The 56,386-nt window shown below is 61.5% G+C and carries 51 protein-coding genes; 26 read left to right on the forward strand and 25 right to left on the reverse strand.

The genetic code is table 11. From position 1 onward, the window contains the following. Positions 1–237 precede the first annotated feature (237 nt). Positions 238–3,084, reverse strand: coding sequence for an RNA polymerase-associated protein RapA (rapA, locus tag PspCFBP13528_RS22650; RefSeq protein WP_137201563.1), 2,847 nt, complete (start codon positions 3,082–3,084; stop codon positions 238–240). 219 nt (positions 3,085–3,303) lie between these two features. On the opposite strand from rapA, the gene PspCFBP13528_RS22655 reads away from it, so the two are divergent. Beyond that, positions 3,304–3,645, forward strand: coding sequence for an aspartate-semialdehyde dehydrogenase (locus PspCFBP13528_RS22655; RefSeq protein WP_065893415.1), 342 nt, complete (start codon positions 3,304–3,306; stop codon positions 3,643–3,645). Here the strand turns inward: PspCFBP13528_RS22655 and PspCFBP13528_RS22660 are convergent. The 3 genes from PspCFBP13528_RS22660 to PspCFBP13528_RS22670 form a co-directional block, all read right to left on the reverse strand. Further along, the gene (locus tag PspCFBP13528_RS22660; RefSeq protein ID WP_137201564.1) at positions 3,642–4,823 is read right to left on the reverse strand and encodes an aminotransferase class V-fold PLP-dependent enzyme; all 1,182 of its coding nucleotides are present in this window, start codon (positions 4,821–4,823) and stop codon (positions 3,642–3,644) included. The genes PspCFBP13528_RS22655 and PspCFBP13528_RS22660 overlap by 4 nt on opposite strands. After that, positions 4,820–5,290: a RidA family protein gene (locus PspCFBP13528_RS22665; protein WP_065952022.1), complete on the reverse strand. Its 471-nt coding sequence runs from the start codon at positions 5,288–5,290 to the stop codon at positions 4,820–4,822. Before PspCFBP13528_RS22665 ends, PspCFBP13528_RS22660 begins: the two co-directional genes overlap by 4 nt. A 90-nt stretch (positions 5,291–5,380) precedes the next feature. Beyond that, the gene (locus PspCFBP13528_RS22670) at positions 5,381–6,253 is read right to left on the reverse strand and encodes a LysR substrate-binding domain-containing protein (RefSeq protein ID WP_137201565.1); all 873 of its coding nucleotides are present in this window, start codon (positions 6,251–6,253) and stop codon (positions 5,381–5,383) included. Between the two features lie 132 nt (positions 6,254–6,385). Here PspCFBP13528_RS22670 and PspCFBP13528_RS27675 point away from each other — a divergent pair, with 132 nt between their 5' ends. After that, positions 6,386–6,547, forward strand: coding sequence for a hypothetical protein (locus PspCFBP13528_RS27675; RefSeq protein WP_090408332.1), 162 nt, complete (start codon positions 6,386–6,388; stop codon positions 6,545–6,547). A gap of 143 nt (positions 6,548–6,690) precedes the next feature. Beyond that, entirely contained in the window at positions 6,691–6,807 is a 117-nt protein-coding gene (gene ccoM, locus PspCFBP13528_RS28100; RefSeq protein WP_017530457.1) for a cytochrome c oxidase subunit CcoM, read from the forward strand. Between the two features lie 168 nt (positions 6,808–6,975). Here ccoM and PspCFBP13528_RS22675 read toward each other — a convergent pair whose 3' ends face one another. The 3 genes from PspCFBP13528_RS22675 to PspCFBP13528_RS22685 form a co-directional block, all read right to left on the reverse strand. Beyond that, entirely contained in the window at positions 6,976–8,451 is a 1,476-nt protein-coding gene (locus tag PspCFBP13528_RS22675) for an inorganic phosphate transporter (RefSeq protein WP_101219296.1), read from the reverse strand. A 329-nt stretch (positions 8,452–8,780) separates the two neighbouring features. Further along, complete coding sequence (locus PspCFBP13528_RS22680) at positions 8,781–8,981, reverse strand: hypothetical protein (RefSeq protein ID WP_003172389.1); 201 nt, start codon at positions 8,979–8,981, stop codon at positions 8,781–8,783. Positions 8,982–9,273: 292 nt separating this feature from the next. Then, positions 9,274–9,501 (reverse strand): hypothetical protein, encoded by a 228-nt coding sequence (locus PspCFBP13528_RS22685; protein ID WP_137201566.1) that lies wholly within the window; start codon positions 9,499–9,501, stop codon positions 9,274–9,276. Between PspCFBP13528_RS22685 and pcaR the strand changes: the two genes are divergently transcribed. The 11 genes from pcaR (at position 9,490) to pcaC (ending at position 20,277) form a co-directional block, all read left to right on the forward strand. Next, the gene (pcaR, locus tag PspCFBP13528_RS22690; RefSeq protein WP_065886157.1) at positions 9,490–10,332 is read left to right on the forward strand and encodes a pca regulon transcriptional regulator PcaR; all 843 of its coding nucleotides are present in this window, start codon (positions 9,490–9,492) and stop codon (positions 10,330–10,332) included. The genes PspCFBP13528_RS22685 and pcaR overlap by 12 nt on opposite strands. A gap of 144 nt (positions 10,333–10,476) precedes the next feature. Next, the gene (locus PspCFBP13528_RS22695; protein WP_101219294.1) at positions 10,477–11,817 is read left to right on the forward strand and encodes an MFS transporter; all 1,341 of its coding nucleotides are present in this window, start codon (positions 10,477–10,479) and stop codon (positions 11,815–11,817) included. 263 nt (positions 11,818–12,080) lie between these two features. Further along, positions 12,081–12,938 carry a CoA transferase subunit A gene (locus PspCFBP13528_RS22700; RefSeq protein WP_137201567.1) on the forward strand — a complete coding sequence of 286 codons (858 nt, stop codon included), beginning with the start codon at positions 12,081–12,083 and terminating at the stop codon, positions 12,936–12,938. Then, a complete protein-coding gene (locus tag PspCFBP13528_RS22705) occupies positions 12,938–13,717 on the forward strand; it encodes a CoA-transferase subunit beta (protein WP_137201568.1) in 780 nt (259 codons plus the stop codon). The genes PspCFBP13528_RS22700 and PspCFBP13528_RS22705 overlap by 1 nt, the downstream gene beginning before the upstream one ends. After that, the gene (gene pcaF / locus PspCFBP13528_RS22710; protein ID WP_175413296.1) at positions 13,714–14,916 is read left to right on the forward strand and encodes a 3-oxoadipyl-CoA thiolase; all 1,203 of its coding nucleotides are present in this window, start codon (positions 13,714–13,716) and stop codon (positions 14,914–14,916) included. The genes PspCFBP13528_RS22705 and pcaF overlap by 4 nt, the downstream gene beginning before the upstream one ends. A gap of 18 nt (positions 14,917–14,934) precedes the next feature. Next, positions 14,935–15,639, forward strand: a complete 705-nt coding sequence (pcaH, locus tag PspCFBP13528_RS22715) for a protocatechuate 3,4-dioxygenase subunit beta (protein WP_065952016.1) — start codon at positions 14,935–14,937, stop codon at positions 15,637–15,639. 1 nt (position 15,640) lies between these two features. Then, on the forward strand, positions 15,641–16,207 hold the full coding sequence (pcaG, locus tag PspCFBP13528_RS22720) for a protocatechuate 3,4-dioxygenase subunit alpha (protein ID WP_137201569.1): 567 nt from the start codon (positions 15,641–15,643) through the stop codon (positions 16,205–16,207). 188 nt (positions 16,208–16,395) lie between these two features. Further along, a complete protein-coding gene (locus PspCFBP13528_RS22725) occupies positions 16,396–17,691 on the forward strand; it encodes an MFS family transporter (protein ID WP_065932817.1) in 1,296 nt (431 codons plus the stop codon). A gap of 10 nt (positions 17,692–17,701) precedes the next feature. Continuing rightward, entirely contained in the window at positions 17,702–19,066 is a 1,365-nt protein-coding gene (locus PspCFBP13528_RS22730; RefSeq protein WP_137201570.1) for a 3-carboxy-cis,cis-muconate cycloisomerase, read from the forward strand. A 10-nt stretch (positions 19,067–19,076) separates the two neighbouring features. Beyond that, positions 19,077–19,868: a 3-oxoadipate enol-lactonase gene (gene pcaD, locus PspCFBP13528_RS22735; protein ID WP_101219280.1), complete on the forward strand. Its 792-nt coding sequence runs from the start codon at positions 19,077–19,079 to the stop codon at positions 19,866–19,868. Positions 19,869–19,878: 10 nt separating this feature from the next. Then, positions 19,879–20,277, forward strand: coding sequence for a 4-carboxymuconolactone decarboxylase (pcaC, locus tag PspCFBP13528_RS22740; RefSeq protein ID WP_065952012.1), 399 nt, complete (start codon positions 19,879–19,881; stop codon positions 20,275–20,277). Between the two features lie 18 nt (positions 20,278–20,295). Here the strand turns inward: pcaC and PspCFBP13528_RS22745 are convergent, their stop codons facing one another. From PspCFBP13528_RS22745 to PspCFBP13528_RS22780, 8 genes are all read right to left on the reverse strand, one after another. Continuing rightward, complete coding sequence (locus tag PspCFBP13528_RS22745; RefSeq protein WP_241669135.1) at positions 20,296–21,957, reverse strand: M91 family zinc metallopeptidase; 1,662 nt, start codon at positions 21,955–21,957, stop codon at positions 20,296–20,298. A 103-nt stretch (positions 21,958–22,060) separates the two neighbouring features. Further along, complete coding sequence (locus PspCFBP13528_RS22750; RefSeq protein WP_065952011.1) at positions 22,061–22,960, reverse strand: polysaccharide deacetylase family protein; 900 nt, start codon at positions 22,958–22,960, stop codon at positions 22,061–22,063. An 84-nt stretch (positions 22,961–23,044) separates the two neighbouring features. After that, entirely contained in the window at positions 23,045–24,295 is a 1,251-nt protein-coding gene (locus tag PspCFBP13528_RS22755; RefSeq protein WP_137201571.1) for an OprD family porin, read from the reverse strand. A 150-nt stretch (positions 24,296–24,445) separates the two neighbouring features. After that, positions 24,446–26,128: a J domain-containing protein gene (locus PspCFBP13528_RS22760; protein ID WP_137201572.1), complete on the reverse strand. Its 1,683-nt coding sequence runs from the start codon at positions 26,126–26,128 to the stop codon at positions 24,446–24,448. A gap of 11 nt (positions 26,129–26,139) precedes the next feature. Beyond that, a complete protein-coding gene (locus PspCFBP13528_RS22765; RefSeq protein ID WP_137201573.1) occupies positions 26,140–27,837 on the reverse strand; it encodes a molecular chaperone HscC in 1,698 nt (565 codons plus the stop codon). Positions 27,838–28,000: 163 nt separating this feature from the next. Continuing rightward, positions 28,001–29,458: an AdeC/AdeK/OprM family multidrug efflux complex outer membrane factor gene (adeC, locus tag PspCFBP13528_RS22770; RefSeq protein ID WP_065952007.1), complete on the reverse strand. Its 1,458-nt coding sequence runs from the start codon at positions 29,456–29,458 to the stop codon at positions 28,001–28,003. Next, positions 29,455–32,616 carry an efflux RND transporter permease subunit gene (locus PspCFBP13528_RS22775; protein WP_065952006.1) on the reverse strand — a complete coding sequence of 1,054 codons (3,162 nt, stop codon included), beginning with the start codon at positions 32,614–32,616 and terminating at the stop codon, positions 29,455–29,457. Before PspCFBP13528_RS22775 ends, adeC begins: the two co-directional genes overlap by 4 nt. 3 nt (positions 32,617–32,619) lie before the next feature. Continuing rightward, complete coding sequence (locus tag PspCFBP13528_RS22780) at positions 32,620–33,765, reverse strand: efflux RND transporter periplasmic adaptor subunit (RefSeq protein ID WP_065952005.1); 1,146 nt, start codon at positions 33,763–33,765, stop codon at positions 32,620–32,622. A gap of 286 nt (positions 33,766–34,051) precedes the next feature. On the opposite strand from PspCFBP13528_RS22780, the gene PspCFBP13528_RS22785 reads away from it, so the two are divergent. Next, a complete protein-coding gene (locus PspCFBP13528_RS22785; protein ID WP_065952004.1) occupies positions 34,052–34,684 on the forward strand; it encodes a TetR family transcriptional regulator in 633 nt (210 codons plus the stop codon). Positions 34,685–34,988: 304 nt separating this feature from the next. On the opposite strand, the gene PspCFBP13528_RS22790 is transcribed toward PspCFBP13528_RS22785, so the two are convergent. Next, on the reverse strand, positions 34,989–36,044 hold the full coding sequence (locus PspCFBP13528_RS22790) for an alkene reductase (RefSeq protein WP_137201574.1): 1,056 nt from the start codon (positions 36,042–36,044) through the stop codon (positions 34,989–34,991). A gap of 133 nt (positions 36,045–36,177) precedes the next feature. After that, positions 36,178–36,498 carry a helix-turn-helix transcriptional regulator gene (locus tag PspCFBP13528_RS22795; protein ID WP_101219268.1) on the reverse strand — a complete coding sequence of 107 codons (321 nt, stop codon included), beginning with the start codon at positions 36,496–36,498 and terminating at the stop codon, positions 36,178–36,180. Between the two features lie 155 nt (positions 36,499–36,653). Here PspCFBP13528_RS22795 and PspCFBP13528_RS22800 point away from each other — a divergent pair, with 155 nt between their 5' ends. Then, entirely contained in the window at positions 36,654–37,238 is a 585-nt protein-coding gene (locus PspCFBP13528_RS22800; RefSeq protein WP_137201575.1) for an ACP phosphodiesterase, read from the forward strand. Positions 37,239–37,288: 50 nt separating this feature from the next. Here the strand turns inward: PspCFBP13528_RS22800 and PspCFBP13528_RS22805 are convergent, their stop codons facing one another. Together PspCFBP13528_RS22805 and olsB are read right to left on the reverse strand one after the other, a co-directional pair. Further along, a complete protein-coding gene (locus PspCFBP13528_RS22805) occupies positions 37,289–38,080 on the reverse strand; it encodes a lysophospholipid acyltransferase family protein (RefSeq protein WP_137201576.1) in 792 nt (263 codons plus the stop codon). Next, positions 38,080–38,835 (reverse strand): L-ornithine N(alpha)-acyltransferase, encoded by a 756-nt coding sequence (olsB, locus tag PspCFBP13528_RS22810; RefSeq protein ID WP_065886188.1) that lies wholly within the window; start codon positions 38,833–38,835, stop codon positions 38,080–38,082. The genes PspCFBP13528_RS22805 and olsB overlap by 1 nt, the downstream gene beginning before the upstream one ends. 185 nt (positions 38,836–39,020) lie before the next feature. On the opposite strand from olsB, the gene PspCFBP13528_RS22815 reads away from it, so the two are divergent. The 4 genes from PspCFBP13528_RS22815 to PspCFBP13528_RS22830 all read left to right on the forward strand — a co-directional run bounded on the left by PspCFBP13528_RS22815 (position 39,021) and on the right by PspCFBP13528_RS22830 (position 42,317). Next, a complete protein-coding gene (locus PspCFBP13528_RS22815; RefSeq protein WP_065951999.1) occupies positions 39,021–40,094 on the forward strand; it encodes a serine hydrolase in 1,074 nt (357 codons plus the stop codon). Continuing rightward, entirely contained in the window at positions 40,091–40,405 is a 315-nt protein-coding gene (locus PspCFBP13528_RS22820; RefSeq protein WP_137201577.1) for an amidase, read from the forward strand. The genes PspCFBP13528_RS22815 and PspCFBP13528_RS22820 overlap by 4 nt, the downstream gene beginning before the upstream one ends. Positions 40,406–40,576: 171 nt before the next feature. Continuing rightward, positions 40,577–41,158 carry a YceI family protein gene (locus PspCFBP13528_RS22825; RefSeq protein WP_065951997.1) on the forward strand — a complete coding sequence of 194 codons (582 nt, stop codon included), beginning with the start codon at positions 40,577–40,579 and terminating at the stop codon, positions 41,156–41,158. A 1-nt stretch (position 41,159) separates the two neighbouring features. Continuing rightward, a complete protein-coding gene (locus PspCFBP13528_RS22830; RefSeq protein ID WP_137201578.1) occupies positions 41,160–42,317 on the forward strand; it encodes a phosphatidylserine/phosphatidylglycerophosphate/cardiolipin synthase family protein in 1,158 nt (385 codons plus the stop codon). An 82-nt stretch (positions 42,318–42,399) separates the two neighbouring features. Here the strand turns inward: PspCFBP13528_RS22830 and bglX are convergent, their stop codons facing one another. Then, on the reverse strand, positions 42,400–44,691 hold the full coding sequence (gene bglX, locus PspCFBP13528_RS22835; protein ID WP_137201579.1) for a beta-glucosidase BglX: 2,292 nt from the start codon (positions 44,689–44,691) through the stop codon (positions 42,400–42,402). A 238-nt stretch (positions 44,692–44,929) separates the two neighbouring features. On the opposite strand from bglX, the gene PspCFBP13528_RS22840 reads away from it, so the two are divergent. The 4 genes from PspCFBP13528_RS22840 (at position 44,930) to PspCFBP13528_RS22855 (ending at position 48,363) form a co-directional block, all read left to right on the forward strand. After that, positions 44,930–45,541, forward strand: coding sequence for a LemA family protein (locus PspCFBP13528_RS22840; protein WP_065886194.1), 612 nt, complete (start codon positions 44,930–44,932; stop codon positions 45,539–45,541). An 18-nt stretch (positions 45,542–45,559) separates the two neighbouring features. Continuing rightward, entirely contained in the window at positions 45,560–46,276 is a 717-nt protein-coding gene (locus PspCFBP13528_RS22845) for a TPM domain-containing protein (protein ID WP_137201580.1), read from the forward strand. A 31-nt stretch (positions 46,277–46,307) separates the two neighbouring features. Continuing rightward, positions 46,308–46,925 (forward strand): TPM domain-containing protein, encoded by a 618-nt coding sequence (locus PspCFBP13528_RS22850; RefSeq protein WP_065949301.1) that lies wholly within the window; start codon positions 46,308–46,310, stop codon positions 46,923–46,925. Positions 46,926–47,145: 220 nt separating this feature from the next. Further along, positions 47,146–48,363, forward strand: coding sequence for an SAM-dependent methyltransferase (locus PspCFBP13528_RS22855; RefSeq protein WP_101219250.1), 1,218 nt, complete (start codon positions 47,146–47,148; stop codon positions 48,361–48,363). Between the two features lie 59 nt (positions 48,364–48,422). Here the strand turns inward: PspCFBP13528_RS22855 and PspCFBP13528_RS22860 are convergent, their stop codons facing one another. The 4 genes from PspCFBP13528_RS22860 to PspCFBP13528_RS22875 form a co-directional block, all read right to left on the reverse strand. After that, the gene (locus PspCFBP13528_RS22860; protein WP_137201581.1) at positions 48,423–50,981 is read right to left on the reverse strand and encodes a TonB-dependent receptor; all 2,559 of its coding nucleotides are present in this window, start codon (positions 50,979–50,981) and stop codon (positions 48,423–48,425) included. 118 nt (positions 50,982–51,099) lie between these two features. After that, entirely contained in the window at positions 51,100–52,065 is a 966-nt protein-coding gene (locus tag PspCFBP13528_RS22865) for a FecR domain-containing protein (protein WP_137201582.1), read from the reverse strand. Next, a complete protein-coding gene (locus tag PspCFBP13528_RS22870) occupies positions 52,062–52,601 on the reverse strand; it encodes an RNA polymerase sigma factor (RefSeq protein ID WP_065949297.1) in 540 nt (179 codons plus the stop codon). Before PspCFBP13528_RS22870 ends, PspCFBP13528_RS22865 begins: the two co-directional genes overlap by 4 nt. Positions 52,602–52,812: 211 nt before the next feature. After that, a complete protein-coding gene (locus PspCFBP13528_RS22875) occupies positions 52,813–53,829 on the reverse strand; it encodes a DUF4917 family protein (RefSeq protein ID WP_137201609.1) in 1,017 nt (338 codons plus the stop codon). Between the two features lie 123 nt (positions 53,830–53,952). On the opposite strand from PspCFBP13528_RS22875, the gene yiaY reads away from it, so the two are divergent. Further along, positions 53,953–55,101 carry an L-threonine dehydrogenase gene (yiaY, locus tag PspCFBP13528_RS22880; protein WP_137201583.1) on the forward strand — a complete coding sequence of 383 codons (1,149 nt, stop codon included), beginning with the start codon at positions 53,953–53,955 and terminating at the stop codon, positions 55,099–55,101. A gap of 90 nt (positions 55,102–55,191) precedes the next feature. Continuing rightward, positions 55,192–55,866 (forward strand): NAD(P)H-binding protein, encoded by a 675-nt coding sequence (locus tag PspCFBP13528_RS22885; RefSeq protein WP_137201584.1) that lies wholly within the window; start codon positions 55,192–55,194, stop codon positions 55,864–55,866. On the opposite strand, the gene PspCFBP13528_RS22890 is transcribed toward PspCFBP13528_RS22885, so the two are convergent. Next, complete coding sequence (locus PspCFBP13528_RS22890; RefSeq protein WP_065949293.1) at positions 55,867–56,355, reverse strand: DMT family transporter; 489 nt, start codon at positions 56,353–56,355, stop codon at positions 55,867–55,869. Positions 56,356–56,386 lie beyond the last annotated feature (31 nt).

A 56,386-nucleotide genomic window follows, 5' to 3' on the forward strand; every position in this document is an offset into this window, starting at 1 on the left:
CGGCGTCCTGCCGGGTTACCCACGGATTCAAGCCTGCGTTCGGCCAGCGTGGTTTAACGGGGCGCCTGAGATCAAGATCAAAAGCAGATCAAGAGCAAGAGCGGCTCGCTTCGCATCGTGGTTAGCGTTGGCGGCTGTAGGCTGCGAAGTTGTGTAGATACCTATGCGCCGATGAGCCCCTTAAGACATAAAAAGGCCCGCAGTGTGTGCGGGCCTTTCTTTTTCAGCAGGCAGTGATCAACCCGCCACCAGCACTCGAATCGCTTCCAGTCGCAACGCCGCCTTGTCGAGCATGGCCAGGCCTTGCTCGCGCTGGTTGCGCAGGGCCACCAACTCGCTGTCGCGTACGGTCGGGTTGACCGCCTGCAGCGCGGTCAAACGCGCCAGCTCTTCGTCGGTGTCGGCCGCCAGGCGACGCTTGGCCTCGGCCACGCGCTCGGCGTGACGCGGGGCGATCTTCTCTTCGCCGGCGTTGATGCGCGGCGTCAACTGGTCGCGCTGGGCCTGCACGAATTTGTTGGCGCTGGCCCGCGGCACGCTTTCCAACTGGTCGTTCAAGGTCACGAACGACACGCGGCCGGACAGGTCATTGCCGTTGGCATCCAGCAGGCAGCGCAGGGCCGCCGGTGGCAGGTAGCGGCCCAGTTGCAGCGAGCGCGGGGCAACCACTTCGCTGACATACAGCAGTTCCAGCAAGACGGTTCCCGGCTTGAGCGCCTTGTTCTTGATCAGCGCCACGGCGGTATTGCCCATGGAGCCGGACAGCACCAGGTCCATGCCGCCTTGCACCATCGGGTGTTCCCAGGTGATGAACTGCATGTCTTCACGCGACAGCGCCTGGTTGCGGTCGTAGGTGATGGTTACACCTTCGTCGTCGCCCAGGGGGAAGCTGGCGTCGAGCATCTTTTCGCTGGGCTTGAGGACCAGTGCGTTTTCCGAATGGTCTTCGCTGTCGATGCCGAAGGCGTCGAACAGGGTTTCCATGTAGATCGGCAGGGCGAACTGGTCGTCCTGCTCGAGGATGTCCTCGACCAGCGCATCACCTTCACCGGCACCGCCGGAGTTGAGTTCCAGCAAACGGTCGCGGCCGGTGTGCAGCTCCTGTTCCAGGCGCTCGCGCTCGGCGCGGGCTTCGTCGATCAGGGCCTGCCATTGCCCGTCGTCGGCGTTTTCCAGCAGCGGCAGCAGGCGTGGGCCGAACTGATGCTGCAAGGCGTTGCCGGTCGGGCAGGTATTGAGGAACGCGTTCAGGGCTTCGTGGTACCACTGGAACAGACGCTCTTGCGGGCTGGTTTCCAGGTACGGCACGTGCAGTTCGATCACGTGTTTCTGGCCGATCCGGTCCAGACGGCCGATGCGCTGTTCCAGCAGGTCGGGGTGGGACGGCAGGTCGAACAGCACCAGGTGGTGGGAGAACTGGAAGTTGCGGCCTTCACTGCCGATTTCCGAACAGATCAGTACCTGGGCGCCAAATTCTTCATCGGCGAAGTACGCTGCGGCGCGGTCGCGTTCGAGGATGTTCATGCCTTCGTGGAACACCGTGGCCGGAATGCCGGAGCGTACGCGCAGTGCGTCTTCCAGGTCCATGGCGGTTTCGGCGTGAGCGCAGATCACCAGGACCTTGGTGCGCTTGAGCATTTTCAGCTGATCGATCAGCCACTCGACACGCGGGTCGAAGCGCCACCAGCGGTGCTCTTCCTCGATGTCCGGTTGCGCCTGGAAGCTGACTTCCGGGTACAGCTCGGCGTGTTCGCCCAGCGGCAACTCCATGTATTCGTCCGGGTTCGGCAGGGGGTAGGCGTGCAGCTTGCGCTCCGGGAAGCCTTGCACGGCGGCGCGGGTGTTGCGAAACAGCACGCGGCCGGTGCCGTGGCGGTCGAGCAGCTCACGCACCAGGCGCGCGCTGGCTTCGGTGTCGCCATCGTTGACGGCGGTCAGCAAGGCTTCGCCTTCGTTACCAAGGAAACCCTGGATGGTCTTGTGCGCGGCAGGCGACAAACGGCCCTTGTCCAGCAGCTCCTGCACGGCTTCGGCCACCGGGCGGTAGTTCTCGCTCTCGGCGCGGAAGGCGCGCAGGTCGTGGAAGCGGTTCGGGTCGAGCAGGCGCAGGCGCGCGAAGTGGCTGTCCTGGCCCAGTTGTTCCGGGGTGGCGGTGAGCAGCAGCACGCCGGGAATCACTTCGGCCAGTTGCTCGACCAGCGAGTACTCGGCGCTGGCCTTGTCTTCGTGCCACACCAGATGGTGGGCTTCGTCGACCACCAGCAGGTCCCAACCGGCAGCGAACAGCGCGTCCTGGGCCTTCTCGTCGTCCACCAGCCATTCCAGGGCGACCAGCGCCAGCTGAGTATCTTCGAACGGGTTGGTGGCATCGCTTTCGATAAAGCGTTCTTCGTCAAACAGTGCAACCTGCAGGTTGAAGCGGCGGCGCATTTCCACCAGCCACTGGTGCTGCAGGTTTTCCGGGACCAGGATCAGCACGCGGCTGGCACGGCCCGAGAGCAACTGGCGATGGATCACCAGGCCCGCTTCGATGGTCTTGCCCAGGCCCACTTCGTCGGCCAGCAATACCCGTGGTGCGATACGGTCGGCGACTTCGCGGGCGATGTGCAGTTGGTGCGCGATGGGTTGCGCACGCACGCCGCCCAGGCCCCACAGCGAAGACTGCAGCTGGCGGCTGGTGTGTTCCAGGGTGTGGTAGCGCAGCGAGAACCAGGCCAGCGGGTCGATCTGCCCGGCGAACAGGCGGTCGCTGGCGAGGCGGAACTGGATGAAGTTGGACAGCTGGGTTTCCGGCAGGGTGACCTGCTCGTTCTGCCCGTTGAGGCCGTGGTAGACCAGCAGGCCGTCGACGTCATCGACTTCCTGTACGGTCATTTTCCAGCCTTCGAAATGGGTGATGCTGTCACCCGGCGAAAACCTCACGCGGGTGAGGGGCGCATTCCGTAGCGCATACTGGCGAGTGTCGCCAGTGGCCGGATAGAGCACGGTCAACAAGCGGCCGTCCTGTGCCAGAACGGTGCCTAACCCCAGCTCTGCTTCGCTGTCACTAATCCAGCGTTGCCCCGGTTGATACTGCTGCGCCATGCTGCCTGACTCCCGCCGTGAAAAAGCCGACTATCTTAACGGAACAAGGCCCCACGCCCAAGGACTCTGACGAAAACTACTGGGTTGGTGTGCACGCCCGCCGGCTAAATCGACGGGTGGCGGGCACTCACAACTGTCGACTGGGTCACAGCTTGGCGAGCGAACGCTCAAGTCGCCCTGAGGCGCGCCGACAGCCTGTTGATCAGGAGAATCAAGATTATGTTGCCACCCATGCTGCCCGTCAGTGTCGTGCCGGTCACGTCGCAACTCGATCCGGTGCGCCAGAAGCCGGATATCCCGCCCGTTGTGCCGGTTCAACCGGGCTCCAACGAGAGCACCATCGACCTGAAAAAGGGCGATGCGGAGCAATCGACCTTTCTGCTGCGCGAAGAACAACGCCGCCAGCAAGAGCAGCAAAAACGTCAGCGTGAAGCCGGCGACGACCCTGAGCAGCACCTGCCGATTCCCGGCGATCTGCTCAACGCCGACAACACCGTTCCCGTGGCGCCGCTGATTGAAGACGCACCGCGCCAGGGCTTGTGGGTAGACATCGAGGTTTAGTCGCGCAGTGCTCGCAAGGCCCCCAGCAGTAACTCGCAGTCCCGGTCGTCGTTGAATGGGCTGACGGAGATTCGCGCAATGCTGTTCAACCCGCGCGCCTGCATGTCCAGTGGTGTGTAGGCCACACCGTTGGCGCCGATGTTGATGCGCTGCAAGCCCAGGCGCTGCTTGAGTTCGAAGGCGTCCCAACCGCTCAGGTTGAAGGCGATCAGTCCGGACTGCAGCGTGCCCACGTCATGCAAGGAAATCCCCGGGATCTGGCGCAGCCCTTCGCGGATTCGCGCGCTGGTGCGCGAGACGCTTTCCCATACCGCTTCTATCCCCAGTTGGTTGATCTCCTGCAAGGCATTGCCGAGTCCGGCCAGCAAGGCAAAGGACGCTTCGCTGGTCTCGAAGCGCCGCGCGTCGTTGCGCAAATCGAAACCGGCGGCGGTCCAGGGGGCTGAAAACACATCGCGCTGGGCAGGATTCAGGCGCTGCAAAAACGCCGGCCTTACATACAACAGTGCTGTGCCCCGTGGCCCGCGCAGGTGCTTGCGGCCGGCGCACTTGAGCACATCGCAGTGCAGCGCCTGCACATCCACAGGCACCTGGCCGAGCGCCTGTCCAGCGTCGATAAAGTAGGGGATGGCGTGACGCCGCGCCACTTCGCCGATGGCCTGGGCAGGGTTGATCAGCCCACCGTTGGCCGGTAGCCAGGTGAGGTTGATCAACTTCACGTCGGCGTCAATCATCGCCTCCAGTGCCGCCGGGCACACTGCGCCGGCCGCATCGCAGGGGATGACGTCGATTCGAGCACCTGCTTGCACGGCCATGGCCATGCTCGCCAGGTTACCGCCCCATTCATGCCGGCCCACCAGGATGCGGTCACCCGGCTGCCACGGTCCCAGGGCCTGGAACGCCAGGTTCCACGCCGTCGAGCCACTGCTGGCGAAGGCAATCGAGGACGCAGGCGCATTGAGCAATTGCCCGGCGGCGCGACGGGCCTGCTCCACCAGCAGAGCGCCATGCTCGCCAGCTTCCATCGGACCGTCCTGGGCTTCGCGTTGCAGTTGCGCGACGATGGCGTCGAGGGTGGCCTGGCTGGGCAGAGACGCGCCGGCATGATTGAAGTGCACGATGCCGGCCCGGCAGCCGGGCGTGGCCGCTCGCAGCTGTCGGATGTCCAGCGGGGTCACGGTTGCAACTCGAAAATGGCGTCAACCTCCACGGCCACCCCAGCTGGCAAACTGCTCACGCCGACAGCAGTGCGCACATGCTGGCCTTTGTCACCGAGGGCGTTGACCAGCAGGTTCGACGCGCCATTGGCGATCACGCTGTGGCGCTGGAAATCGGCGTTGCAGGCGATGAATACCCCCAGCCTCACGATGCGCACCACGCGCGACAGGTCATCGCCCAGGGCATCGCTCAGTTGCCCGAGCAGGCCCAGCGCCGCGAGTTCTGCCGCCTGCGCGCCTTGTTGATCATCCAGCGTGTCGCCCACGCGACCGACGTAGGCGGGCGTGCCATCGAGCAGGGGAATCTGCCCGGAAATGAAGAGTTGGTTCCCGCTGACGACATGGTTGATGTAGTTGGCCGCCGGTTGGCTGGCAGTCGGCAGTGTCAGGCCAAGGGCGTGAACGCGTTGACGGATGGAGTCGCTCATCATGCAACCTCTTGAGGGGTGAGGTTCCAGCATGTTGGCTGCACCGGTGGCCGACAAACGGATAGATCTCAACCGACGCATCGAAAAAAATCATGCGTCGGCGCAGGTTGCCTGCAGCCACTGACTGAAACATGTCGCCGCTTCGCTCAGCGGACTGTGGGGCGTGATCAGCCAATAGCCGATCTCACTGTGGTACGGCGGCCAGTCGAACGCCTCCACCAGGCTGCCGTCGCAAAGCTTGCGCTGGATCAGGCGATGGCGGCCCATGGCGATTCCCTGGCCGGCCACGGTGGCTTCGACCACGATGTTGTAGTCATGCAGCATCACGCGAGGGTGGCGCTCGAGATCGACCTGATAATGCTGCGACCAATCCGTCCACTCGAACGGGCGGTGTGAGGTGGCCATCAACAGCGGGCTATCCTGCGATTGGCCGGCCTTGAAGGCCGGGCTGCATACCGGTGACAGGGTTTCGGTCATCAGTCGCGTGGCGTGCACGTCGGGCCAGTCGCCCTTGCCGTAACGGATGGCCAGGTCAACCTCGGCACCGGCGACGTTGGCCAATTGAATGGCGGGCAGCAATTCAACCTGGATATGCGGGTAGCGATCGAGAAACCCGGCCAGACGCGGCGCCAGCCACAGCGTGGCAAAGGACGCCAGCAAGCCGACGCGCAACAGGCTCGGGCCGGGAACTTCTTTTTGGTGGCGGGTGGCGGTTGCAATGGCATCAAGGGCCGGGCGGATTTCGTTGTAGTAATGCTGGCCGTCCACCGTTAGATCTATCGCACGTGTGCGCCGGATAAACAGCGGTTTGCCCAAGTGTTGCTCAAGTTTCTGCACCTGGTGGCTCAGGGCGCTCTGGGTCACCGACAACTCATTTGCCGCCTTGATAAAGCTCAAGTGCCGCGCCACAGCCTCAAAGGCGCGCAGGGCCAGCAACGGAGGAAGGTCCTTGTGCAGTGCCACCGGGTTGCGTCTCCTGGGGAGGAAGGAAAGTGCCGATTCTGGTCGATGCCCTGCCTTTTGTCGCCCGCTGATTTGCCGTCGGGCGCGGGAGACCGCATTATTGGGCACTCCCGCCATAACGTAAGCCAAGCCATGAGTGACGACGACAAGCTGATCGACCTGAATGCCGAACGCGCCAAGCGCGTGCACGACCTCAATGACAAACGCCTGAACGAAGTGCGCCAGGCGTTTGAACAGGCGATGCCCCTGGGTAAAGCCAAGAAGAAGTCGAAGAACAAGCCGAAAAAACGTTGAATCAACTTGCCTGGATTGATCCAGGTCAGTTATTGCCCTTCTTTACGCCCCGTCGCGGGCGACATTGATCCCCGTCAATTTTCCATTGCGCCTTCTCCATTAACTTAGCCCTATCGCAACAGGGCAAGTGCAGGAGGCCGGTCATGTTTATCGATAATGTGGTATTTGCCGGAGTGCTGACCGTAAGCCTCATGGTGCTGTTTTTTGTAGGATTTGGATTTTTTATCTGGAAAGACGCAAACAAGCGTAAAAAACCTTAGGTTTTTCCGGATTACAGGGCACGCAAGGCATTTTGGGCGACTTCGGTCGCCCTTTTTTTTGGCCGATCGTTGGCCGATCATTCCCATGCAGGGCGTGGGAACGATCATCAGGCCATAAAAAAAGGTGCGATTCTCGCGAATCGCACCTTTTTTATTGCAGGCGACTAATCAGTTGCCCAGCGCCCAGGACGCCAGCCAGAACAACCCGGCCGAGAGGCCTACGGTTGCCGGCAAGGTCAACACCCAAGCCATCAGGATAGTCTTGACCGTACCGCCTTGCAGACCGCTTTTGTTAGCGACCATGGTACCGGCCACGCCAGAAGACAACACGTGGGTGGTGGACACCGGCAGGGCGAAGATATTGGCAAAGCCGATCATGGTGGCGGTGGTGATCTGTGCCGACATGCCTTGGGCATAGGTCATGCCTTGCTTGCCGATCTTCTCACCGATGGTCAGCACCACGCGCTTCCAGCCGACCATGGTGCCCAGGCCCAGGGCCAGTGCGACCGCGAGAATCACCCAGAACGGTGCGTACTCGGTCGTAGCGGTCAGGTCCTTGCGCAGCTTGTCGAGGTCGGACTTTTCACGCGCATCCAGGCCAGGCAGCTTGCCGACTTTCTTGGCGGTATCGTCCAGGCAGAGCAGGTAACGACGTACTTCAATGCGCTGGTCGGCACTCAACGCGTGGTAGTCGGAAACACCTTTGAGCGTATCAACGAGCGCGTTGATAGTCGGCTCGGTCTGCTGCGGGTTGCATTGGAACTTGCCCGGCAGATCGTCTTTCACGCTTTTGCCCAGCGCCAGGAACTCGCCGAGGGTGGCATTGTTGCGCTGGTAGAACTGGCTCAAATGCACGGTGGCGTCGCGGGTACGTTCGATCTGGTAGGTGGTGCTGCCCAGGTCGAGCACGAACTGCGCCGGCACGATACCGATCAGCACGAGCATGATCAGGCCGATGCCTTTTTGCCCATCGTTGGAGCCGTGCACGAAGCTGACAGCCATGGCCGAAATCACCAGCACCAGGCGGTTCCAGAACGGCGGGTGCTTCTTGTCGTCAAGCTTGCGGCGCTGGTCCGGGGTCTTGTGCATCTTCGACAGCGGGCGCCACCACTTCAGGCCGATCAGCACCAGGGCTGCGACGAGAAAGCCGGCCATCGGCGAGAACACCAGGGACGCACCGATATCGATCGCTTTCTGCCAGTTCACACCGTCAGCCAGGGGAATATCGTTGATCAGGGCGTTGGCCAGGCCCACACCGAGGATCGAGCCGATCAGCGTGTGGGAGCTGGAGGCGGGGATACCGAAGTACCAGGTGCCCAGGTTCCAGGTGATTGCCGCCGCCAATAATGAGAAGACCATTGCCAAACCATGGCCGGTGTTCACATTGATCAGCAATTCCACCGGCAGCAGATGCACGATGGCGTAGGCGACACCTACACCGCCGAGCAACACGCCAAGGAAGTTGAACACCCCGGAGAAGAACACCGCCAGGTGCGGCGGCATGGCTTTGGTATAGATGACTGTGGCCACCGCGTTAGCGGTGTCATGAAAGCCATTGATGAACTCGAAGGCGAGGACAAAGGCCAGGGCGAGCAACAGGCTCACTAGAACCCAAGCATCCAGTCCGCTGAATAAATCGATCATGAAGGTTTTCTGACCCGGTCGTAAGGGGGCGCGATTATGCCAGAAAACCTCAGTAATCGATGCATTAGCTGCTCATCGGTAACAATCTAGCTTGAAAAAAACCGGGCTGTGCAGGCGCATCCCAGGGTTTTCGGGGCTTTGGCAAGTGGTTGATTTGTAAAGCCCGGGCGCGAAAAAACGCGGTTTCGACACGAAAATGTCATGTGTGAAACATTTGTATGAAATTTCGTTAGCAGCAGTAGGGCGCCGACCAGTGGCTTTGAAGGGCGATGCCCTTCGCAGGCGATGGCCGGCACAGACCGTAAAGCCTGGAGGCTCAACGCACAGCCCTAGGGCTCTTCGGCTTTGAGTTCCTGCTCGATCTTCTGGATTTCCTGGGCGAATGCCTGGTCCAGCAGGCTGGCGCGCTTGCGCCATGGCTTACGTTCCGGCTCAGGCTGGGCGGCGTAGGTGGTGACTTCCCCGCCGTAAACGTCCTTGTAACGTTGCTCCTGGCGCTCAAGTTCCGCGCGCAGTTCATCTTTCGTCACAGTGTTACCTAATTGAGTTGGGTTTAATAAGGGTACAACTTCAAGCCAGAAGGCGCCGCGGGTATACCTACTTGAACAGACGCCCTGTCCAAGTTTAAGTAGGGACCTGAGATCGCTTTTTCAATCCACTGCTTTAATCGACCATGCGCACGGAATGCGGCGCCGGGCGAGCTCCGATCCCAATAGCTGAATTGGGCTGACCTCTGTACAGGCTGCATTATAGCGACGCATTTGAAGAACGCTATCGGCATAAAGTTAAAAAGCCTCAACTTCATGTGCGAGTTTTGTTACATCACAACCTAAGTGTCGGCTGAACATATACCTCAGGCAGCCGTTTTTTACCGAGCAACGCGCTGCGGCAGGCTTGGCAGCCGAGAATTGCGATAATCGAATGATCGTCCGATAATCGCCCAATGTTGCCGCCCTTGCCTTGTGCATCGCTAAGCGTGCAGCTAGTAATAGCAGCCAGCCCTTCTGTGGTTGAAAACAAGAAAAAGGATCCCTGGAAATGAACGATCAATTGCGCAACTCCTTCGCGTCAGTGGCGCCGCCGATCGTGGCATCACCCGCCAAGCGCATCCAGGCGTTCACGGGTGATCCGGACTTCATGACCTCCCTGGCCCGTGGCCTGGCCGTGGTGCAGGCGTTTCAGGAGCGCAAGCGTCACCTGACCATCGCCCAGATCAGCCATCGCACCGAAATTCCGCGTGCCGCCGTGCGCCGCTGCCTGCATACCTTGATCAAGCTGGGGTATGCCACCACCGATGGCCGTACCTACTCGTTGCTGCCCAAGGTGCTGACCCTTGGCCACGCCTATTTATCGTCGACCCCTTTGGCCGTGTCGGCCCAGCCTTATCTGGACCGCATGAGCGAACAGCTTCACGAAGCCTGCAATATGGCGACCCTTGAAGGCGACGACATTCTTTATATCGCCCGTTCGGCCACCACTCAGCGCCTGATTTCCGTTGACCTGTCCGTGGGTGGACGCTTGCCGGCGTACTGCACCTCCATGGGCCGCATTCTGCTTGCGGCCCTGGATGATGCCTCGTTGCAGGATTACCTTGACCACGCCGATCTGCAAACCAAGACCAGTCGCACCTTGACCACGCCCGAAGCGTTGTTCGAATGCCTGCAACAAGTGCGTCAGCAGGGCTGGTGCATCGTCGATCAGGAGCTGGAGCAGGGCCTGCGTTCAATTGCCGTACCGGTTTACGACGCCTCGGGCCAGGTGCTGGCCGCGCTCAATGTCAGCACCCATGCCGGGCGGGTCAGCCGCAGCGAGTTGGAGCAGCGTTTCCTGCCGAGCATGCTCAGCGCCAGTCGCGAGCTGAGCATGCAACTGTTTGCCTGAGTGTTCGGTGACCGCACAGAACCCGGCGTGATCAATTGACGCTGTTTCCCCTGGCTTATTAATGTGCGGCAGCGCTTCAGGGCGCGCTCCAATAATAATCGCGACCCCAGGTCGCTGGCCCGCCATCGGTGTGGAATAAAAATAATGAATCAGCCATCTGTCGGTTCTACCCTGGACGTGCAGTCCTTCATCAATACCCAGCCGTTGTCTCGTTACCAATGGCGCGTGGTGATCCTGTGCTTCCTGATTGTCTTCCTCGACGGCCTCGACACCGCCGCCATGGGCTTTATCGCACCCGCGCTGTCCCAGGACTGGGGCATCGACCGCGCCAGCCTCGGCCCGGTGATGAGCGCCGCGTTGATCGGCATGGTGTTCGGCGCGCTGGGTTCCGGCCCGCTGGCCGACCGCTTCGGGCGCAAAGTGGTGCTGGTAGGTGCGGTGCTGGTGTTCGGTGCCTTCAGCCTGGCTTCGGCCTACAGCAGCAATGTCGACCAACTGCTGGTGTTGCGTTTCCTGACGGGCCTGGGGCTGGGCGCCGGCATGCCCAACGCCACCACGTTGCTCTCCGAATACACCCCCGAGCGGCACAAGTCGCTGTTGGTGACCAGCATGTTCTGTGGCTTCAACCTGGGCATGGCCGGTGGCGGGTTTATCTCGGCCAAGTTGATCCCGGCCTTCGGCTGGCACAGCCTGTTGCTGATCGGTGGCATCCTGCCGTTGATCCTGGGCGCGGTGCTGCTGGTGTGGTTGCCGGAGTCGGCGCGTTACCTGGTGGTGCGCAACCGTGGCACTGACAAGGTACGCAAGGCCCTGTCACCGATTGAACCTGGCATTGTCGCCCAGGCCACTCACTTCAGCGTGCCGGAACAAAAGACCGTCAAGGCGCGCAACGTGTTCGCGGTGATTTTTTCCGGTACCTACAGCGCCGGCACGCTGTTGCTGTGGCTCACCTATTTCATGGGCCTGGTGATTGTTTACCTGCTCACCAGCTGGCTGCCAACCCTGATGCGCGACAGTGGCGCCAGCATGGAGCAGGCCGCCTTTATCGGCGCCTTGTTCCAGTTTGGCGGCGTATTGAGCGCCGTCGGCGTGGGCTGGGCGATGGACCGGTTCAACCCGCACAAAGTGATTGGCACCTTCTACCTGTTGGCGGGGGTATTTGCCTACGCGGTCGGGCAGAGCCTGGGCAATATCACGCTATTGGCGACTCTGGTGCTGATTGCCGGGATGTGCGTCAACGGTGCGCAATCGGCGATGCCTTCGCTGGCTGCGCGCTTCTACCCCACCCAGGGCCGCGCCACCGGCGTGTCGTGGATGCTCGGCATCGGCCGTTTCGGTGCCATTCTCGGTGCGTGGATGGGCGCTACCTTGCTGGGACTGGGCTGGAACTTCGAGCAGGTACTGACGGCGCTGGTGATTCCGGCGGGGTTGGCCACGGCAGCGGTGCTGATCAAGGGCATGGTCAGTCACGCTGACGCGACCTGACATCTGGCGAAAATGTGGGAGGGGGCTTGCCCCCGATTACGGTGGGTCAGCTTGATAATTGCTGACTGATACACCGCCATCGGGGGCAAGCCCCCTCCCACATTGGATCATCTGCGCCCAAGAGTCAGCCCTGCAACAATTCGTTCGATAATCGAACACTGAGTCGATTATCGGATTGTTCGGCCCATCCCCCCGGCTTAATCTTCAAGCACTTCGGCGCCCCCCTCAGCGCCTTTTTCGATCAACACCGGGAGCCCAACCCCATGGCTGAAATTCTCACCCTGCGTGATGCGGTCAAGCGCTTCGTGAACGATGGCGACACCGTCGCCCTCGAAGGCTTCACTCACCTGATCCCCACGGCCGCAGGTCATGAAATCATTCGTCAGGGCAAGAAAGACCTGACGCTGGTGCGCATGACGCCTGACCTGATCTACGACCAGTTGATCGGTGCCGGCTGTGCGCGCAAGTTGATTTTCTCCTGGGGCGGCAACCCCGGCGTGGGCTCCCTGCATCGTCTGCGCGACGCCGTGGAAAAACACTGGCCGCAGCCATTGGAGATCGAAGAACACAGCCATGCCGACCTGGCCAACGCCTACGTCGCCGGCGCCTCCGGCCTGCCGTTTGCGGTGCTGCGTGCCTACGCCGGTTCCGACTTGCCCAGGGTCAACACGCTGATCAAGACCGTCACGTGTCCGTTTACTGGCGAGGTGCTGGCGGCCGTCCCGTCGGTACGCCCGGATGTGACGGTGATCCACGCGCAGAAGGCCGACCGCAAGGGCAACGTGCTGCTGTGGGGCATTCTCGGCGTGCAGAAGGAAGCGGCCCTGGCGGCCAAGCGCTGCATCGTCACCGTCGAGGAAATCGTCGATGACCTGAACGCGCCGATGAACAGCTGCGTATTGCCGACCTGGGCCCTGACCGCCGTGTGCCATGTGCCCGGTGGCGCGCATCCGTCCTACGCCCACGGCTATAACGAACGTGACAACCGTTTCTACCAGGCGTGGGACCCGATTGCCCGCGACCGTGGGACCTTTACCGCCTGGATCGACGAATACATCCACGGCACCGCCGACTTCAGTGAATTCCAGGCCAGGCTGGCCACCGCGCAGGAGGCCAAGTAATGACTTACTCCACGAATGAAATGATGACCGTCGCCGCCGCGCGCCGCCTCAAGAATGGCTCGGTGTGCTTCGTCGGCATCGGCTTGCCGTCCAAGGCAGCCAACCTGGCGCGCCTGACCTCGTCGCCTGACGTGGTGCTGATCTACGAGTCCGGCCCGATTGGCGCCAAGCCATCGGTGCTGCCGCTGTCCATCGGCGACGGTGAGTTGGCGGAAACCGCCGATACCGTGGTGCCCACCGGTGAGATCTTCCGCTACTGGCTGCAGGGCGGGCGCATCGACGTCGGCTTTCTCGGCGCGGCTCAGGTCGACCGTTTCGGCAACATCAACACCACCGTGGTCGGCGATTATCACCAGCCCAAGGTGCGTTTGCCGGGTGCCGGCGGTGCGCCGGAAATTGCCGGTTCCGCCAAAAGCGTATTGATCATCCTTAAACAGTCGTCCCGTTCATTTGTCGACAAGCTGGACTTCATCACCTCGGTCGGCCACGGCGAAGGCGGCGATTCACGCAAACGCCTGGGGCTGCCGGGCGCCGGTCCGGTCGGCATCATTACCGACCTGTGCATCATGGAGCCGGAAGCGGGCAGCCATGAGTTCGTGGTCACTGCGTTGCACCCTGGGGTGACCCGCGAGCAAGTGGTGGCGGCGACCGGCTGGGCCGTTCGTTTTGCCGACCAGATCGAGGTGACCGCCGAACCGACTGAGGTGGAGCTGAGCGCCCTGCGTGACCTCGAAGCACGCACCGCCGCCGCCCATGGCCAAGCACCGGGAGAAGCCTGATGCGCGATGTCTTTATCTGTGACGCCATTCGCACCCCCATCGGCCGCTTCGGCGGTGGCTTGTCCACGGTGCGCGCCGATGACCTGGCGGCCTTGCCGATCAAGGCGCTGATGGAACGCAACCCAACGGTGGAGTGGAGCGCCGTGGATGAAGTGTTCCTCGGCTGTGCCAACCAGGCCGGCGAAGACAACCGTAACGTGGCACGCATGGCGCTGTTGCTGGCGGGTCTGCCGCAGAGTATTCCCGGTGTGACCCTCAACCGCTTGTGCGCCTCGGGCATGGACGCCGTCGGTACCGCCTTTCGTGCGATTGCCAGCGGCGAAATGGAGCTGGCGATTGCCGGCGGCGTCGAATCGATGTCCCGTGCGCCGTTCGTGATGGGCAAGGCCGATGCGGCGTTTTCACGCACCATGAAGCTCGAAGACACCACCATCGGCTGGCGTTTTATCAACCCCTTGATGAAAGCCCAATACGGCGTCGACGCGATGCCGCAGACCGCCGATAACGTTGCCGACGACTACAATGTTTCGCGCGCCGACCAGGATGCCTTTGCCCTGCGCAGCCAGCAACGTACCGCTGCCGCGCAGGCCGCCGGCTTCTTTGCCGAAGAGATTGTGCCGGTGCGGGTGGCCCATAAAAAAGGCGAAACCCTGGTGGAGCACGATGAGCATCCACGGGACACCACCCTGGACGCTCTGGCCAGACTCAAACCGGTCAACGGCCCGGACAAGACCGTCACCGCCGGCAACGCCTCGGGCGTCAACGATGGCGCTGCCGCGCTGATCCTCGCTTCTGCAGAGGCTGTGAAGAAACACGGTCTCACTGCCCGCGCCCGTGTATTGGGCATGGCCAGTGCCGGCGTCGCCCCGCGCGTGATGGGGATCGGCCCGGTGCCGGCGGTGCGCAAGCTGGTGGAGCGCCTCGGTCTGGCGGTCACTGATTTTGACGTGATCGAACTCAACGAAGCCTTCGCCAGCCAAGGCTTGGCGGTGTTGCGCGAGTTGGGTATTGCCGATGACGCGCCGCAGGTCAACCCCAACGGCGGCGCCATCGCCCTGGGTCACCCACTGGGCATGAGCGGCGCACGGCTGGTACTGACAGCCCTGCACCAGCTGGAAAAAACCGGCGGCCGCAAAGGCCTGGCGACCATGTGCGTGGGCGTGGGCCAAGGCCTGGCCCTGGCGATTGAACGCGTCTAACAACAGAGGATTTGCTCCATGAAAGACAAGCCCGGTTACCGGCGCCCGCACGCGGGCACTCAACCTGACTACCTGCACCCGGCCTACCAGTCGACGAACTTGCGTTCGCCGTCGCAACCGTTGGTGTTTCTGCCCCATTCCTTGTCGGAAATCACCGGCCCCACCATCGGCGCCGAGCGCATCAGCAAGAACGACAACGACCTGACCGCCCAGCATGAAGGTGAGCCCCAGGGCGAACGCATCATCATTCACGGGCGGGTGCTGGACGAGAACGGCCTGCCGGTGCCGGGCATCCTTGTGGAGATCTGGCAGGCCAACGCCGCCGGTCGCTACAACCACAAGCGCGACCTGCACGATGCGCCGCTGGACCCGAACTTCACCGGCACCGGGCGTACCGTCACCGACGCCGAGGGCTGGTACCAGTTCCAGACCATCAAGCCTGGCGCCTACCCGTGGGGCAACCACCACAACGCCTGGCGCCCGGCGCATATTCACTTTTCGCTGTTCGGACCCAGCGTGCTGACGCGGCTGGTCACGCAAATGTATTTCCCCGGCGACCCGCTGCTCGAATACGACCCGATCTACAACTGCGTGCCGGACGCCAGCGCCAAGCAGCGCCTGATCGCAAGCTTCGACCTGGAAAAAACCATTCCTTCCTATGCCCTCGGCTACCGCTGGGACATCGTCCTGCGCGGCCGCGACGCCACGCCGATGGAGAAATGAGATGAGTCTTTACGCAACCACGTCCCACACCGTCGGGCCGTATTACCACATCGGCCTGACCTGGCTGAACCGCGAAGACCTGACGGTCGCCGCCACCCTGGGCGAACGCGTGGCAATCAGCGGGCAGGTGGTGGACGGCAACGGCGATGTGGTCAACGACGCCATGCTTGAGGTCTGGCAGGCCAACGCCGTCGGCAAGTACGACCACCCGGAAGACGAGCAGGACAAAGCGCTTGATCCCAACTTCGAAGGCTTTGGCCGCGTGCCGGTGGATGCCGAAGGGCGCTTTCGCTTTACCACGATCAAGCCGGGCAGTGTGCCGGGGCTTCAAGGCACGACCCAGGCGCCGCATCTGGTGGTGCTGGTGTTTGCTCGTGGGTTGGTGAAGCACTTGCTGACGCGGATTTATTTTGACGGTGAGGCGTTGAATGGGGATGACCCGTTGCTGGCGTGTGTGCCGGCGCAGCGTCGCGGTACGTTGATTGCCAGGCAGGATGCTGCGGGGGGTTATCAGTGGAATGTGGTTTTGCAGGGGACAGATAAGGAAACGGTGTTTTTCGATTATTGAGTGGGCTGTAGGGCCCTATCGGGGGCAAGCCCCCTCCCACACTTGAATGTATTCACAAATCAAAATGTGGGAGGGGGCTTGCCCCCGATGGGCCCCTCCCAGGCACCACCTACCCAAAAGTCTGCTTGCATGAAACGGTTGTTGCAAAGTATGTCTAGGCTATAACCGTTCCCATTGAGTAAAAAACCATGACCACAAAAACCAGTCACTACACCGGAGAAGAGCGCAGCAAACGGATTTTTGCGATTGTCGGTGCTTCCTCCGGCAACCTGGTCGAATGGTTCGACTTTTACGTCTATGCCTTCTGCGCCATTTACTTCGCCCCGGCCTTTTTCCCCTCGGACGACCCCACCGTCCAACTGCTCAACACCGCCGGCGTGTTCGCCGCCGGGTTCCTGATGCGTCCGATCGGCGGCTGGCTGTTTGGCCGGGTGGCCGACAAACATGGCCGCAAGAATTCCATGATGATCTCGGTGCTGATGATGTGCGCCGGTTCCCTGGTCATCGCTTTCCTGCCGACCTACAAGGATATCGGCGCCTGGGCCCCGGCGCTGCTGCTGGTGGCGCGGCTGTTCCAGGGGTTGTCGGTGGGGGGCGAATACGGCACCACGGCGACCTACATGAGCGAAGTGGCGCTCAAGGGCCAGCGCGGTTTCTTCGCCTCGTTCCAGTACGTGACCCTGATCGGCGGGCAACTGCTGGCGGTGCTGGTGGTGGTGATCCTGCAACAGATCCTCACCGAAGAAGAATTGCGTGCCTGGGGCTGGCGCATTCCGTTCGTGATCGGCGCCATTGCGGCGGTGATCTCCCTGTTGCTGCGCCGCACCCTCAAGGAAACCACCAGCAAGGAAATGCGCGAAGACAAGGACGCCGGCAGTATCGTCGCGCTGTTCCGTGACCACGGCAAAGCGTTCATTACGGTGCTGGGCTACACCGCCGGTGGCTCGCTGATTTTCTATACGTTCACCACCTATATGCAGAAATACCTGGTGAACACCGTCGGCATGCACGCCAAGACCGCCAGCTACATCATGACCGGCGCGCTGTTTCTGTACATGTGCATGCAGCCGCTGTTCGGCATGCTCGCCGACAAGATTGGCCGGCGCAATTCCATGCTGTGGTTCGCCGGCCTGGGCACGCTGTTCACGGTGCCGATCCTGCTTACCCTGAAAACCGTGACCAGTCCGTTCCTGGCTTTTGTGCTGATCACTCTGGCACTGGCCATCGTCAGCTTCTATACCTCCATCAGTGGCCTGGTCAAAGCCGAGATGTTCCCACCCCAGGTGCGTGCCTTGGGCGTGGGCCTGGCGTATGCCGTGGCCAACGCGGTGTTCGGCGGTTCGGCGGAAGTGGTTGCGCTGAGCCTGAAGTCCATCGGTATGGAAAACACCTTTTACTGGTACGTCACCGCGATGATGGCCGTGGCGTTCCTGTTCAGCTTGCGCCTGCCGAAACAGGCGGCGTACCTGCATCACGATTTGTAAGGGATGAGTTATGACACTGCGCACGAGCAACCAACTGTTCGACGCCTACTTCACCGCCGACAGCATGGCTGAAGTGTTCTGTGACCAGGGCCGATTGCAGGGCATGCTGGATTTCGAGGCCGCGCTGGCCCGGGCCGAGGCCCAGGTCGGGTTGATCCCGCAGGCCGCCGTGGCGCCGATTGCCCAGGCCTGCCTGGCATCGCTGTATGACGTGGATACGCTCAGCGTGGCGATTGCCACGGCGGGCAACTCGGCGATTCCATTGGTCAAGGCGCTGGGCAAGTTGATTGCCGCTGAAGACGCCGGGGCCGAGCGTTATGTGCATCTGGGGGCAACCAGCCAGGACGTGATGGACACCGGCCTGGTGGTGCAATTGCGCCGCGCGCTGGAGCTGATCGAAGCGGACCTGGCGCGCCTGGGCGATGTATTGGCGTCCCAGGCGCAGCGGCATGCATCGACACCTCTGGTCGGGCGCACCTGGCTGCAGCATGCCACGCCCGTCACCCTGGGCATGAAGATCGCCGGCTGGCTGGGCGCGGTGACGCGCAGTCGCCAGCGCCTGGTGGAATTGAAACCGCGTTTGCTGGTGCTGCAGTTTGGCGGTGCGTCGGGCACCCTGGCTGCGCTGGGCGAGCAGGCCATGCCGGTGGCGCAAGCCTTGGCCGCCGAGTTGCAACTGAGCTTGCCCGAGCAGCCGTGGCACACGCAACGTGATCGTCTGGTGGAGTTTGCCAGCGTGCTCGGCCTGATCGCCGGCAGCCTTGGCAAGCTGGGCCGCGACATCAGCCTGTTGATGCAAACCGAAGCGGCGGAAGTGTTCGAGCCCTCGGCGCCGGGCAAGGGCGGCTCTTCGACCATGCCGCACAAGCGCAATCCGGTCGGCGCCGCCGTGCTGATCAGCGCCGCGACCCGTGTGCCCGGTCTGGTGGCGACGATGTTCAGTGCCATGCCCCAGGAGCACGAACGTAGCCTGGGGCTGTGGCATGCCGAATGGGAAACCTTGCCGCAGATCTGCCGATTGGTCTCGGGGGCACTGAAACAGGCGCTGCTGGTCAGCGAAGGGCTGGAGGTGGATGCCGAGCGCATGGCCCGCAATCTCGACCTGACCCAGGGCCTGGTGCTGGCCGAAGCTGTCAGCAGCGTGCTTGCCCAACGCCTGGGGCGTGAAACCGCGCACCACTTGCTGGAGCAGTGCTGCAAACGCGCGGTCGCCGAGCAGCGCCATTTGCGTGCCGTGCTGGCGGATCAGCCGCAGGTCACCGCCGAGTTATCCTCGGCCGAACTGGACCGTCTGCTCGACCCGGCCAACTACCTCGGCCAGGCCCCTGCCTGGGTCCGCCGCGCCGTGACTGAACACTTTGCATTGACCGCGTAAGGAGACCACTGTGGCTTTCGTACAACTCGCCGAGGGCGAACTGCATTACCAACTCGATGGGCCCGCCGATGCACCGGTACTGGTGCTGTCCAACTCCCTGGGCACTGACCTGCATATGTGGGACATCCAGGTGCCGGCATTCACCCAGCATTTTCGCCTGCTGCGCTTTGATACCCGCGGCCATGGCAAATCCCTGGTCACCGAGGGCCCCTACAGCATCGAACAACTGGGTCACGATGTGATCGCGTTGCTGGATGCGCTTGATATTGACCGCGTGCATTTTTGCGGGCTGTCCATGGGCGGGTTGATCGGCCAATGGTTAGGCATCAACGCCGGCACGCGGCTCAATCGTCTGGTGGTCTGCAACACCGCCGCCAGGATCGGCACGCCTGAGGTGTGGAACCCGCGTATCGAAATGGTATTGCGCGATGGCGCGGCGGCGATGGTTGCACTGCGAGATGCCTCGATTGCACGCTGGTTCACCGCCGATTTTGCCGCCGCCAACCCCCACCAGGCCGAGCAGATCACTGCCATGCTTGCGGCCACTTCGCCCCAAGGGTATGCCGCCAACTGCGCGGCGGTGCGCGATGCGGATTTGCGTCATCAGTTAGCGTCGATCAAAGTGCCCACCCTGGTGATTGCCGGCACGGAAGACGCGGTGACCCCGCCAGCCGGCGGACACTTTATCCAGAACCATGTAAAGGGCGCCGAATACGCCGAGTTCTATGCGGCGCATCTGTCCAATGTGCAAGCCGGCGCTGCGTTCAGCGACCGCGTGATTGAATTTCTGCTGGGCCGCTGAGGAGCTTTTCGTGGACGAGAAACAACGTTATGCCGAGGGTCTGCAAGTGCGCCGCGAAGTGCTGGGCGACGCCCATGTGGAGCGCAGCCTCAATGCCCTGACCGAGTTCAATAGCGAGTTTCAGGAAATGATCACTCGCCATGCGTGGGGAGACATCTGGACCCGCCCAGGCTTGCCACGTCACACCCGCAGCCTGATCACCATCGCGATGCTGATCGGCATGAACCGCACCGAAGAGTTGAAGCTGCATTTACGTGCCGCCGCCAGCAACGGCGTGACCCGCGCCGAGATCAAGGAAGTGCTGATGCAGAGCGCGATCTACTGCGGGATCCCGGCGGCCAACGCGACGTTCCACTTGGCCGAATCGGTGTGGGATGAGTTGGGCGTGGAGTCGCGAGGTTCGGCCTGATAGGCGGTGGCCCTGTTTCTAATATTTTTTTCTGAGGGGCAGTTGCAGTTCCTCTCTCAATGCGTTTTCAGTGAACGGCTTGGGGTTGGTCGTGGTGGGTTGCGCAGATGGCCTGTTGATGAAGTTGAACGGCTGCGCGTCGGTGGGTAAGCCAACCGCCTGGTGTTCAACATCGCGTTCACCGGAGAGTTTATGCGGCACCCTTGTTCTCCCGGGTAGCATGCTGCCGTTGGCTCCGTTATACGCATGGGCCATCTCATGGTACAGCGTGACGATGGGGCCACTAACATCAGGGAGCGAAAAGGAGGGGTTGTAATGTATTTCGCCTGCGGTCGCGACATCCCCGGGTCGATTGTAAGTAACCTCTCCCCAGTCGGCTGGAGTTAATCCTTCCAGGTCGTATGTGGTGAACACGCCTCCGAAGTTTTGTCCCTTCCATTTGTCTTTAGGGTTTACTTCATCAGGTCTGTCCGTGGAAAAATGTTTTCTCAGTTTCAAACTGTTGAAGTGATAAGAACCGTTATTGACTTTGGTTTCTTTGATCAGCGTCGGAGCATCATTACGGTTCGCTGCCGCGTCCGCCTCAGCTAACATCTGCTTGCCTGTCGGCGAGAGACGTAATAAGTCAAGATCATCTTTTACGGTCTGTACAAACTCTTCAGAACCTTCGACGGTATACCCACTGTGTCCCACCTCCTTGAAGGTCGTGTGAGTCAGTGTGGAGCCCGGGGTACGATGAACTTCGTCCGTGGGTTTGGCATAAATTACGCTGTCGTCGCTGTGCGTCCGAACAATGTTTTTATCGCGTCCGGTGTATACGGTGGCCTTGCCGTGGGTAACGATAAGGTTCTCGCCCTTACCCCCGTGTAAAATAGTCGGGTTATCAAGGGTGTTCTTGGTGACAATCATGAAGTCGTGACCGTCTCCTCCGTCCATGTACAGACTACTCCCCTTAGTCCGTTCGCCAGCTTGCATGCGGTCATTGCCATTATTGCCCCTGAGCACGCCATTACCGGTACCGGCGATCATCAGATCCTCGCCGTCACCCCCGAACGCTATGCCCTGGCCACTGCCGAGCTTAAGCGTATCGTTGCCTGATCCACCGCGCAGGGTGGTATATCCTGAGCCAGCCTGGGCGTAATCGTTACCGTCCCCTAAGTCGATGTCTACGGGGAATTTCACATCAGCGTCGACAAGCACACAGTCGTCGCCCCCGTTTGTTTTAATACGCAGGCTGTAGACTTCGCTTTCTTCGGAGTAAATCTTATTGAGTTGGTAGGGTTTATCATTGACTGTGACGATTATGCTCTGGTCGGGACCGTCTTTTATTCTGATACGGTCATTGGCATTGCCTGTTTCAATCACCACTACTAAGTCTTCGGCTAAGTGGGGTTTTCTATGCAGGCTGTTGATGGTTGTTTCATGACTTATTTTTACATGCTTGTCGTGTCGCAGCACTTCAGCGTTGATGTATTTCTCTTTGTACCGATGAACCGGTTTTTGGTCTGGGGCGAGTCGTGAGTTTGCGTTGAACCTCAGGCGTCGATCGTTGTTGGCGTGAGGGTCGCTGACACTAGGAATATTAATCATCGTCGCCGTTGGAGCGCCAGAGGCTTGAAAGGTTGGCGAAAGTAAGGGATCCGTCATTGGTATGGGCGGGGAGGGCGGTTGGGTAATCATTGTCTACCTGGGCATGAAGAGTTGCGTTCCTCTTTGGTGGCAAGTATTGATGTAGGGTTCCTGATATCTATTTATACCTGCACATCCAATTGTTGCGGGGCGCTTAGTGGGCATCGGCGTCCCACAGCCAATTCCACACCCCTGGCAGATGCACCGGCTCGTTCATATCCTGGACCGTGCGGGCCAGCGCTGCGCGTTGCAGGGTGGCGGTGTCGGTGTAGAAGGGCGTGGCGGCGGTCTTCAGGCCGTTGATGCGGGCGCTGTCCATCAGGATCTGCAGGTACTCCTGCATATGCCGTGCGGTGTAGCGGTTGATGTCATGGAAGGTCACCACCACCGGTACCACGCCGTCCACCGTCGGCAACTCACCCGCCGCGATGCGCTCACGCACCACTGACAGCTGCCGGTACAGGTTGGCGCGGCGGCGTGGGCTGCCATTGAAGCCCCAGATCTTGCCGTCGTTGGCACTCAGGTCGGTCAGCAGGACCTGCATGCCGTGGCGTCGGTAGGCGGCGAATGTGCGGTGGTCGTAGTTCCAGAACGGTGGCCGCACCAGCAGGGGCGGCGTGCCGGTGATGGCGGCGATGTCCGCGGCGCCCTGGGTCAGGGTGCGTTCCAACTCGGCGTCATTGAGCCAGCGATGATTGGTATGAAACGCCGTCGCCGTGTGGAAGGCCAGGACATGGCCGGCGGCATGCTCACGCACCATGGTCTTGCGGCCCCGCGCGCTGCCCCCTGAACGGGCGGCTTCGGTCTGTAGAAAGAACACCGCCTTGATCCCCGGCGATACCGGGTTATCGGCCAGATCGGCCACCACCGACCGGCTCGGGTTGTTGTAGCCCGAGGCGCTGGGGCCGTCATCGAAAGTCAGCAGAAAACGGATCGGCGCCCGGGCTTGCAGGCGTTGCTCGGTCTGCGGCGTCAAGGCGATGGGCGAACCGATACAGCCGCCCAGGCTCAGGGCCAGGGCAAACACTGCGATTGCTGGGACGAAGGTTTTCATGCTGTGCGCGGGCCCGAATGAAAGGCCGCTGCTGGGGCGATCAGCAGCGGCAGGCGCGCACCATACAGTAACTGCGGCGCCGGTTTACAGCAGACTTATCGGGTAGCTGACGATCAACCGGTTTTCATCGAACTCGTTGTTGCTGTAGTCACGCCGCATGCTGGAGTTGCGCCAGCGCAGGGTCAGGTTTTTCAGGCTGCCGCTTTGTACGGTGTAGCCCAATTCGCTTTCGCGGCCCCATTCCTTGCCGTCGGTCACCGTGCCGGTGTGCACGTTGCTGCCGCTGATATAGCGGTTCATCAGGGTAAGGCCCGGTACGCCGAGGGCGGCGAAGTTGTAGTCGTGGCGAACCTGCCAGGATTTTTCCTCGGCGTTGTCGTAGCTCGAGTTATAGCTGTCGTTGGCCAGGGTGCCGCCGCTGGTGCCGTTGACACGCATCCAGGCGCTGTTGCCGGTGAGTTTTTGCAGGCCGACGTAGAAGGTGTTGCCACTGTGGCGCGCGGACAGCAGGCCGGACCAGGTTTTGTTGTCCAGGTTGCCGGCGCGGGCGCTGCCGTCGTCCTTGCCGTAGAAGAACCCCAGGTTGGCGCCCAGGGTCCAGTCGCCTACGGGCTGGCTGTGGATCAGATTGACGAACTGCTGGCTGTAGATGTCCTTGAGCTGGGCATTCCACACCCCGACTTGGGTGCGTTTGTCGTTGAAGGCATATTCGGCGCCCTGGAAGTTGAAACGATCGGACGTGAACGCGGTTTTGCCGGTCATCGACAGGTCGCGCATGCTGCTGTCGTCGCGCGGGCTGTTGGCACGAAACTGACCGCCATACAGGGTCAGGCCATCGATTTCCTTTGACGTGATCTGCCCGCCGCGCAGGGTTTGCGGGAGTGAGCGACCATCGTCCGAGCGCAGGATCGGCAGCACCGGCATCCATTCCCCGACTTTCACTTCAGTCCTGGAAAACCGCGCCTTGAACGCCACGCCCAGGCGCCCGAACGCATTGGCCGGGCGGCCGTCGTGGTCCAGCGGCAACAACTGCGTGCCGCCGGTGCCGCGCCCGCCATCGAGCTTGAGCGAATACAAGCCCAGCACGTCCACACCGAAGCCGACCGTGCCTTGAGTGAACCCGGACTTGGCGTCGAGGATGAAACTTTGCGTCCACTCCTGCGCGCCGCCCTGGGTTTTGGTCGGGTTGGTGTAGTTGCGATTGAAGAAAAAATTACGCAGGTTGAGGTTGGCGCTGGCGTCTTCGAGAAAGCCGTGCTCCTCGGCAAGAGCGGGCAGGGCAAGACTGCTGACAACGCTGGCCAGCAGGAGCTGGCGCGGATGGAAAGTGCTCATGGTATCGGACCTGTTGTTATTGGGGTTATGCAGGTGGCCGCCATGGTGCTGGGTGCTGCGGGGACGGTGAAAGTGGGGCAGAGCGGGTTGTGGGCGATGATCGAACGCAAGTTGCGGGCCTGCGCAATACGCTCAGGCCCAAGCGTCTCGTTACTGTTTGGGCAGGTCGATATGGGACCATGGCACCGCTGGCAGGTAATGCTGCGCGGCGATGATCACCGCCACCATCACCACCAGAAATACCACTTGCAGCGGGCTCCAGAAGGCCCAATGCAGGCCGTTGAGCCACGGAAATTTCAGGCTTTTCTCACCCATGTGGCCGATGCGTTTGCTGTGCAGCAGGTTGATCAGCAGCATCCCGGCATACGTAATCGCTCCCAGAATGCCCAGTGCCAGCCCGCACACCGCGAGCATGGCCAATTGCGGGATGCCGTGGCGTAACACCAGCCAATACTGGTTGGGGTTGACGCGTTTAGGGATCAAATACTGGCTCAGCCACACGTCCGCAACTACAAAGGACGCACTCATCCCGGCCCACATCTGCGTGATCCGAAAGAAGACCACGGCCGGCAAGATCGCCAATACCACTAAGATGAGTACGACCCCGAAGTCCAGCTTTTCGGTTTCAACGTGAACGAGGTTCAGGACAGCGGCCAAGGCAAAGATCGCCCAGAGCCGGATAAGCACATGGACGTAAATCGGTCGTGGGACGAATTTGCGCCAGAAAAACAGGTCGCTTTGGGGCAGGCGTTCGATCAACTGCGGATAACGCCAGGTCAGGGTTTCGCCCAGATGCTGGCAAGCGTTCCATTCGTTTTGGCCAAACCTGCCGATGATGCGCATCTGTTGGGTTGCGGTCATGGGCGTGAGCAACAAGCGCGCGGCCAGGGCATCGGCGCAGGTGCGCCGGGTGTCCTGGGCTTTGTCTTGGAGGCTGATATAAAAGCTTTCCTGCTCGCAACGCGACACCAGGCTGCGCCACATCCACGCGGGTTCCGCAAACACGCCTTTCTGGTCGTCCCAGCCAAAGGCCTGGCATACGCGTTCAAACAGCGGCACGCTCCATTGGGTGTCGTGCAGCAGTTGCAGAATAATGTGTTGCCACTGTTGCTGCTGATCGAACACCCGCAGCCAGGCTTGCTCGTTGTAGTGCGTCAGTTGGGTGATGAACTCGCGCTCGGCCTTTTGCTCCAGCAGTTCCTGCAAGTTGAGGCGATATTCCTGCAACAGCTCACTGGTCAGTGCATCGTGCTGCCATGGCGTCATGGCCACCCGTTGCCAGGGTGTCAGCCATTCCAGCTGTTGCATCGCCCAACGGGTAATTGCACTGCGCTCGCCGGGGGCTTCAAAGCAGTGGCGCAGCAGGCCGGCCTGGAAGGCGTCGCTGAAGTCCTGTTGCCGGGCCTGGGCCCAGCGTTCATCGAGGTTGTCGGCGTTGAGGCCGGTGAGCAACGCGTGGACCGGGTCAGGTTTTGGCGCTTCAAAGGGCGCGGGGCTGAGCGTACTGACGTCCATCAGCTCGGCCAGATCGTAGGCGCCTTTGGGCGCAGGTGCCTCGAACGCAGCAGGGCTCAAGGGACGGACATCCATCAGCTCGGCCAGATCCTTGAGGTGGCTGTCAGTCTGTTCGACGACGGCAGTTGCGCGCTGTTCCTCTTCGTTGTCTGCACGCCAGCGTGCGTACCCCAATGCAGCCTCATAGGCTTCGCGCAGACGCTGGAACCCTTCGGGATCATCGTCCGGGCGGCAGCTTTTCAGCAGTCGCGCGTAGGTTCGCTTGATGGTCCGTTCGTCGGCATCGTCCGCCAATTGCAACACTGTCCAACAGTCCATGTGGATTTCCTTCAGCGCCAGAACCCGTTATCGAGTTGCTCAAGTTGTCGGGTCAGTTCGCTGCGGGCCTCACGGATGCGGCGCTCGTCCTGGGTGTCGAGCACTTGCTGAAACTGCGCGGCCCAGTGTCCGAGTTGCTCGCGCAGCTCGCCCAGGCTTTCCTGGTAGAGCCGTTCGAGGCGGGCGGTCAGCACGGTGTTGACCTGCTGGTCGCGCGGGTGAATTTTCAACAATGCCAACGCTTGCAGGCGTTGCTGGATCTCTTGCGGGCTGAGCACGCCAGGATTGTTTTCGATCACCAGCGAGTGCTGCTCGCCGGTCAGCGGAATGTTCACCTGGGCTTCGAGCAAACCGTTGTTGTCGTAGGTGAAGCGCACGTCCAGTGAGACTTCGCCAGCCTTGCGCTTGGGCACGGGGATTTCCAACTGGCCCAGTTCGATGTTGTCTTTCACCAGACGGCTTTCGCCTTGGTAGATTTTCAGCAGCACGCGGGGCTGGTCGTCGTAGAGCGTGACCACGCTTTTGACCCGGCTCACCGGCACGCTGCTGTTGCGTTCGATCAGCGGCAGGTAATGCCCGCTTTCGATATGGCCGCCGTACTGGTTCGAGGTTTCGATACCCAGGGTGTAGGGGCAGACGTCGGTCAGCACGATTTCTTCCAGTGCCGCCGAGCGGGCTTTGAGCGCGGCCTGGATCGCCGCGCCGTGGGCGACCACCTGGTCCGGGTCGAGGCTGATGGACGGGAAACGCCCGAACAAACCAGCGGCCAGTTTGCGCACCAGCGGCATGCGCGTGGTGCCGCCGACCAACAGGATTTCATCCAGGTCACCGACCCGAATGCGTGCGTCTCGCAGGGCGCGTTCAATCGGTGCGCGCAGGCGTTCCAACAAGGGCGTGTAGAGCTTGGCGAGTTCGGCCTGGGTGATGGTTGTGACCCACTGTTGGCCATCGATACGCAGGGCGAACTCGGCGCTGTCGTCCTGGCCCAAGGCTTTGCGCACGCGCTCGGCTTCGCGACGCAGGGCTTGCAACACACTGCGGGTGGGCGGGAAACCCTGGGCATTGCGCTGGCTGTCGACGAAGTGTTCCAGCAACAACGTGTCGAAGTCTTCGCCGCCCAGGAAGTTGTCGCCGGCGCTGGCGCGTACTTCCATTACACCGTCGAACAGCTCGATGATCGACACGTCAAAGGTGCCGCCGCCGAGATCGAAAACCAGGAACGAGGTTTCCCTGTCACGCTGGTGCAAGCCATAAGCCAAGGCGGCGGCGGTGGGTTCGTTGATCAGTTTTTCAACATTGAGCCCCGCCAGTTCACCGGCAATGCGCGTGGCTTTGCGCTGGCCGTCGCTGAAGTAGGCGGGCACGCTGATCACCGCTTCGGTGACGGTTTGGCCATAGGTGCGCTCGATGTCTTCCTTGAGGCTTTTGAGGACCAGCGCCGACAGCTCTTCGGGGCGGAACGAGCGGTCGCCCAGGCGCACTTCGGTGGCACTGCCCATGTAGCGCTTGAACAGCGACGTGGTCAGGTGCGGGTGAGTATGCAGGCGTTCCTTGGCGGCTTGGCCCACCAGGATGCGGCCTTGATCATCCATGCCTACCACGCTTGGGGTCAGCAACTGGCCAAGGGCATTGGGCACCATTTCGGCGGCATCGCCGCGCCACACGGCGGCCAGGCTATTGGTCGTGCCCAGGTCAATGCCTACGATCATTACGACAAGCTCCCTCTGTGGTCTGTAAGAATCTGTTACCAATCTTACCCTGAAAGGTTGAAGTGAAGGCAAGCCAGCGCCCACCTTTGATTCGCAGGGGTTAGTGACATGGCAAAAAAAAACCGCTTCCGGTAAGGGAAGCGGTTTGATTAGACAGGCGCTATCAGAACAACTTGAGCGGCGGCGCTTGTTCTTTCACCGGCTCGTTCTTCGCGGTCTGCTCATTCCAGCCGCCGCCGAGGGCCTTGTACAGGTTGACCTCGCTGGTCAGCTGCGCCAGGCGGTCGGTGATCAGCGATTGCTGGGCACTGAACAGTTGGCGCTGGGCATCAAGGAAGGTCAAATTGCTGTCCACACCGATGCGGTAGCGACGCTCGGCCAGGCGGTAGTAGTCCTGGTTGGCGGCGACGAAGCCACGTTGGGCATCCAGTTGCTGCTTGTAGGTTGCCCGCGCGGCCAGGCCGTCGGAGACTTCCTGGAAGCCGGTCTGGATGGCCTTCTCGTAGTTGGCCACGTTGATCTCTTTCTGGATCTTCGAGTAGTCCAGGCTTGCGCGCAGGCTACCGGCGTTGAAGATCGGGATGTTGATCTGCGGTGCGAACGACCAGGTGCCCGAGCCGCCCTTGAACAGGCCGCCCAGGTTCGGGCTGGCGGTGCCGGCGCTGGCGGTCAGGCTGATGCTCGGGAAGAACGCCGCACGGGCCGCACCGATGTTGGCGTTGGCGGCCTTGAGGTTGTACTCGGCCTGGACGATGTCGGGACGCCGTTGCAGCAGGTCCGACGGCAGGCCGGCGGGTACTTCGCTGAGCAGGTCATCAGACAGTGGCTTGCTGGCGATATTCGCCGGCAGGCCGGTGCCCAGCAGCAGGGTCAGGCTGTTTTCGTCCTGGGCCACCTGGCGCGTATACCGGGCAAGCTGCACCCGGGCGTTTTCCACCGAGGTGCGCGCCTGGCTCAGGTCGAGGGCCGAGGCCACGCCGACTTCGTTGCTGCGCGAGGTCAGCTTGAAGCTCTGCTCGAACGCCCCGAGGGTGTCCTGGGTCAGCTTGAGCAGTTCCTTGTCGGCCTGCCAGGTCAGGTAGGCATTCGCCACGCTGGCCACCAGGCTGATCTGGGTGCTGCGCCGCGCTTCTTCGGTGGCGAAGTACTTCTGCAATGCTTCTTCGCTCAGGCTGCGCACGCGGCCAAACAGGTCCAGCTCATAAGAGCTGATCCCCAGGCCCACCGAGTACTGGCTGGAAATGCTCGATTCGCCGGTCTGCGACAGCCGCGCCGGGGTACGCGAACGGGTGCCGTTGCCGGTGGCCGAGACGGCCGGGAACAGGTCGGCACGCTGGATCTGGTACTGCGCCGCATAGGCGTCGATGTTCAGGGCCGCGACGCGCAGGTCACGGTTGTTCACCAGCGCGGTCTGGATCAGCTGTTGCAGGACAGGGTCATGGAAAAACTGCTTCCAGCCTTGCTCCGCGGCAGCCTGGCCCGGCGCCTGGGCCGACGAGTACGCCGGCCCCTGCGGGAACTGCGCCGCTACCGGCGCTTCGGGGCGCTGGTAGTCGGGGATAAGCGAGCAGCCACTGAGCACGAAGGCGGTGACGGCTAAGGAAAGTAGCGACTTGCTCATTGGCCAGCCTCTTTAGGAGTTTCAGTGGTGTTTTTCTGTTTGCGTTCGCCGGCGGAAGACACGGTTGCGTAGAACAGTGGCACCCAGAAGATCGCCAGCACGGTCGCGGTGATCATACCGCCGATCACGCCGGTACCGATCGCGTGCTGGCTGCCCGAGCCTGCGCCGCTGGAAATCGCCAGCGGCAATACGCCGAGCACGAACGCCATGGACGTCATGATGATCGGGCGCAGACGCATGCGGGATGCCTCGATGGCCGCCTCCACAATGCCCTTGCCTTGCTCGTGCAGCTCCTTGGCGAACTCCACGATCAGGATCGCGTTTTTCGCTGCCAGGCCCACCGTCACCAACAGGCCGACCTGGAAGAACACGTCGTTGGACAAGCCGCGCATGCTGGTGGCGATCAACGCACCGATCACACCCAGCGGGACTACCAGAATCACCGCAATCGGGATCGACCAGCTTTCATACAAGGCGGCGAGACACAGGAACACCACCAGCAGCGACAGGGCATACAGCGCAGGCGCCTGGGAGCCGGACAGACGTTCTTCGTACGACAGGCCTGTCCAGGCATAGCCGATGCCGGCCGGCAGTTCCTTGGCAATCCGCTCGACTTCCGCCATCGCGTCACCGGTACTGTAGCCAGGCGCCGGCGTGCCGAGGATTTCCATGGCCGCTACACCGTTGTAACGCGAGAGCTTCGGCGAGCCGTAGATCCACTTGCCCGACGAAATGGCCGACAGCGGCACCATCTTCCCGGAGTCGGCGCGCACGTACCATTTGTCCAGGTCTTCCGGCGACATACGGCTGGCCGCATCACCCTGTACATACACCTTCTTCACCCGACCACGGTCGATGAAGTCGTTGATGTAGCTGCCGCCCAGCGCGATGGCCAGGGTCTGCTGGATGTCCGACAGGCTGATGCCCTGGGCGCTGGCTTTCTCGTCATCGACGGTCAGTTCGTACTGCGGCTCATCGTTCACGCCGTTGGGCCGCACGCCCGCCAGTATCTTGCTTTGGGCCGCCGCACCGAGGAACTGGTTACGGGCTGCCATCAGCTTGTCGTGGCCGACGCCACCCTGGTCTTGCAGGAACACGTCGAAGCCGGTGGCGTTACCCAGTTCCAGAACCGAAGGCGGCACGATGGCAAATACCATGGCGTCCTTGAAGGCCCCGAAGAAGTAACCCTGGGCGCGCTTGGCCACTTCGAATACCGACTGGGACGAATCGCGCTCGTCCCATGGCTTGAGCATCACGAATGCCAGACCCGAGCTCTGGCCGCGGCCGGCAAAGTTGAAGCCGTTCACGGTAAATACCGACTTCACGGCCTTGCCTTCGCCCGGCTCGCCTTCCTTGTCATGCAGCAGGAAGGCGCGCATGTCGTCGATGACTTTTTGCGTACGCTCGGCCGAGGCGCCCACGGGTGTCTGTACCTGGGCGAAGATCACGCCCTGGTCTTCCTCAGGCAGGAACGCGCTCGGGATACGGGTGAACATCCAGATCATGCCGGCCAGGATCAGCGCATACACGATGAAGGCCGGGATCTTGTGCTTGATCATGCCGCCCACGCCGCGCTCGTACTTGAGTACGCCGCTGTCGAAGGTGCGGTTGAACCAGCCGAAGAAGCCGCGCTTGGGTTGGCCGTGTTTTTCCGGGTCGATCGCCTTGAGCATGGTGGCGCACAGGGCCGGGGTGAAGATCAGGGCAACCAGTACCGACAACGCCATCGCCGACACAATGGTGATGGAGAACTGCCGGTAGATCACGCCGGTGGAGCCGCCGAAGAAGGCCATCGGCAGCAATACCGCCGAGAGTACCAGGGCAATACCCACCAGGGCGCCCTGGATCTGGCCCATGGACTTGATGGTCGCTTCCTTGGGTGACAGGTGCTCCTCGGCCATGACCCGCTCGACGTTTTCCACCACGACGATGGCATCGTCCACCAGCAGGCCGATGGCCAGGATCATGCCGAACATGGTCAGGGTGTTAATGGTGAAACCGAACGCCGCCAGGATCCCGAACGTACCCAGCAGTACCACCGGTACGGTCATGGTGGTGATGATGGTGGCGCGGAAGTTCTGCAGGAACAGGAACATCACCAGGAACACCAGCACGATCGCTTCGATCAGGGTGTGAACCACACCGGAGATCGATTCGGTCACTACCGGGGTCGTGTCGTACGGCACCACGGCTTTCATGCCTGGCGGGAAGAACGGCTCCAGGGATGCCACGGTGGCGCGGATCGCTTTACCGGTGTCCAGGGCGTTCGCCCCGGCGGCCAGCTTGATCGCCATACCGGACGCCGGCTTGCCGTTGAACTGCGCGCTGATGCTGTAGTTCTGGCCGCCCAGTTCAATACGTGCAACGTCGCCCAAGCGCACTTGCGAGCCGTCGGCATTCACCTTCATCAGGATCTTGGCGAACTCTTCGGCGCTTTGCAGGCGCGTCTTGCCGATGATGGTGGCGTTCAATTGAGTGCCGGGCAGGGCAGGCAGGCCGCCCAGTTGGCCGGTGGCCACCTGCACGTTCTGAGCCTTGATGGCGTTGCTGACATCCACCGGGGTGAGCTGGAAGTTGTTCAGCTTGGCCGGGTCAAGCCAGATACGCATGGCGTACTGCGAACCGAAGACCTGGAAGTCACCCACACCCGAGGTACGGGAAATCGGGTCCTGGATGTTGGACACGATGTAGTTGGAGAGGTCGTCCTTGGTCATGCTGCCGTCTTCCGACACCAGACCGATCACCATCAGGAAGTTCTTCACCGACTTGGTCACGCGGATACCCTGCTGCTGCACTTCTTGCGGCAGCAGTGGGGTCGCCAGGTTCAGCTTGTTCTGAACTTGAACCTGGGCGATGTCCGGGTTGGTACCCTGGTTGAACGTCGCAGTGATGGTCATGCTGCCGTCGGAGTTACTGTCCGAGGCCACATAGCGCAGGTTGTCGATACCATTGAGCTGTTGCTCGATGACCTGTACCACGGTGTCCTGCACGGTTTGTGCGGACGCGCCTGGGTAGGTCACCTGGATGTCAATGGCGGTTGGCGCAATGGCCGGGTATTGGTTGATAGGCAGCTTCAGGATCGACAGTGCCCCGACCAGCATGATCACCAGGGCAATTACCCAGGCGAAAATGGGACGGTCGATAAAAAATTTCGACATGGATTACTCCCCTTTGCCAGCAGCGGCAGCAGGAGCGGCAGAACCGGCGGGCTTGGCGTTGCCGGCTTCGGTGACTTTCACCTCGGCGCCCGGCTTGACGTACTGCAAGCCTTCGGTGATGACGCGATCGCCGGCGTTGAGGCCTTTCTCTACCAGCCAATAGGCGCCGGCAGTACGGTTGGCTACCAGTTCACGCTGCTCGACCTTGTTGTCGGCATTGACGATCAGGGCCGTCGGGGTCCCCTTCAGATCACGGGTCACGCCCTGTTGCGGCGCGAGGATGGCCTTGCTGTTCACACCGGCCTGCAGTTGGGCGTGCACGAACATACCCGGCAGCAGCACATGGTCGGGGTTGGGGAACACGGCGCGCAGGGTCACGGAACCGGTGGTCTGGTCGACCGACACTTCAGAGAACTCCAGTTTGCCTTGCTGGCCGTAGTCGCTGCCGTCTTCCAGGGTCAGCTTGACCATGGCGGCGTTGTCGCCGGATTTTTGCAGTTGGCCGCTTTCCAGGTCTCGACGCAGTTTCAGCATTTCGGCCGAGGACTGGGTGACGTCGACGTAGATCGGGTCCAGCTGCTGGATCACGGCCATGGCGTCGGCCTGGCCGTTGCTGACCAGGGCGCCTTCGGTTACCGCAGAGCGGCCGATACGCCCGGAAATCGGCGCGAAAACCTTGGTGTAGCGCACGTTGATCTGCGCGCTCTGCAGGTCGGCCTCGGCGGTCATGCGGTCGGCGACGGCGGTGTCGTATTCCTGGCGGCTGACGGCTTGCTCATCGATCAGTTGCTTGTAGCGATCGGTGATCGATTTGGTCTGCGTCAGCTTGGCCTGGGCGCTCTTGAGCGTGGCCTCATACACCGACGGATCGATCTGGTAGAGCTGCTGCCCTTCCTTCACGTCGGCGCCTTCCTTGAACAGGCGCTTGAGAATGATGCCGTTCACCTGAGGGCGCACTTCGGCAATGCGGTAGGCCGTGGTGCGGCCCGGCAGCTCGGTGGTCAGGGTAAAGGCTTGCGGTTGAATAGTGACCACGCCGACCTGAGGGGTTTGAGCGGGCGGAGCCGCTTCTTCCTTTTTACATCCGCTGAGCAGCGATGCCAGGGCGACGGCAGTGACCAGAGCGGTAACAGCTGGCTTAAGTTGCATGAAGATCCTCGGGTCAGGCGCGCAGGGTGCGCACAAGAAGTGTGGAAGGGTAAAAAACAAGCCGTGAGTGGATAAGTAGCTTGCTACGCAATATACTTACGTTCATGGTTGTTTGTAAACTCTTGACAGGCTCGGCGCAATGCTGACAAAGCAGCGCCCAAAGCCTCGATTTTAGTACGTTCGGCGCCCATGACGGTGTCGTCCCACAATTATTCAGATGATCGTTCACGCCTATTAACGTCGCGTTAACGATAGTCCCCAGTGTTCTGATTGAGGTTTTACTGCCATGGTTCGTCGCACCAAAGAGGAAGCTCAGGAAACGCGCAGCCAGATCCTCCAAGCCGCCGAGCAAGCCTTTTATGAACGTGGCGTTGCACGGACCACGCTGGCGGACATTGCCGCCCTGGCCGGCGTGACGCGCGGTGCTATTTACTGGCATTTCAGTAACAAGTCCGATTTGCTGCAGGCCCTGCTCGACACGCTGCACGAACCCTTGGACGAATTGGCCCGGGCCAGTGAAAGCGAGGATGAAGTCGACCCGTTGGGGTGCATGCGCAAACTGCTGATTCATCTCTATCATCAAGTGGCCCTGGACCCGAAAACCCGGCGCATCAACGAGATCTTGTTTCATAAGTGCGAGTTCACCGATGAAATGTGTGACATGCGCCGCCAGCGCCAGGCCCATAGCCTGGAGTGCAACCTGCGCATCGGTCTGACGTTGCGTAACGCGGTGCATCGCGGGCAATTACCGGACGGTCTTGATACCCACCGTGCTGCGGTGTGCCTTCATGCGTACATCCACGGCCTTATCGGCCAGTGGCTGCTGGTGCCTGAAAGCTTTCAACTGCATCAGGACGCCGAGCGCTGGGTGGACGCAGGGCTGGACATGCTGCGCTTGAGCCCCAGCCTGCGCAATTGAGACAAAATGCGTAATTGCGACCAGTTGTGTCAACAGTAAAGCCCAAGGACGGTCAATCGTCCTTCTGCCTGATTGAAGGGGTGACTTTATATACGGACTGGCGGGCGGTTGATAGGTAGCGGCCTAAGTATTTTGTAGCGATATTGTTGCGGTTCTGTGAAGCGATGTTTCCAAGACGAAACATGCGGTCAAAAATGTGGGAGGGGGCTTGCTCCCGATAGCGGTGTGTCAGTCACTGATGTGTTGACTGAAGCTCCGCTATCGGGAGCAAGCCCCCTCCCACATTGCTTTGTGTTTCGGTCAGTTAGATCGGCAGGGTTGGGTAGTCGATATAGCCGACCGGGCCTTTGCCGTAGAAAGTTTCCGGGTGCGGCTCGTTCAACGGCGCATCGGCCTTCAGGCGTGCCGGCAGGTCCGGGTTGGCAATGAACGGTATGCCGAACGCCACTGCATCGGCCTTGCCGGCGGCCAGCCAGGCGTTGGCGCTGTCTTTGGTGAAGCGTTCGTTGGCGATGTACACGCCGCCGAAGGCTTTTTTCAGTTGCGGGCCGAGGCTGTCTGCGCCTTCTTTTTCACGGGAACAGATGAAGGCAATGCCACGCTTGCCCAGTTCGCTGGCGACGTAGGTGAAGGTTTCCGCCAGGTTGTCATCGCCCATGTCGTGGGCGTCGGCACGCGGTGCCAGGTGCACGCCCACGCGGCCCGCGCCCCAGACCTCGATGGCGGCGTCGGTCACTTCCAGCAACAGGCGCGCACGGTTTTCCAGGGAGCCGCCGTATTGGTCGGTGCGCTGGTTGGTGCTGCTTTGCAGGAACTGGTCGAGCAGGTAGCCGTTGGCACCGTGGATTTCCACGCCGTCGAAACCGGCGGCCTTGGCGTTTTCGGCGCCGGTGCGGTAAGCGTCGATGATGTCGGCGATTTCAGCGGTTTCCAGGGCGCGTGGGGTGGGGTAGTCGGCCAGCGGGCGTACCAGGCTGACGTGGCCTTCGGCCTGGACCGCGCTCGGCGCCACCGGGGCCTCGCCATTGAGGTACGACTCATGGGAGATGCGGCCGACGTGCCACAGTTGCAGGAAGATCTTGCCGCCTGCGCCGTGCACGGCCTTGGTGATGTTGGCCCAGCCGCGCACCTGGTCGTTCGACCAGATCCCCGGTGTGTCCGGGTAACCCACGCCCATGGGCGTCACGGAAGTGGCTTCGCTGAGGATCAGCCCGGCGGATGCGCGCTGCACGTAATACTCGGCCATCAGCGCGTTGGGAACGCGGCCTTCATCGGCACGGCAGCGGGTCAGCGGCGCCATGATGATGCGGTTCGACAGTTCCAGGTCGCCCAGTTTTATCGGATCAAAAATAGTCGTCATGGGAATGTACCTTTCTCTTCAAGTTGATCAGTTGGTGGCGGGGGCCAGGTCGGCATCGCCGTTCTGACGGAAAGTAATCAGGGTCACCGGCAGCGCGAGAATCATTAGCAATGAGCGCGGCATTTTCGGCTCCTTATTGCGGCGCAGGGGCGCTGAGTTCGGCGATGAGCGCTGCGAGGAAGGCTTGGATGGTTTCCTCATTGCGTCTGAAAAAGTGCCACTGCCCGGCTTTCTGACTGGTGATCAAGCCCGCCCGTTGCAAGGTCGCCAGGTGGGCCGACACGGTCGACTGGGACAAGCCGCAGCGCTGGTCGATCTGCCCGGCGCAGATGCCGTATTCGTGGTTGTGCAATTGCTCGGGAAACTGCACTTTCGGGTCTTTCAGCCAGGTGAGGATGTCTCGTCGTACTGGGTGGGCCAGGGCTTTTATTATTTCGTCGAGGTCGATCGGCATGGCAGGGTGCTCGGTGGCGTAAAACGTTATATCGCGATGAGGCGAACTTTAAATCGTCGTATTCCGATATACCAATATGATTTTGATCTGGAATCAGCACGAATCGGTATATCGGGTTATAACGATATGATGGCCGCAGTGGTAGACTGCGCGCCATGAATTATCTCGCACATCTGCACCTGGGCGGCCAACGGCCTGCGCAATTGCTGGGCAGCCTGTATGGCGACTTCGTCAAAGGCCGTCTGCAGGGCCAGTTCAACCCGCAAATCGAAGCGGCGATCCAGTTGCATCGCGCCATTGACCGATTCACCGACAGCCACCCATTGGTGGGGGCCGCGTTGTCGCGCTTCAGCCTGACCCGCAGGCGCTATGCCGGGATCGTGCTCGACGTGTTCTTCGACCATTGCCTGGCGCGGGATTGGGCGCTGTATGCCGATCAGCCGCTGGAGCGCTTCACCGCGCAGGTGTACCGCGTGCTCGCCGCAGAACCTGCATTGCCGGGGCGGCTGGCGCAGATTGCGCCGTATATGGCGGCGGATGACTGGCTGGGGTCTTATCGTGAGTTTGCGGTGATGGAGCAGGTGCTGCGCGGGATTTCGCGGCGGCTGACGGACCCGGAGGCGTTAGGATTTGCGATGCGTGAGTTGCGCGAGCTCTATGAGCCTTTGAGTGAGGATTTCCGGGCTTTCTACCCCGAATTACAGAGCTTTGCACGTATCCAGCTGACCACTGAGGTCTAAATGTGGGAGGGGGCAAGCCCCCTCCCACATTTAGAGTGTATTGACAGCATTCAGGCGGCAAACGCTGGTCGCACATGCGCCTGCTCACTCTCCGGCAACGGCCCGAACAACGCCTTCTGCACCGCCTGCTGCGCCTGATAGGCCAGCGCCGCGCGCTCCTGCCCGGCGCAGGCAATCGGATTGAGCAGATGAATCTCCACATCGCCCTGGTCATTGGCGAACAGCCGCATCAGGTGCGACAGCAAATCATCATCGCCGATGAACGGCGCCAGTGAGTCCACCGCACCGTCGCGCAGATACCGTATCGCCACCGGTTGCAGCGACACATCCGCATCGATCGCACTGGCCAGCAAGCGCCCGTGAAAGGTGCGCAGGCTGCGTCCGTCGGTGGTGGTGCCTTCCGGAAACATCAGCAGCGGGTGGCGTTGCTCCAGATGACGGGTCATCTGCTTGCGGATCAATTGGCTGTCACCTGAACCGCGACGAATGAACAGGCTGCCGGCCTTGGCCGCCAACCAGCCGGCCACCGGCCAGGTGCGCACTTCGGCTTTGGACAGAAACGACAGTGGAGTGACCATGCCCAGCAGCGGAATATCCGTCCAGGACACATGATTGCTCACCCACAGCATCGGCGTTTGCGGCAGCTCGCCGTGCACCGTCACGCGAAAGGGCAGGGCATTGGTCAGCCGTGCCATGAAGAACCGCGACCATCGCTGGCGCCGCACCATTGAGTTGGCCACCCCCAGGCGCTCGAACAGGCCAAACACACTGGCCATGCTCAGGCCCAGTGCCACCACCAGCAGCACCCGGGCGATGCGTCCGTACACGCGCAGGCGGCCCATCACATCGCCGCCTTGAAGTGGCGCGCATAGCGCGGGCACAGCTGATCGCGTTTGAGCAGGATGAACACGTCGGCCACCTGGAAATCTTCGTCCCAGCACGGTTCGCCGCAGATCTTCGCCCCCAGGCGCATATAGGCCTTGAGCAGTGGCGGCATTTCGGCGATGACGTTGGAGGGCAGATCCAGTGCCGGCAGTGGCTTTTTCGGCTCGGCGCGCAGGTGCTCGTTGCACAGGTAGCGCTCGCGCAGACGCTGCATGATCGCGTGGGCCTGGATGCCGCCATCGTGCATCGGGATACTCGCGCAGCCCATCAGGTAGCTGTAGCCACCCTGGTTGAGTACCTCGGCCAACTCACCCCACAACACCGCGATGGTGCCGCCGTTGCGGTAGGCCGGGTCGACGCAGGTGCGGCCGATTTCCAGGATCGGACCCTGCAAGTGCAACAAGCCATGCAGGCTGAACTCCTCCTCGCTGTAGAACCGGCCCAAGGTGCTGGCGGCCTGGTGGTCGAGCAAACGGGTGGTGGCGACGAGCCGACCGCTGTTCAAATCCCGCACGCCGATGTGGCTGCAGTGAACATCATAGTCATCCATGTCCAGGCCCAGTTCCGCGCCCTTCAGCTTGGCATTGAACTCGCCGCTGAACACGTTGAACCGCAGGGCCTGGGCTTCCTGCAAGGCCTGTGCGCCGACCAGGCGTTCGGCTTGCAGGCGGCGTTCATTGCCTTTGTCGCTGATGCGGGCGATCTGAGTCATAGCGAGTCTCCGAGTGCCGGCCAGGTTGCGGCCGGTCGACTTTGTTGTCCAAAGTCAGGCTATGTAGCCTCGGTGTCATCTCCGTGAAGTTACGGTGACGGTTGGGTGACAGGCCCTATGTCGCAAATCTGTCATGGGCCTGCGCTAGGCTCGCGGGCTTGAATGCCCCCCTTGAGTTTGTGCCCATGGTCCGAGGCCTGTTGTGCGTTGTTGTGCTGTTCGTCACCGTTACTGCCCGCGCTGAAATCTGGCCCGAAAAAGAATGGGCCACGGGCAAGCCACTCCAGGGTCCCGCTGTCGATGCCCTGAACGCCTATGCTTTTCCCACCCGTGACGACGCCACCCGCGATGGCATCCGCACCGATGCGCTGCTGGTGATTCGTGACGGCGAAATTATCTATGAACGCTACGCCGCGCCCACCACCGCCAGCACGCCGCACCTGACCTGGTCGGTGAGCAAAAGCCTGATGGCCACCGTACTCGGCGTGGCCTACGGCGAAAACCGCTTCAAGCTGAGCGACCCCGTTGCGCGTTTCTACCCGCCGATGAGACAGCACCCCAAGGTGACCATGGCCGACCTGCTGCACTGGGCCTCGGGCCTGGATTGGCAGGAAGACTACGAGTACGCACCGTTGAAGTCCTCGGTGGTGGCGATGCTCTATACCCGAGGACGTGCCGATATGGCCGAGTTTGCCGCCAATACCGACGCCGCTGCTGCACCGGGCCAGGCGTTTCGTTATTCCAGTGGCGACAGCAACATCTTGTCTGCGGCCCTCAAAGGTATGCTCGGCCACAAGGCGTATATGAGCTATCCATGGGATGTACTGTTCGAGCCGCTGGGTATTCGCAATGCGACCTGGGAAACCGATGCCGATGAAACCTTCGTCGCCTCGTCCTATGCCTACCTCACCGCCCGGGACTTGGCGCGTGTCGGGCTACTGATGGCACGGGACGGGCGCTGGGGCGAGCAACAGTTGCTGCCTAAAGAATGGGTGGCCTTCAATCGGCAGCCGTTCGACAAATACAAAAGCGGCCAGGATGAAGCAGTCCCCGGCGGCCAGTGGTGGCTCAACACAGGCGCGTCCAAACCCTGGCCCGATGCCCCCGCCGACACCTTCGCCGCCCTCGGCCACTGGGGCCAGGCGCTGTTTGTACTGCCGGACGAACACCTGGTGATCGTGCGCTACGGCGATGACCGCGACGGCAGCTACCGGCATAACGAACTGCTCAAGCGCGTACTGGCGGCGGTGCAGCCATGATCCGCCGTCGGCCGTTTACCAGTCTGTTAGTGCTGCTGTTGCTCGCCCTGCTGGGCTGGGTGTGGCATGAGCGCGTCAACCTGCAAGCCTTCCCTGACATCATCGCGGCGTACACGGCCAAGGAGTATTGCTCGTGCCGGTATGTGGAGAACAATCCTGCGCAGTATTGCCTGGGGTATGTGAAGCAGTATGTGCCGACCAGTTGGTTTATCGACACGCCGGAGCGCAGTGAAGTGACGGCGAGTGGGTTGGGGCGTACGCATACGGCGCGGTGGATGGGGGAGAGGCAGGGGTGTCGGTTGCTGCCATGAAGTATCAGGCGCCTGTTGCAATGCGCCAGCTTGCTCCCGTTAGCGGTGGGCCAGTCATCAATGTTTGGCTGACACGCCGTCATCGGGGGCAAGCCCCCTCCCACATTGGATTTGCGCCGTTCGTGAGATTGCGCTTAAGGTTCATCCAGATTTTTTGCCCCATGAGCCTTTATGTTCAATCTCAAACCTCTGGTCTTCGCATTGCTGACCTGTGCCACCGTGCCTGCCCACGCCGACTGGTACCTGGATAACGAATCCTCACGCCTGTCCTTCGTCACCACCAAAAACACCGAGATTGCTGAAGTGCACCGCTTCCTGGTGCTGCACGGCAAGGTCGACAGCCAGGGCGCGGCCCAGGTGCAGGTGGAGCTGGAGTCGATCAACAGCGGTATCCCGCTGCGTGACGAGCGCATGCGTAAGCAGCTGTTCGAGATCAAGCAGTTTCCCGAAGCGTTGATCAGCACGCAGATCAACCTGCAACCGATCAATGACTTGGCGTCCGGTGCGCAGTTGGAATTGCGCCTGCCGCTGAGCATCACCGTGCATGGCAAGACCCACACGTACAACGCCGAGCTGTTGGCCACGCGTCTGGATGACCGGCGCTTTCAGGTCGTGACCCTGGAGCCGGTGGTGGTGCGCGCCGAAGATTTCGAGCTGCAACCCGGTGTGGCGGCGTTGCGCAAGGCGGCGGGGTTGAAGTCGATCAGTTTGTCGGTGCCGGTGGGTGCGGTACTGATCTTCACGGCGCGCTGACGTGGGCGGTGCGGTGTTCCCGTGGCGCAGCGCCAACCGTTTCGAGTTGTTGATCGACGGGCCGAATTTTTTCCCGCAGATGCTGGTCGGCATCGCCCGCGCCGAGCGGCAGGTGGACCTGGAACTGTACCTGGTGGAAGCCGGGGCCTGTGCCGAAGCGATGGTGCAGGCGCTGGTGCTGGCCGCCGAGCGCGGGGTACAGGTGCGCTGCCTGTTCGATGATTACGGCAGCCTGGCGTTTACCCTCGGGTTGCGCAAGCGGTTGACCGACGCGGGGGTGCAGCTGCGTTTCTACAATCGCCTGAACTGGCGACGCTGGATGCGCAACCTGTACCGCGACCACCGCAAGCTGTTGCTGATCGACCAGGACGTCGCGGTGATCGGCGGGACCGGCGTCACCGATGAGTTCTGGACGCCTGGACAAGACACGGCCGACTGGCATGAAGTGATGGTGCAGATCAGCGGCTCGCTGGTGCTGGACTGGCAGGCTCTGTTCGACCGCCAGTGGCACGCCAACGCGGCACGTCGGGAGTGGAAACCCGCCACGCATTTCGGTTTGCCGCGCTTGCCCAAGGTGCCTGCCACCGGGCCAGGGCTTGGTCGCGTGGCGTATGCCGACGCCCGTCAGCACCGCGATATTTTGCAATCGCTGATCCGTGCCTTGCACAGCAGCAAGACGCGCATCTGGCTGGCCACGCCGTACTTCCTGCCCACCTGGAGCGTGCGCCGCGCCTTGCGCCGGGCGGCCGGGCGCGGGGTAGAGGTGCGTTTGCTGCTCACCGGCCCGCGCACCGATCACCCGTCGGTGCGCTACGCCGGGCACCGCTATTACCCGCGTCTGCTGCGTTCAGGCGTGCAAATCTTTGAATACCAGCCGTGCTTTTTGCACCTGAAGATGGTGCTGGTGGATGACTGGGTCAGCATTGGCTCGTGCAATTTCGACCACTGGAATCTGCGCTTCAATCTGGAAGCCAACCTGGAAGCGCTGGACCCTGAATTGACGCGGGCGGTGGCGGGCAGTTTCGAGCGCGATTTTGCGCAAAGCCAGGCGGTGAGCCTGGAGACATGGAAGGCGCGACCTTTGTGGCGGCGGGTGAAGCAGCGGGTGTGGGGGTGGATTGATCGGTTGGTGGTGAACCTTCTTGACCGAAGGGGTTGAAGACAGCGGCAAGCTACAAGCTACAAGTTAAAAGCAGAACTGCTCTTTCTTGGCGCTTGTAGCTTGTAACTTGAAGCTCCCCCTAGAGCAGTTCAAAGCTCTGTTGCTGCACATCCTGGGAATCCAGCCCGATCTGTACATTGAACTCACCCGGCTCCGCGGCGAACTTGAGCTGAGCGTTGTAGAACTTCAAGTCTTCCTCGGTGATGGTGAAGTGCAAGGTGCGTTCTTCACCGGCCTTGAGCATGACTTTCTGGAAGTTCTTCAGCTCTTTCACCGGGCGGATCATCGAGCCGGCCACGTCCTGGATATACAACTGCACCACGGTTTCGCCATCGACCTTGCCGGTGTTCTTCACGGTGACGCTCGCATCCAGCTTGCCGGTCTTGTTCAGGGTGGTGGACGACAGTGCCATGTCCGACAGGCCGAACGTGGTGTAGCTCAGGCCATAGCCAAACGCAAACAGCGGCCCGGTGGTGTCATCGAAGTACTGCGAGGTGTAGTTGCCCGGCTTGCCCGGCGTGAATGGCCGGCCGATGCTCAGGTGGTTGTAGTAGGTGGGGATCTGCCCCACGGAGCGTGGGAAGGTGATCGGCAGCTTGCCCGACGGGTTGTAGTCACCGAACAGCACGTCGGCGATGGCGTTGCCGCCTTCGGTGCCGGAGAACCAGGTTTCCAGGATCGCGTCAGCCTGTCGGTGCTCTTCGAGAATCGACAGCGGCCGGCCGTTCATCAGCACCAGCACCAACGGCTTGCCGGTGGCCTTGAGGGCCTTGATCAGGTCGCGCTGGCTTTGCGGGATATTCAGGTCGGTGCGGCTCGACGACTCGTGGGACATGCCACGGGACTCGCCCACGGCCGCGACGATCACGTCAGCATTCTGCGCAGCCTTTACCGCCTCATCGATCAGCACCTGGGCGGGGCGCGGGTCATCCACCACTTCCGGGGCATCGAAGTTGAGGAAGTTGAGGTAGTCGAGCACCGCTTTGTCGCCGGTGATGTTGGCGCCACGGGCATAGATGACTTTGCCCTTTTCGCCGATCACGGCGTTCATGCCGTCAAGCAGGGTCACCGACTGTTCCGGCTTACCGGCCGCCGCCCAGCTGCCCATCATGTCGATCGGGGCCTTGGCCAGCGGGCCGACCAGAGCGATGGTCGCGGATTTTTTCAGGGGCAGGGTGTCGTTGTGGTTTTTCAGCAACACCAGGCTGCGGCGCGCAATGTCGCGGGCGTCGGCACGGTGCAGGCGGCTGTCGGCATAGGTGTCGGCCGGGTCGTCCTCGGCCTTGCCGATGCGCAGGTAAGGGTCCTTGAACAGGCCCATGTCGTACTTGGCGCCGAGCACTTCGCGCACGGCGTTGTCGATGTCGCTCTGCTCGATCTCGCCGGACTTGAGCAGCCCCGGCAGTTCCTTGCCGTACAACGTGTCGTTCATGCTCATGTCGATGCCGGCCTTGATCGCCAGCTTGGCAGCTTCACGCCCGTCCTTGGCCACGCCGTGCTTGATCAGTTCGAAGATTGCGCCGTGGTCGCTCACGGCCAGGCCCTTGAAGCCCCAGTCCTTGCGCAACAGGTCGTTCATCAGCCAGGTGTTGGCGGTGGCGGGCACGCCGTTGATCGAGTTGAGCGCCACCATCACGCCGCCGGAGCCGGCCTTGATTGCCGCGTGGTAGGGCGGCAGGTAGTCCTGGTACATCTTGACCGGGCTCATGTCGACCACGTTGTAGTCGCGGCCGCCTTCCACCGCGCCGTACAGGGCGAAGTGCTTGACGCTGGCCATGATGCTGTCGGCATTCGCGGCGCTGGCGCCCTGGAACGCCTTGACCATCACTTCGGCAATGCGCGACACCAGGTAGGTGTCCTCGCCGAAACCTTCCGAGGTGCGGCCCCAGCGCGGGTCACGGGAGATGTCGACCATCGGCGCGAAGGTGATGTCGAGGCTGTCGGCGGCGGCTTCCTGGGCGGCGATGCGCCCGGAGCGGCCGATGGCGTCCATGTCCCAGCTGGAGGCCAGGGCCAGGCTGATCGGGAAAATCGTGCGATGGCCGTGGATGACGTCGTAGGCGAAAAACATCGGGATCTTCAAGCGGCTGCGCATGGCCGCGTCCTGCATCGGACGGTTTTCCGGGCGGGTGATGGAGTTGAAGGTGCCGCCGATGCGGCCGGCGGCGATTTCCTTGCGGATCAGCTCGCGGGGCATTTCCGGGCCGATGCTGATCAGGCGCAACTGGCCGATCTTTTCATCGAGGGTCATCTGCTTGAGCAGGTCGCTGACGAAGGCGTCCTTGTCTTTAAGCGCAGCAGGCTTTGTTTCTGCCCATACGGGGTGGCTGGCCAGAGTGGCAACAAGGCCGAGCAAACACAGCTTCTTCATGAATATCCTTTTTCGGCTCACTGCACAGCGGTCAGGCTGATCGGCCAAAATGACGGGAGCGTCTATTGTTGTTCGGGTGTTGTTCAGATAAATGCAGCACACTCTGAACTCTTTTTCGCGCTGGGCATCTTTGTAGCTGATTGGCTCGAAGCATTCCAGTGGTGGCGGATTATGCCCCAAGCGCGTGGTTTATAGGGTTAGTCATCACATTCCATCCAGATTGGGCAGGAGAAACACCATGCAAGCAGCACAAGGTTACCGCTGGGGCTTGAAAGCCGCGGCGCTGTTATTGATCAGCAGCGTGCTGAGCGGTTGCGGCATCAACAACATCCCGACCCTGGACGAACAGGCCAAGGCGGCCTGGGGCCAGGTGCAGAACCAGTACCAACGCCGTGCCGACCTGATTCCCAACCTGGTGGAAGTGGTCAAGGGCTACGCCGCCCACGAGCAGGACACCCTCACCGCCGTGATTGAAGCGCGGGCCAAGGCCACCTCGATCCAGGTGGATGCCAGCACCCTCGACAACCCGGAAAAACTCAAGCAGTTCCAGCAAGCCCAGGACGGCTTGAGCGGCGCACTCAGCCGTTTGATGGTGGTGTCCGAGCGCTATCCGGACCTGAAGGCCAACCAGAACTTCCTGGCCCTGCAATCGCAGCTCGAGGGCACGGAAAACCGTATCGCCGTGGCCCGTCGCGACTTTATCCAGGCCGTGCAGACCTACAACACCGAGATCCGTACGTTCCCGGGTCGCCTGTGGCACAGCGTGATGTACAGCGACTTGCCGATCCGCGCCACGTTTGAAGCCACCAGTGCCGATGCCGATAAGGCGCCGCAGGTGAAGTTCAAATAACGCTGCCTTGAGGTGTCGATGCGTTTATTACGGATAGGCCTGGCGCTGTGGCTGCTGGGCTGCGTGGGCATGGCCCAGGCGGCCCTGACCTTCCCGGCATTGACCGGGCGGGTGGTGGACAACGCCCAGATGATCGACCCGGCGGTGCGCGAACAACTGACCCAGCAATTGCAGGCGCTGGAGCAGACGTCCGGTGACCAGATCGTGGTGGTCACCGTGCCCGACCTGCAGGGCGTGCCGATTGAAGACTACGGTTATCAATTGGGCCGCGCGTGGGGCATCGGCCAGAAGGGCAAGGACAACGGCGCGCTGTTGCTCGTGGCCCGCGACGAGCGAAAGTTGCGCATCGAAGTCGGCTACGGCCTGGAAGGTGTGCTGACGGATGCGCAGTCCTGGGTGATCATCAACCAGGTGATCGCGCCCAAGTTCAAGGCCGGCAATTTCAGCCAGGGCATCAGTGACGGTGTCGCGGCGATGATCCAGGTGGTGGGCGGTGAACCGTTGGCTGTGCCGGCCCACGTGGCGGATACGAATTTCGCCAAGGACAATCCCGTTTTTTCCATCGGTTTGTTCGTCCTGCTGATCGGCGTGTTGTGGCTGTGCAATCGCATGGGCCTGCCGGTGGGCGCTATCCTGCTGGCGATCCTCAGCAGCAGCGGACGCGGCGGCGGTGGCGGTGGTTTCCGCGGCGGCGGTGGCGGTTTCGGCGGTGGCGGGGCTTCGGGCGGCTGGTAATGACAATAACGAAAATAGAGCATCTACAACCATGGCATTACTGACTGAACACGAGCAGCGCCAAGTGGCCGAGGCGATCGCCCGGGTCGAGCAACAGACTGACGCCGAACTGGTCACCGTGCTGGCGGCGCGGGCCGACGACTACGCCTACATCCCGTTGCTGTGGGCCAGCCTGATTGCGTTGGTGGTGCCTGGCGTGGTGCATTACTTGTCGGGCTACCTGACCATGTACACCTTGTTGCTGGCGCAGTGGGCGACCTTCATTGCGTTGTGCCTGGTGTTTCGTTTGCCCAAGGTCACTACCCGTTTGATCCCGCGCTCCGTACGCCATTGGCGCGCCTCGAACCTGGCGCGCCGCCAGTTCCTCGAGCAGAACCTGCATCACACGCTGGGCAGCACCGGAGTGCTGATTTTTGTCAGCGAGGCGGAGCGCTATGTGGAAATCCTGGTGGATGACGGCATCTCCACGCGGTTGGACGACAGCAACTGGGATGGCATCGTCAGGGCGTTCACCCAGCAGGTGAAACAGGGGCAAACACTGGCCGGGTTCATTGCCTGCATCGAGGCCTGTGGTGAATTGCTCAAGGTGCATGTGCCGGTGACGCAGACGCGCAACGAGCTGCCCAATCGCCTGGTCATACTCGAATAACCAGGGCAACACAGTTGCAAATGTGGGAGGGGGCTTGCCCCCGATTGCAGTCTGTCAGTGACAAATATACTGACTGATCCACTGCTATCGGGGGCAAGCCCCCTCCCACAGTTGGATCTACCTTGGCTGCTGCAACTGACCACTGGTCAAATAACTCCGTGCCGTCGCGGGTTATCCCCCCTAAAATGCCCGGCATTCTTTGCCCGAGGCGTTTTTGTTCATGTCCGTCACCGCTCAACCCGCCAGCCCTGCGCCGGATCATCATGCCCAGTTCATCGACCTGCTGAACGCGAGCCTGGCGCAGAACGCCTTCATCAAGCTGGTGCTGGCCAAATACGTCGGTGATGAAGCCGAACTGCAGCGGCTGATCATCAAGCCGGTCACTGTAAAGGAACAGCCGTGCCTGTCCTTCGTCTACCGCTACAAGACCCGCGACATCACCAAAAACCTGGCGCTGGCCGACGGCGTAGCGGCGATTGCCGAGCTGCTGCCAACCTCGTTCAAGAACGCGCACCTGTTGTCGCTGACTGATGAAGCCCAGCTCGAATACAGCAAGAAGAACAAAAGCTCGCTGTTCAAAAGCAAGCCGCAGCAATTGCGTGAGGCGCCATCGGCCGAGCATAACCGCGAGAAAAATCGCTTCCTCGACCTGAGCCGACCGTTCCTCGCCGACCTGGGCGTGACCGACGCCAAGCAGGCGCTGATTCCGTCGATGTCGCGCAAGTGGAAGCAGATCAACAAGTTCATCGAAGTGTTCAGCCATGCGCTGACGTCGTCGCCGTTGCAGCTCGACCAACCGGTGCGCGTTGCCGATTTCGGCTCAGGCAAGGGCTACCTCACGTTTGCGATTCACGACTACCTGCGCAACACGCTCAAGGCCGAAGGCGAAGTGACCGGTGTCGAGTTGCGCCAGGACATGGTCACCCTGTGCAACGAAGCGGCTGCGCGCCTGGAACACCCGGGGCTGGTGTTCAAGTGCGGCGATGTGCGCAGCGTCGCGCCGAGCCAGCTGGACGTGATGATCGCCCTGCATGCCTGCGATATCGCCACCGATTATGCGATTCACACCGGCATCCGTTCCGGCGCGTCGATCATCATGTGTTCGCCGTGCTGCCACAAACAGATTCGCCTGCAGATCCAGAGCCCGGCGCTGCTCAAGCCGATGCTGCAGTACGGCCTGCACCTGGGCCAACAGGCGGAAATGGTCACCGACAGCTTGCGCGCCTTGTTTCTCGAAGCCTGCGGGTATGAGACCAAAGTGTTCGAGTTCATCTCGCTGGAGCACACCAACAAGAACAAGATGATCCTGGCGATCAAGCGTGCCGAGCCTCTGGAAAATACGCAGTTGCTGGCAAAGATCCAGGAACTGAAGGCGTTCTACCACATCACCGAACATTGCCTGGAAACCCTGCTGCGCGCCGATGGTTTCTTGAACTAGGCGCGGGGCCCAGGTGGGAGGGGGCAAGCCCTCTCCCACATTCAGACTCGGTGTAGCCATCAGAAGAACCGCGTCACGCTGATCTTCGCGTCGCGCCCCTTGGTATAGGCGCGGTCGCCGCTCAACGCCGGGCGGAAGTTTTCGTTGAACAGGTTGTCCACGGTGAAGTTCACCTCGGTGCCTTTCAGATACGCCTGCTGCGGTGTCCATTTGGCGAACAGGCCCTGAGTGTTGTAGCGCTTGTTGCCGTACTGGTCGTAGAACAGGTCGCCGACCCCGGAGCCCGGGCCGCCGGAATATTTGTCGCTGGGCAGGCGGTCGGTGGCGCCGATGAACTGGCCCATCCAGCCTACCTGGGCATCCCAGGCCGGAATGTGGGTGCCCAGCACCAGCACCCATTTGGTCGGCGGGATATCCCGCGCTGCCACGTCCGGGCCCCAGGGGTTGGTGTAGGCGCCTTCGTGCTGGCCTTTGGCGTAGGCGAATGACACCGAGCCGAACACGTAGGTGGAGTTGTAGATCGACTCCACTTCAATGCCCTTGATGGTCAGGCCGCCGATATTGCGGTAATTGGACATCGCCCCCGGTGGGCAGGCGGAACCAATGGTGCCGCCGTTGACGGCCTGGTTCTGGCAGCCCACGCCGGTGGCCTTGAAGATTTCGTCTTCGACCTTGTTGTGGAACACGGTGGTGCGCAATTGCAGGTTGTCATCCTGGGCGACGAGGTTGTCGAAGTGGGTGATGTTGCCCAGGGTAATCGAGGTGATGCGCTCCGGGTCCAGGTCCACGCTGGTGGCGGTACGGCTGCCCAGGCCCTGCACTTCATATTGCTCGTCGATCACCGGCGCACGCCAGGTCTGGCTCCAGTTGGCGAACAGGCCGACGTTTGGCGTAACGGTCCAGAACAGCGCCAGGCGCGGCGACCAGCCGGTGTAGGTGCGGTCGCTGTAGTCGTGGCCGATCGCAGGGTCAGGGTTGTTGTAGTACGGCGCATCATTGCCTTCGCCACGGTTGCGCACATGGTCGTAGCGCAGCGACGGGGTGATGGTCAGATCGCCCAGGGTCACCGCGTCCTGGATGAAGAAGCTGTGGGTGTCGACCTTGCCGTGGGGCATGAACCCCGGCTGAAAATGGCCATAGTTATAGCGCGGCGTATTGTAGGTGCTGCCGGGCATCCACATTTCGGTGTCGCGCACGTGTTTGCGCACCTGCCCGCCGACTGTCAGCGCATGCTGCAGGGGGCCGGTGTCGAACAGGCTGACATTGCGGATATCCAGATGCTTGTCGGTGTAGGCGGTGTCCATCTTGCGCCCGCCGGTGGCCAACTGGAAAAACGCCGTGGCATCACGCTCGTCGGTCTGTTCGGTGTTGGACTGGGAGTACTTGACGGTCACGTCCACCAGCGGGTTGTCCAGTGGCTGGTAGTGGTACTTGCCCGACCAGGTGGTGTCGACGGTATCGCGGTGCGCCAGAAAGCGCTTGAGAGCACCTTCATACCCGTAGCGGTCGATGTTGGCCTGGGTCGGCGGTGTTGGGTAGCTGGCGGCGGAAAAGGGCGTCCAGCGGTTGCTGTGGGCGCGCGAGTAGGACAGGCCGACACTGTGCTCCTCGGTGAAGTACGCATTGACCTTGAACAGCTTGCCGTCCACATCCTGGGCGCTGTTAGGCAGGCGCTGAGGGTTGATCGGGTACTGGTTGTTCTCGTTGGGCAACTTGGCGGCGACCTTCATGTCGCCGCCGTCGCGCTGGGACAGGTAGGCCAGGGCGTCGAAACGGCCATCGTCGGTGCGGCCATACACGGCACTGCTGTAGACCTGCTCATGGTCGTTGCTCGAGTAACCGTATTTGAGCATTGCGCCGCTGTTGCGACCGTCCTTGAGCAGGTCCGGGGCATCCTTGGTGGTCATGTTGACCGTACCGCCGAAGCCGCCGTTGCCGGTAAACGGCGAGTTCGGGCCTTTCTCTACTTCAATGCTCTTGATCAGCTCGGGCTCGATAAATACCGTGCCCTGCTGGTAGCGCTCGAAACCACTCTTGGTCGCGCCATCCACGGTCATCGGCACGTCTTCGGCATCGCCGAAGCCACGGATGTTGATGGTTTGGCCGCCGGGTTTGAGCGAGCCGCCCTGGCTCACGCCGGGCAGGGTCTGCAACAGGCTGGGGATGTTATTGGACTGGTAGCGGTCAATGTCGGCCTGGGTCAGGGTGGAGCGGTTGACGGTACTGGAGTCCACTTCGTTGCCGGTGCCGATCACGCTCAAGGTATCGAGCTGGATTGCGCGGCCTTGCGTGGTCCTGGCCGCATCGGCGCGCACCACATAGGTCGTGCCAACCTTGATCAGGGTCAATTCAGCGCCCTTGAGCAGGCTGCGAATCGCGTCTTCTACGCTGTACTCCCCCTTGAGGGCCGGCGCCTGCATCTGCTTGAGCAACGCCTCATCGAACAGCAGCTGGATTTTCGCCTGCCGGGCCACCTGGCTCAGGGAGGTCGCCAACGGCTGGGCCGGCAGTTGCAGCGTGAATGACTCGGCCTGGGCGCTGACGCTGAACGCCAGGCAGGTGGCAAGCAGGGTCGGTCGAAGAAACAGGTGCGAAGCAGGGCAAGGCGCGCGAAACATGAGATCCCCCGGTGCGGCTAAATAGCCAAAAAGGTGTGCGCATCAAACGCAGACGGGAGGAAGACGGGGCAGGCAAAAAAATCCACACATGCGAATGCAAAATATTCTCATGTGTGGCTTATTGGCTCGATTCGATCCTCATAATGCCGTCGGCGCCGGTCACGGTTTTTACCGGCAACAGGGCGGGCAGGGCGTTGAGCAGCGCGTCCGGGTCATTCACATCCAGGTTGCCCGACACCTTGAGGCGCGCCACGGCCTTGCTGACCTGCAAAGGCGCCTGGGGACGGTACAGGCTCAGTTCGTCGATCAGGCTGGCCAGCTCGCGATTACGAAACGCCAAGTGCCCACTGCGCCAGTCGGCGACGTCTTCGGCGTTGAGGGTTTGCTGTTGCAACGTGCCCTTGGCGTACTGGTAACTGGCGCGTTGCCTGGCCTGGAGCAACGCGGCGGGGTGTTTTCGATCCGGTTCGAAGGCCACTTGTCCATGGGCCACGCTGACCACCAGTTGCTGTTCGCTGCGGCGCACATCGAAACCGGTGCCCACCACCCGCACATTCGCCTCGCCGGCTTGTACGTACAGCGGGCGCTCCTGGTCGGCGGCCACTTCGATGTACAGCTGGCCTTTGTCCAGGTGAAGGATGCGCTGGTGCGCGGTGAAATCCACGCGAATGCGGGTGTCGGCGTTCACATACAAGGTGCTGCCATCGGGCAGGTGCAGGGTACGCATGCCCTTGGCATGACCGGCAACCTGGGCGTGATACAGCGCACGTGGCGCACCGAGATGAGGCGCAAGAACGGCGCAGAGCAAGGCGGCCGCCACCGCCAGCGCGGGGCGCCATACAGGTTTGCGCCTGGGCAGCGCCACCGGTTTGTTCAATGGCTGCAACTGGGCGAGGTCAGTCCACAATTGCTCGAATTCGGCATAGGCGCGCGCATGGGCCGGGTTGGCCTGCCAGGCGGCGAAGGCCTTGCGGTCGACACGGTCCGCGTCGTTGCGGTTGCGCGCAAACCAGTTGGCGGCTTGTGCATCGATGGCCTCGCTCGCTTCGATGTCCGGCGCGTCGAGGTCGCTCAGGCGGTTCATTGTGGCTGCTCCGTGCCGGGTCCAGGTTGAAGACGTCGCTTGCAGTGCAGCAGGGCGAAGGCGATGTGCTTTTCCACCATGCTCGTTGAAATGCCCATGCGTGCGGCGATCTGTGCCTGGCTCAAGCCTTCGAAGCGATGCAGCATAAGGGCTTCTCGCCGACGGGGCGAGAGTTCGGCGAGGACTTCTTTCAGTTGTTCCAGGCGCTGGATGCGCAGCGCTGCGGCCATGGGCTCGTTTTGCTCATCGGTGACGGCTTCAGTGGGGGCGTCGGCCGGATCGGGGTGGACACTGCGGCGTACCTGCTGTTTACGCCAGTGATCGCGCAGCAGGTTGCGCGCCATCTGGAACAAAAACGCCCGTGGCTGCTCGACCTTGGCCCGGTCGCGGTAGTCCAGCCATTGGGTAAACACATCCTGGGTCATGTCCGCCGCGTCACTGGCGTTGTCCGTGCGTTTGCGCAGGAAATGCAGGATATCTGCATAGAATCCGCGACAGGCATCGGCCGACAATGGGTCGGGCTTGGGACGAGACATGGATATCCTTCTTGACGCAGCACGGCTTGGAAAGGGCCGTGAATGATATCGAGAATTATTGTCATTTGTCTCTATTTAAAGGCTGCACTCACCTCAAATGTAGGAGGGGGCTTGCCCCCGATGGCGGTGTGTCAGGCAATGAATGTGTTGACTGATGCACCGCTGTCGGGAGCAAGCCCCCTCCCACATTTGATCTTCTTGGTTCACTGGATCAGTGTTCGACCGGCACCGACAGCGCCGGGTTACCCAGCGGATGGGTGCGCGCTGCAAAGAATTTCAGCTGCGCTCCAGTACCTTCGAACAGCTGCAAATACCGCTGCTTCTGCTGGCGAATGAACCCTTCGCTGCGCCCCGAGACCGAAATGGCCAGGGTGGTGATGTCGGCCTGGCGGATCGCATCCACCAGGTGTTTATCCTGCGGCCCCAGGTCATGGCCGAAGATGCACAGCGCGCCCTCGTGGGTGAGCAATTGTTCATAACAGAACGACAGATAATCCGAACTGCGAATGGTCTTGAGCTTGTCTTGCACCTTGCCTTCGCTGACGAACAGCGGCACATCGTCCAGCGTCTTGATTGTGTTGTTGATCGCGAAACTGCTGAGCAACGTGCTGTCGGTGGACGACAGTTTGCGCGCGGTACCGTCGAGGTTGCGCACCAGGTGCAGGCCGCCGTGCAGGTACAAAATGCGTGTGGCGTCGGTGCGGGTGTCGCGCAGGTCGAAGCTTGAATCGGCGCTGCGGAACAGGTCATCGATACCCGGCGTGTGCAGGATTGCCCAGTAGTTGAGCAGGTCGTAATTGCTGGTAAATACCGTGGTGTAGCGGGCCAGTTCCGCGTGGATGGTCGCCAGGGTCGAGGGCTGTACCAGGCGCCAGGGAATATGCACGGTATGGATCGTATTGATCAGTGCTTCCTTGATCGCGTAATAGCGATTGCGTGGCGCCGCCGAGCTGACCGCCAGGGCTTTGTTGACGCGGCTGGTGGTTTTCAGCGCGCCCAGGGCCTGCTCGAAACTGCGGGTCTGCAGCGCATCGAATACGCTGAGTTCGGATTGGCCCAGGGGCTTTTCTTCCACTGTGCGAGCGTTTTCAAACAGCGAGTCGTAGGCAAAGTCTTCCCAAATCGTGCGGCTTGCGCCGTTGCCGATCAGAATCCCATTGAAGTCGATGGCGCCGCGCAGTGCGCTCCAGTCGTCAAGGTGGGCGTCAATATTCTGGAAATCCTTCATTGCGGCGGGTCTACTCGAAATCGGCTGGACGGTGACTTTATCACGAGCCGGCATTGATCCTGGTCAAGATACGGCAAGCGGTACCGGTGGATTCTGTGGGTATAAAGCCCCTGAGGATCGACCATGAGCAGCACGTTTTTTATCCCCGCCGTCAATATCATGGGCATCGACTGCCTCGACGAAGCCATGATCGCCATCCGCAATTACGGTTTTCGCAAGGCGTTGATCGTCACTGACCAGGGGCTGTGCAAAGCCGGTGTGGCCAGCATGATCGCCGAGAAACTGGCGATGCAGGACATCGATTCGGTGGTCTACGACGGCGCCAAGCCCAACCCCAATGTGGAAAACGTCGAGAAAGGCCTGGCGTTGCTGCAACAGAGCGCCTGCGATTTTGTGGTGTCCCTGGGCGGCGGCTCGCCCCATGACTGCGCCAAGGGCATCGCGTTGTGCGCCACCAACGGCGGGCGTATCGGCGACTATGAGGGGGTCGACCAATCGAGCAAGCCGCAGCTGCCGCTGGTGGCGATCAACACCACCGCCGGCACGGCCAGCGAGATGACCCGTTTCTGCATCATCACCGACGAAACCCGCCACGTGAAAATGGCCATCGTCGACCGCAATGTCACGCCGCTGCTGTCGGTCAACGACCCGGCATTGATGGTCGCCATGCCCAAGGGCCTCACCGCCGCCACCGGCATGGACGCCTTGACCCATGCTATCGAAGCCTACGTGTCCACCGCCGCCACACCGATCACCGACGCGTGCGCAATCAAGGCCATCGAATTGATCAGCGCCAACCTGCGCCTGGCGGTACGCGACGGCAGCGACATGGCCGCGCGGGAGAACATGGCGTATGCGCAGTTCCTCGCGGGCATGGCGTTCAACAACGCGTCGCTGGGGTTCGTGCATGCCATGGCGCATCAGCTCGGTGGCCTGTACGACCTTCCCCACGGCGTGTGCAATGCGGTGCTGCTGCCCCACGTGCAGAGTTTCAACGCCAGTGTCAGCGCCAAGCGCTTGAGTGACGTGGCGCGTGCGTTGGGTGCCGATATCAAGGGGGTGACTCCGGAAGAGGGCGCGCAGGCTGCTATCGTCGCGATTCGCACGTTGTCCCAGGATGTGGAAATCCCCGCCGGCCTGCGTGAGCTCGGCGCCAGGTTGCAGGATATTCCGCTGCTGGCGAGCAATGCGCTGAAGGATGCGTGTGGCCTGACCAACCCGCGGCGCGCGGATCAGCGTCAGATCGAGGAGATCTTTCGCAGCGCGTTTTGATAGGGGCAGCTTCGAGCTGCAAGCGGTAAGCTACAAGTTGAACGCGTTCAACATGAGCATGAAGCTTGCGGCTTGCCGCTGAGGTCCCCCATGAGAGTTCTGTTATTCGGCGCCACCGGTATGGTCGGCCAGGGCGTGCTGCGCGAGTGCCTGCTGGCGGCCGACGTGCAGGAAGTCGTCGCTGTCGGCCGTACGCCGTTGACCCAGCAACACGGCAAACTGCATCAGGTGTTGCACAGTGACATGCTGGATTTCCAGCCCCTGGAAAACCTGCTGCAAGGCTTTGATGCGTGCTTCTTCTGCCTGGGCGTTTCCTCGGCGGGCATGAATGAAGTCAAGTACACCCACCTCACTTACGACCTGACGTTAGTCGCCGCCAGCACCCTGGCGCGGCTCAATCGGCAGATGACGTTTATCTATGTGTCTGGCGCCGGCACCGACAGTTCCGAGAGGGGCAAGTCAATGTGGGCACGGGTCAAGGGCAAGACCGAGAACGCGTTGCTGCGCTTGCCGTTCAAGGCGGTCTATCTGTTCCGGCCGGGGATCATCCAACCGTTGCACGGCGTGCGTTCCAAGACGCCGTTGTACCAGGCGTTCTATAGCGTGCTCGGGCCGTTGCTCTCGTTTGTGCGTCGGGTAAAGCCGGATTGGGTGGTGAGTACCCAGACGGTCGGCCAGGCGATGTTGCAGGTGGCCAGACAGGGCGCGCCGCACGCGGTGGTGGAGCAGCGGGATATCAGTCATCTGGCCGTTGAGCGCGGCTGATCAACCCGCTGTCGCCACTGCCCGCACCGGCGTGGCGCTGAACTGAATCAACACCACCGCGCCCATCAACAACAGCGCTCCGAGCGCCCGCGGCATTGTTATTGGGCGCTGCGCAAGGCCGAACAGCCCGAAATGATCGAGCAGCAACGACGCCAGAATCTGCCCGGCCATGGCCAGTGCGATAAACCCTGATGCACCCAGCCTGGGCAGCAGCATCAATGCCAGCGAAATGAAGCACACCCCAAATGCGCCACCGGCCCACATCCACAGCGGCGCCCGGGTGATAAAGGCCAGGCTCGGCAAGGGCAGCCGTAGTGCGATGATCACCGGCAGCAACACCATGACGCTTACCAACAGGGATGCCAGCGTCGCCCACAACGGGTGGCCGAGCCCGCGACCCAGGTTGGCGTTGATCGCACTCTGAAACGGCACCACGGCGCCGGCGATCACCGCCAGCAGCAACAAACCCAGCCAATGCAACGTTGTCATGTCGAATCTCCCAGAGGTTTTGCTGGACTCT

It is taken from the genome of Pseudomonas sp. CFBP13528, from assembly GCF_005233615.1.
GTDB classification, from domain to species: domain Bacteria; phylum Pseudomonadota; class Gammaproteobacteria; order Pseudomonadales; family Pseudomonadaceae; genus Aquipseudomonas; species Aquipseudomonas fluorescens_AM.

Excerpts from the sequence above, each read along its gene's own strand:
- rapA (WP_137201563.1), bottom strand. The coding sequence starts at position 3,084 with ATGGCGCAGCAGTATCAACCGGGGCAACGCTGGATTAGTGACAGCGAA.
- PspCFBP13528_RS22655 (WP_065893415.1), top strand. The coding sequence starts at position 3,304 with ATGTTGCCACCCATGCTGCCCGTCAGTGTCGTGCCGGTCACGTCGCAA.
- PspCFBP13528_RS22665 (WP_065952022.1), bottom strand. The coding sequence starts at position 5,290 with ATGAGCGACTCCATCCGTCAACGCGTTCACGCCCTTGGCCTGACACTG.
- PspCFBP13528_RS27675 (WP_090408332.1), top strand. The coding sequence starts at position 6,386 with ATGAGTGACGACGACAAGCTGATCGACCTGAATGCCGAACGCGCCAAG.
- ccoM (WP_017530457.1), top strand. The coding sequence starts at position 6,691 with ATGTTTATCGATAATGTGGTATTTGCCGGAGTGCTGACCGTAAGCCTC.
- PspCFBP13528_RS22675 (WP_101219296.1), bottom strand. The coding sequence starts at position 8,451 with ATGATCGATTTATTCAGCGGACTGGATGCTTGGGTTCTAGTGAGCCTG.
- pcaR (WP_065886157.1), top strand. The coding sequence starts at position 9,490 with ATGAACGATCAATTGCGCAACTCCTTCGCGTCAGTGGCGCCGCCGATC.
- PspCFBP13528_RS22695 (WP_101219294.1), top strand. The coding sequence starts at position 10,477 with ATGAATCAGCCATCTGTCGGTTCTACCCTGGACGTGCAGTCCTTCATC.
- PspCFBP13528_RS22700 (WP_137201567.1), top strand. The coding sequence starts at position 12,081 with ATGGCTGAAATTCTCACCCTGCGTGATGCGGTCAAGCGCTTCGTGAAC.
- PspCFBP13528_RS22705 (WP_137201568.1), top strand. The coding sequence starts at position 12,938 with ATGACTTACTCCACGAATGAAATGATGACCGTCGCCGCCGCGCGCCGC.
- pcaH (WP_065952016.1), top strand. The coding sequence starts at position 14,935 with ATGAAAGACAAGCCCGGTTACCGGCGCCCGCACGCGGGCACTCAACCT.
- pcaG (WP_137201569.1), top strand. The coding sequence starts at position 15,641 with ATGAGTCTTTACGCAACCACGTCCCACACCGTCGGGCCGTATTACCAC.
- PspCFBP13528_RS22725 (WP_065932817.1), top strand. The coding sequence starts at position 16,396 with ATGACCACAAAAACCAGTCACTACACCGGAGAAGAGCGCAGCAAACGG.
- PspCFBP13528_RS22730 (WP_137201570.1), top strand. The coding sequence starts at position 17,702 with ATGACACTGCGCACGAGCAACCAACTGTTCGACGCCTACTTCACCGCC.
- PspCFBP13528_RS22745 (WP_241669135.1), bottom strand. The coding sequence starts at position 21,957 with ATGATTACCCAACCGCCCTCCCCGCCCATACCAATGACGGATCCCTTA.
- PspCFBP13528_RS22750 (WP_065952011.1), bottom strand. The coding sequence starts at position 22,960 with ATGAAAACCTTCGTCCCAGCAATCGCAGTGTTTGCCCTGGCCCTGAGC.
- PspCFBP13528_RS22755 (WP_137201571.1), bottom strand. The coding sequence starts at position 24,295 with ATGAGCACTTTCCATCCGCGCCAGCTCCTGCTGGCCAGCGTTGTCAGC.
- PspCFBP13528_RS22760 (WP_137201572.1), bottom strand. The coding sequence starts at position 26,128 with ATGGACTGTTGGACAGTGTTGCAATTGGCGGACGATGCCGACGAACGG.
- PspCFBP13528_RS22765 (WP_137201573.1), bottom strand. The coding sequence starts at position 27,837 with ATGATCGTAGGCATTGACCTGGGCACGACCAATAGCCTGGCCGCCGTG.
- adeC (WP_065952007.1), bottom strand. The coding sequence starts at position 29,458 with ATGAGCAAGTCGCTACTTTCCTTAGCCGTCACCGCCTTCGTGCTCAGT.
- PspCFBP13528_RS22775 (WP_065952006.1), bottom strand. The coding sequence starts at position 32,616 with ATGTCGAAATTTTTTATCGACCGTCCCATTTTCGCCTGGGTAATTGCC.
- PspCFBP13528_RS22780 (WP_065952005.1), bottom strand. The coding sequence starts at position 33,765 with ATGCAACTTAAGCCAGCTGTTACCGCTCTGGTCACTGCCGTCGCCCTG.
- PspCFBP13528_RS22785 (WP_065952004.1), top strand. The coding sequence starts at position 34,052 with ATGGTTCGTCGCACCAAAGAGGAAGCTCAGGAAACGCGCAGCCAGATC.
- PspCFBP13528_RS22790 (WP_137201574.1), bottom strand. The coding sequence starts at position 36,044 with ATGACGACTATTTTTGATCCGATAAAACTGGGCGACCTGGAACTGTCG.
- PspCFBP13528_RS22795 (WP_101219268.1), bottom strand. The coding sequence starts at position 36,498 with ATGCCGATCGACCTCGACGAAATAATAAAAGCCCTGGCCCACCCAGTA.
- PspCFBP13528_RS22800 (WP_137201575.1), top strand. The coding sequence starts at position 36,654 with ATGAATTATCTCGCACATCTGCACCTGGGCGGCCAACGGCCTGCGCAA.
- PspCFBP13528_RS22805 (WP_137201576.1), bottom strand. The coding sequence starts at position 38,080 with ATGGGCCGCCTGCGCGTGTACGGACGCATCGCCCGGGTGCTGCTGGTG.
- olsB (WP_065886188.1), bottom strand. The coding sequence starts at position 38,835 with ATGACTCAGATCGCCCGCATCAGCGACAAAGGCAATGAACGCCGCCTG.
- PspCFBP13528_RS22815 (WP_065951999.1), top strand. The coding sequence starts at position 39,021 with ATGGTCCGAGGCCTGTTGTGCGTTGTTGTGCTGTTCGTCACCGTTACT.
- PspCFBP13528_RS22820 (WP_137201577.1), top strand. The coding sequence starts at position 40,091 with ATGATCCGCCGTCGGCCGTTTACCAGTCTGTTAGTGCTGCTGTTGCTC.
- PspCFBP13528_RS22825 (WP_065951997.1), top strand. The coding sequence starts at position 40,577 with ATGTTCAATCTCAAACCTCTGGTCTTCGCATTGCTGACCTGTGCCACC.
- bglX (WP_137201579.1), bottom strand. The coding sequence starts at position 44,691 with ATGAAGAAGCTGTGTTTGCTCGGCCTTGTTGCCACTCTGGCCAGCCAC.
- PspCFBP13528_RS22840 (WP_065886194.1), top strand. The coding sequence starts at position 44,930 with ATGCAAGCAGCACAAGGTTACCGCTGGGGCTTGAAAGCCGCGGCGCTG.
- PspCFBP13528_RS22845 (WP_137201580.1), top strand. The coding sequence starts at position 45,560 with ATGCGTTTATTACGGATAGGCCTGGCGCTGTGGCTGCTGGGCTGCGTG.
- PspCFBP13528_RS22850 (WP_065949301.1), top strand. The coding sequence starts at position 46,308 with ATGGCATTACTGACTGAACACGAGCAGCGCCAAGTGGCCGAGGCGATC.
- PspCFBP13528_RS22855 (WP_101219250.1), top strand. The coding sequence starts at position 47,146 with ATGTCCGTCACCGCTCAACCCGCCAGCCCTGCGCCGGATCATCATGCC.
- PspCFBP13528_RS22860 (WP_137201581.1), bottom strand. The coding sequence starts at position 50,981 with ATGTTTCGCGCGCCTTGCCCTGCTTCGCACCTGTTTCTTCGACCGACC.
- PspCFBP13528_RS22865 (WP_137201582.1), bottom strand. The coding sequence starts at position 52,065 with ATGAACCGCCTGAGCGACCTCGACGCGCCGGACATCGAAGCGAGCGAG.
- PspCFBP13528_RS22870 (WP_065949297.1), bottom strand. The coding sequence starts at position 52,601 with ATGTCTCGTCCCAAGCCCGACCCATTGTCGGCCGATGCCTGTCGCGGA.
- PspCFBP13528_RS22875 (WP_137201609.1), bottom strand. The coding sequence starts at position 53,829 with ATGAAGGATTTCCAGAATATTGACGCCCACCTTGACGACTGGAGCGCA.
- yiaY (WP_137201583.1), top strand. The coding sequence starts at position 53,953 with ATGAGCAGCACGTTTTTTATCCCCGCCGTCAATATCATGGGCATCGAC.
- PspCFBP13528_RS22885 (WP_137201584.1), top strand. The coding sequence starts at position 55,192 with ATGAGAGTTCTGTTATTCGGCGCCACCGGTATGGTCGGCCAGGGCGTG.
- PspCFBP13528_RS22890 (WP_065949293.1), bottom strand. The coding sequence starts at position 56,355 with ATGACAACGTTGCATTGGCTGGGTTTGTTGCTGCTGGCGGTGATCGCC.